Raw genomic sequence first — 57,424 nt, forward strand, 5'->3', positions numbered from 1 at the left:
TCCCATTTTTGGGAGACATGCTTTAGCTATTCAGCAGATCAAGCGCTGCCCTGTGCAGTTCAGGAGAAGCGGCTGCCACGACATCGCCACCCTTCTCCGCCGGGCTGCCATCGCGTTGCGTCACCACGCCGCCAGCCTGCTCAATCAGCGGAATGAGAGCGACAATATCATAAGGCTGCAGACCCGCTTCAACGACAATGTCGGCAAATCCGCTTGCCAGCATCGCGAAGGCATAACAATCAACCCCGTAACGGGACAGCCGAACAGCGCCTTCCAGCCGATCAAATCCCTTGCGGCTTTCGCCTTTGAAAAGAGCGGGCGTCGTCGTGAACATCGTTGCATCGGCCAAGGCGGCATTCTTGCGAACCGACAGGCGGTGAGGCACGTCTTCGCCGCCATGGCGTACGAGATAAGCGCCATTACCATCGCTGTAGAATAACTCACCCGTGAAGGGCTGCGACATCATTCCCGCTTTGGCATCGCCATCAACAGTCAGCCCCAGAAGCGTGCCCCAGACCGGCAGGCCGGAAATGAAGGCGCGGGTTCCGTCGATAGGATCGATGACCCAGACATGGCTGCGGTCAATATTCTCCGGCCCATATTCTTCCCCCAGAATACCATGGTCGGGAAAAGCATTGCCGATAACTGCACGAATCGCACGCTCCGCCGCCCGATCCGCTTCGGTTACCGGATCGAAACCGACGCTATATTTGTTATCGATTTCCGTCAGCTGACGAAAACGCGGAAGTGTTTCGCGTGCTGCGGCAGCAGCCACTTCAGAAAAAAATGCCTTGTCGATCAGCAACCCCGAACTCCTGTTTCCAAGACATGGCGCATACTTGTGCAAACCATGCTAATTTTGCCTACATAATGAGCACACTGAAATTCGCTCAAAAAATATGCGCATTTTCTTGACGTTAACGCCATTCAGACGTAACTTAAATCCCAGACAGGTTTTCCTGTCGATGCCTTTCGGGGCATTTCCTCCCTAGTCTTTGACCGCGCTCGTATCGTTCGGGCGCGGTTCTTTTTATCTGCGAGAAGCGCTCGACGGAACGAATTATTCCGCAGCTAGAGGCGGCGCGATAAAGAGATCATCCGGCAGGGGTGTCAGGTCGCTCAGGAACCGGTGCAGATCGGCACAGAGCGTTTCGAAACCGGCAAGCTTGTGCAGGTTCTGCTCGTTCACATAGAGACTGCGATTGATCTCAATCTGCAGGGCATGGCAGGCCATAGCAGGCCGTCCGTAGTGTTCCGTGATAAACCCACCAGCATAGGGCTTGTTGTGTGCGACGGTGTAACCCAGATCCTGCAGCAGATCGATGGCAGCCTGCGTCAGCCTTTCGCTGCAGGACCGACCGAAACGATCACCGACAATGAAATCCGGACGCGATCCGATTTCGCCGGGTCGAGTGCCGCCAGGCATCGAATGGCAATCAATCAGAACCGCATAGCCAAAACGCTGGCGCGTGGACTGAAGCAATGCATCAAGCGTCTGGTGATAAGGCTTGTAGAGGCCCTCGATGCGATAGAACGCTTCGGCGAGCGGAATGCGCCCCGGATAGATCAGCTGACCTTCGCCGACCAGTCGCGGCACTGTGCCGAGCCCGCCTGCAACGCGCGCCGACTGGCTATTGACGAAAGGCGGCAACGGCTCGGCGAACATGCGCGGATCGAGCTCATAGGCTTCACGGTTCACATCGAGAAAAGCACGCGGAAAATGCGCTTTGAGCAAGGGAGCACCGAGCCGCATGGCCGAAGCAAAAAGTTCATCGACATAGCAGTCTTCCGAATGGCGTATGCTCAAGGCGTCGAGACGCGAGGCCTCAATGAACGAATGCGGATAGTAACGCCCGCTATGCGGTGAATTGAAGACAAACGGAATACGCTGTTCCGCCGGAGCGCATATCTCGAAGGGCGGTATCAGACTAAAATCGCGCTCCAAACTCATTCTTCACCCGTTTTCGGCCGGAACATTCAGCCATTCGACGACGATCCACGTCAGTATTATAACAAATTACGTCAGACGGCCCATGCGTGCAAATGGCTGGCAGCCGAATCTTCCGGCCTTTGCATGGCGTGCATATGCGACAATCCTGTCACACTGAACAGCTTGTTGCCAAATACACGCCACAACAATTAACATTCGCGCGAGCATTCATTCCATATTTACCAAAGAAGCGTTTTCTACGGTGGATATTGAGTCGTTAAGGGTCAGCTTTTGGGCGATGAACACGACACAGAATTCGGACGGAACAATGAAGAGAATCCTTCTAGCTGAAGATGACAATGATATGCGCCGCTTCCTCGTCAAGGCGTTGGAAAAAGCCGGTTATCACGTAACACACTTCGACAATGGCGCGAGTGCCTATGAAAGATTGCAGGAAGAGCCTTTCTCCCTTCTGCTGACCGACATTGTCATGCCGGAAATGGACGGCATCGAACTGGCGCGACGCGCGACAGAAATCGACCCGGATCTGAAGATCATGTTCATTACTGGCTTCGCCGCTGTCGCCCTCAACCCCGATTCGGATGCGCCGCGCGATGCAAAGGTGCTTTCCAAACCATTCCACCTGCGTGATCTGGTCAACGAAATCGAAAAAATGCTGATCGCCGCCTGAGGCGATCCCGCAGATTCGCGGCCCTTTGTTTTGTCATCAACAAAAAGACGAAAAAACTTCATAAAAGGGCATTGACGGGCGCAACGCGATATGGTGTATGCGCCACATCGAATGGGCGTGTAGCTCAGCGGGAGAGCACTACGTTGACATCGTAGGGGTCACAGGTTCAATCCCTGTCACGCCCACCATTCGATCTCCAAATAAATCAACTACATAGGATCAAGAAGCGCTGCGTGTATGAAGCGCTCTTCAGGTCCTCTGAACATGTAGTGATCCTATCGGTTATTTGAACTAATCGATACGCCGTCTACGGCAGAAACCACGTGACATCCCCATCGCAATACGTGAGCAAATGGCTGTTGTTCGTCGCAGTTGACATTGCTCGAACGCAGTTCAAGCGCTCTGTCGGAATGCCGACAATTAGGCAAGCTGAATTGTTCAACGCCCCCGCGCAAGTCGCCGCTCCTGATGTTCGCTGAACTCGCAGGATATGAGCGCTAGTCGGTTACTAATTATTTTTCACCGAAACCGCATGCCTTTTACAGGACGTCAATGCAGTGGGAAGTTAATTCCATTTCCCGGAAGAACACGCAATCTTCTTTCCTTCATTACCTACAAAAATTGTAGATTATAGACCCTCTCATAAAGGAGGATCTCATGCCCAAAACACCATCCAATTCCATCGAACTTGGCACTGAAGCGGCCAGTTTCCTCCTGAGCGACGCGAATGGGAAAGCGCACAAGCTTTCCGATTTTAAAGGCGCACCGGCGCTTCTTGTCGCTTTCATCTCCAATCGCTGCCCCTTCGTGCAACTCATTCGGAATGAATTTGCATCCTTCGCCCGCGAGTATCAGAAGAAGGGCTTGCAAGTGATTGCCATCAACAGCAACGACGCCGAAACACACCCCGACGAGAGCATTGAGGCAATCAGCCGGGAAGTCGAAGAATTCGGTTACTCGTTCCCTTATCTGAAGGACGAGGAACAAACGGTCGCACTGGCTTATGGCGCAGCATGCACGCCTGACCTTTTCCTTTTCGACGGCAATCGCAGGCTCGCCTATCATGGCCAGTTCGATGATGCCCGACCGGGTAACGGCAAGCTGGTAACGGGCAATGATCTGCGCGCTGCGACCGATGCAATACTTGTGGGCAAGAAACCCACAGCAGAACAAACGCCCTCGATCGGCTGCAACATCAAATGGACTGCCGGAAACCAACCGTCTCAGTTCTCCAGCGTCGCATGACAACGCTGCACGGTCACAAACCGGCACAATGTTTTCTGGAAATCTCGATGTCATTGAAGCGAAAAGACCTGACAAGCAGTGATCCGCTGCATTTGCAAACGGATGTACTCATCCTGGGAGGCGGTCCTGCCGGCGCCTGGGCTGCTTTGTCGGCCGTGCAGAGGGGAGCCCAGGTCATCCTTGCTGACAAGGGTTATTTAGGTACCAGCGGCGCAACGGCACCATCAAATACCGGCACCTGGATCGTGCCGCCAGGGGACAACCGGGCTCAGATCATCGAGCGGCGCTGGCAGAGTACCGGTAATCTTGCCGATCAGCGCTGGATGCTGCGCACGGTCGATCAAGCCTACGAAAATCTGCTCAAGCTCGCCGAATGGGGATATCCATTTCCCGATGGTGAAGATGGCAGGCTCTATATCGCCAATCTACGCGGGCCTGACTATATGGCCTTCATGCGCCGACGTGTTCTGAGAGCCGGCGTTACGGTGCTGGACCATCATCCGGCTCTGGAACTCTATTTCGACGGTGAGGCAGTTACAGGCGCGGCCGGAATAGATCGTCATCGCGACCGCGACTGGCGCATTGAGGCTGGCGCAGTCTTGCTTGCAACAGGCGGATGCGCGTTCCACGAACGCATACTGGGTGCCACCACCCTCACCGGCGACGGCCATCTTATGGCAGCCGAAGCCGGCGCAAGCCTTTCCGGCATGGAGTTCACGGGCAAGTATACTCTGGCCCCCTTCGGTACGTCCCTCAATAAGGGGTTACCGTTTCGCTGGGCTTCGTTCTATCGGGAGGATGGCACCCCAATTCTCGATAGCGACGGCAATCACCTGCAGAACGGTATCGGCGAGCGTGAGAAGGAAATTGCCAAGGCAATGATTGACGCCCCCGTTTACGCGGTGCTTGATCAGGCGGAGCCCGCCTTGCAGGACTGGTTGCGCCGTGGTCAGCCGAACTGTTTCGTGCCCTATGACAGGATGCCGGTCGATCCATTCCGTGATCCATTCCGCGTTACTTTCCGAGCCGAAGGAACTGTTCGCGGCACCGGCGGTATTCGTATCGCCTCATCAGATTGCGCCACCGACGTTGCCGGTCTCTATGTCGCTGGAGATGCCGCGAGCCGCGAGCAAATTGCGGGAGCCACATCCGGCGGCGGCGGACCTAACTCCTCTTGGGCGATCGCCAGTGGCTGGTGGTCCGGTCAGGGTGCCGCGTTGCATGCCAAGCGTCGAAGCGGCAAGGCCTTCAAGCGCCATTCCAGTCCGCTTGGTAAAGCAGGCCTGCGTCCCGTCTCGACAACCAAAAATTGGCTCACGCCGAAAGATGTCATCGACAGTGTGCGGGCTGAAGTCACGCCCCTGGAAAAGAACTATTTCCGCGAAGGCAACCGTCTGCGGGTCAGTAGCGAAAAACTCAACGCAGTCTGGAACGACGTCAAAAACCATCTTTCAGGAGTAGGCCCCAATCGCCTGAAGGCGCGCGAAGCAGCAGCAATTGCAGCATCCGGACGTTGGTCAGTGGCGGCAGCACTCGCCCGCAAAGAAAGTCGCGGCATACACCGCCGAAGCGACTTCGAAGGCAACGAAATGACGTTTGCGCGACCCATCACGTTACGTGGGATCGACGACATCTCCGTCTCGACCGCGCCTTACAGTCGGCGGGAGATGGCGTCTTGATCGAGATTGTTTCCCAAAGCCGCTGCGTAGAATGCGATATTTGCGTGAAGGTTTGTCCGGCCGACGTCTTCGATGCGTCTGATAGTGCCCCCGTCATTGCCCGTCAGGATGATTGTCAGACCTGCTTTCTATGCGAGATTTATTGCCCAACGGACGCGCTTTACGTCGCCGAACGCGCCGATGGCCCTCTTTCGATAACGGAGGCGGAAGCAGAAGAGCGAGGACTTTTCGGTAGCTATTCGCGCGCGCTGGGATGGAGACGCGGGAAACCGGGTGGGTCTGAGCTCGACCCGACACATCGCATCCGCGTTGCACAAGTCTGAATGGAGAACCGCGTGGACCGCATCACAGTAACCGACGTTCACAAAACTTTTCAGTTGAAGCCCGGTCAGTCGGTCCAGATCGAGGGTCGAAGCTCGGACCGCGTTACCGTTCTGAATGGGGTCAACCTTGCCATCCGGAAGGGTGAGTTCATTACATTGGTGGGTCCGAGCGGCAGCGGCAAATCCGTCTTGCTCGATATTATCGGTGGTCTGACCGAGGCATCCAACGGCATTGTCTCAATCGATGGCAAGCGTATCGTCAAGCCGGATCCGAAGACAGGCTACGTCTTCCAGCAATATGCCCTTTTTCCATGGCGCACCGCTCTGTCCAACATCGAATATGCGCTGGAGGTGCAGGGCATCGCCAAGCGGGAGCGCACCGAAAAGGCGCGATACTTCCTTTCGCTGTTCGGGCTCTCCGGTTTCGAAGATCGTTTTCCCAATCAGCTTTCGGGCGGCATGCAACAGCGCGTTGCAATCGCCAGAGCTCTTGCCACGGACCCGGAGGTTCTGCTCATGGATGAGCCCTTCGCGGCACTCGACGCACAGACCCGGGAGATCCTTCAGACCGAACTGCTTCGTATCTGGGAAAAGATCAATACAACCGTTGTCTTTGTTACCCATTCGATTGATGAGGCGATCTATCTCGCGGACAGGATCGTCGTCATGACGGCACGCCCAGGCACAGTGAAGGAGATAATAGACATTGATCTCCCGAGGCCTCGCGGCAGCGATATCCGCGCCAGCTCCCCATTCAATGTGCACCGTAGCCGCGTGTGGGAAGCGCTTCGTGACGAAGTCAACAAGGCACAAAAAGACTGGGCGCTGTCGCCTGACTATACCCACTGAAGGAGCTGATCACCATGGCATATGTAGCCGATAAGACTGCATTCGGTACGCGCCATTCTTCCAATAGTGCGAAAGGGCGGACTTGGAATCTTAAGCGGCTGGAGTTCGGCACCCTCACATACGGCTTGCCGTTGCTACTGGCTTTCCTGGTATTGTGGGAGATCGCGCCGCGGCTCGGCTGGCTGAATCGCATCTTCTTTCCTCCACTGAGCGAAGTCGCGCTGGCATGGTACGCGATGCTGCTGGACGGAACGCTTACGGCCAATATCGGCATCAGCCTGCAACGAGCGGCAATAGGTTTCATTCTGGCCGTTATCATTGCGGTACCGCTCGGCTTTCTCATGGGGCGCTATCCCCTGTTTGAAAAAGTTTCCGACTTACTGGTGCAAACGCTGCGTAACACGTCGCAATTTGCGTTGCTGCCCGTTTTCATTCTGCTGCTTGGTATCGGCGAAGCGTCGAAGATTGCGATCACTTTCTATTCGTCGGTCTTCTTTCTGTTGATCAATACAATTTCGGGCGTCAAATCCGTCGATCCGCTGTTGTTAAAGGCGGCGCGCTCGATGGGTACATCGGACATCGACATGTTCCGGAAAGTCATCTTGCCAGCCAGCATTCCATCAATCGTCTCAGGCATGCGGCTTGCCGTCAAATCCTCGATCTTCGCTGTGATTGGTGCAGAGATGCTGGCGGCAAAATCCGGCCTCGGATTTTTGATCCAGCAATCGCAGCTGATGATGGAAACTGCCGATATGTATGCCGGCATCATAACCATGACGGTGATCGGACTACTGGTAAACTATCTGCTGGTCTGGTTCGAACGCTGGTCCACCGTCTGGCAAGGCAATTCCGATACCTCCCACACCTGAGTTCGCACCAACATCAACTGGTCTCAAGGGGAACACCATATGACCATTTTTAATTCTCCCATCCTACGTCGCGCTCTGTTCGGAGGCCTCTCAGCACTCGTACTTGGCAGTGTAACACTGTCATCAGCCGCATTGGCCGATGAGAAGCCAAATGTGATCCGCATCGGCAGCACAGCACCCGGCCATTTGAAGTTTATCCTCGAAAGGCATAACGGCACACTTGCCAAAGAATTTGAGGAAGATGGCATCAAGGTCGAGTTTATCGCATTCACCAACGGCGGTTCTGAAGCAACAACCGCGCTTGCCACCGGAGCGGTAGAATTCATTTACACCGGCAATAATCCGGCACTCCGGGTCGCTGCGGCCGGTGCTGACGTCAAGGCCATCGGTCTTTCAAGCTTCATCAAGGAAAACGGCTCAGCGATAATCGTCAGCACAGGCTCATCAATCCAATCGCTGCAAGATTTGAAGGGTAAGAAAGTCGCCTATCTCACCGGGACAGTCCGTCATTCAGTCTTCGCCAAGGCCCTCCAATCGGTCGGATTGTCGCTCAGCGACGTGGAATCTCTCAATCTCGCCTTTGATGCTTCAGGCCCGGCACTCGTACGCGGGGATGTAGATGCCGTTGTCGAAAGTGGCGACGTCGCCGCAAAACTCGTCGAAACAGGTCAAGCGCGAGTCATCCTCGATGCTTCCTCGCATCCCGAATGGTCGGCCCCGTTCTTGATTTCAGCGAACGGGGACTTCGTTCGCAAATATCCCGAGCTCGTCAAGCGCCTCCTGAAAGTCGATATCGAAACGGCGCGTTGGGCCGACGCCCATCCCGAAGAAACGATCAAGATTTTCGTTGCCGAAACAAAGTCGTCGGAAAAGTCGGTTCGTCAGACCTATCGGAACAATGTGTTTTATCAAGACCCCAGAATTACCCCCGAGGCGCTCGCGTCGCTTAAAGGCGAAGAGCAATTCATGGCCGATGCCAAACTGCTCAAGGGTTCAGTTGACTACGACAAATGGATTGATACCAGTTTCCTCGATGCTGCTTACAAGGAAGTCGATGGGAAGCAATCCAACTAAATTGAGTGGAGAGAAGGGAGCATGTCACCGCAACACACTCTCCGTGGCAGGCAGTTCTCGTTCTGTCGTGGCCTTACCGATATCCGTTTCACGCATATGCTAAAACGACGTAGTTGCGTCGTCGGTGTGAGACACGGAGGTAAAAACCGCAGAGCGGTTGGGGGGAAAGAAGCCGGAAGTATCGAAGTGGTACGCATCGGTCTCGTCATAGACGAGGCCGATGCGTTCTTTGTTACGCTCGCTAACTCGCTTTATTTCGCCATGTCGATCGCAGAACTCAGCTCTTCCACCGCCTGATCTGCCGTGAGCTGCCCGTTGAACTGACGGGTGATGACATCAAACATCGCGTTCTTGATTGCAGTCGGCTGAGCATGCGACTGCGAGAAGGAACCGAGCAGCGACCCGTTCTTGTCGGCTGCGGCAAGATCCGCAATCGCCTTCTTCCCGCATTCATCGAATGCTGTAGACGGCACGTCTGTGCGGGCGGGTGCCGAGCCCTTCACCACATTGAAGGCCGACTGGAAATTGACGTCTTCAACAGCGGTTGCAAGGGCAAGCTGCGCTTTGCGCTTGTCTTCACCAACTTCAAAAACCGCAAACTGATCGGCATTGAAAGCCACGGAGCCTTCCGTTCCCGGAAAACGCCCGCAGACAAAATCAGTGCCGGGCTTTTTCCCTGCCTTGGTGAATTCGCCCTTGGCCCAATCGCCCATGAACTGCACACCCGCCTTGTCGTCGATCACCATCGCCGAGGCGAGATTCCAGTCACGCCCGGAGAAATTGTCGTCGACATAGGTGCGCAGTTTCGCCATCCGCTCGAATACCTGCTTCATGGTATCGCCCTTCAGGGCTTCCGGATCGAGATCGATCAGCGCCTTCTTGTAGAAATCCGGCCCAAAAGACATCACGACGCTGGTGAAGATAAGCGCCTCCTGCCAGGGCTGACCGCCATGTGCAATCGGGGTAATCCCCTGCTCCTTGAACTTGTCGAGCAGTGCAACGAGCTCATCCCAGTTCTGCGGCACTTTTCCGCCAGCCTTGTCTAAAGCGGCCTTGTTGTACCAGGCCCAGTTGGTCGAATGGACGTTGACGGGTGCCGCAATCCAGTGACCATCATATTTCGAGAAGTGTTGAATTGCTGGCGGGATAACCTTGTCCCAGCCCTCCTTGTTGGCGACTTCGTCCAGATTGCCGAGCACGCCCTGCTCCGCCCAATCCAGAATATCGAAACCCTGCATCTGCACGGCGGCAGGCGGATTACCCGCCGTCACGCGGGCGCGCAAAGTCGTCATGGCAGCCTCACCCGCACCGCCGGCAACTGGCATATCGACCCAGCCAATGCCCTGCTTCTGAAGATTTTCCTTGAGAAGATTGAGTGCCGCAGCTTCGCCGCCCGAAGTCCAGTAGTGAAGGACTTCGACACTGTCCTCTGCCTTTGCCAAACCTGCCCCGCCCAAGATGCTGACGCCAGCCAGCAACATTCCCATCATCAAGCGCATTATCATACCTCCTCGTTATGAATGGCGCAGCTTATCATGCAGCAGGCGAAACAGTACTCACTATCACGTTTAGGAATGGCCGCTGCAATCAGACGCCTTGAGCTTTTTGGATTGGTTTATATGACCTCTGATCCTCCATCCCCCGGTTTGTTCGCCTCATAAGGGAATATGAGACCGGCAATGCTGGGCAACGATGGCATTGAGGTCGCATCCTGCATCAGCCGAAGTGTTGCAGGATGACTACAGGCCATCAAACATGACTATTTTCATCATGTAATTTCTTGCCCGTATTAATACATGAATATATCACTCATGATTGTCGAAATCATGTTGGGAATATTCTTTATGCGTTCAGATTGCATGCCTCTCCGCCGCACAATTCTGGCTGGTACATCCCTCATCGCTCTTGCCGCTACGGCAATAGCGCAGGAGCAGTCCACCTCCTCTTCGACGGAGAATGGTGCAATCGTTCTCGACAAGATCGTCATAGATGGCGGCAGCGGCGGCGTAATTGATGCGGACGGTTATGTGGCACGCAGCAGCGCAACCGGCGCCAAGATTGATACGCCGTTTGTACAGACCCCGCAGTCCATTTCCTCTGTTACCCAGCAGCAGCTTGAAGACCGCAATCCGCAGAGCTTGCTCGACGCCATCGCCTATACACCCAGTGCACGCGTTGGCGGCTACGGCTTCGATCCGCGGTTCGACGCTTTCACTGTACGTGGCTTCGACGTCACATATACCGGTGTGTTCCGCGACAATCTCCGCCAGCCCGGAGCCAGCTCCGCACTGTTCAAGACCGAACCTTACGGTCTGGAAGGCGTTTCCATTTTGCGCGGCCCATCGTCAGCCCTATACGGAGCTTCCGGTGCGGGTGGCCTGTTCAACCTCATCAGCAAGCGCCCGACCGAAACCCCGCTGCATGAGGTGCAGGTCCAATATGGCACCAACAATCGCTATCAGACCCAGTTCGATCTATCCGGCCCGGTCAAGGAAGGCGACCCGCTTTACTATCGCCTGACAGGCCTTTGGCGCAATTCCGATACCGAACAGCCCTCGGTTCCAGACGACCGCATTTACATTGCACCGGCCTTGACGTGGAAACCAGACGAAGACACGCGCCTGACAATCCTCAGCGAGTTCTCCCGTACCAAAACCGGCGGCACGGCTGCTTATTATTATGATGCCGCCACGGACAGGGTCTCCGACTTCTTTGCAGGCAATACCGCTTTCAACGACTCGGTCCAAACTCAGGGGCGTATCGGCTATGAATTCGAAACCCGCCTCAACGACACATTCGTGTTCCGCCAGAATGCCCGCCTTGCATCGACCAAAATCGGAGCCGACTGGGCCTTTGCCTATCAGGCCAATGAAGACGACCCATTGCTTCTCGACAGCAGCGCAGGCACTTTTGAAGAGCGGCTGACCAGCTTTACTATCGATAACCAACTGGAAGCAAATTTCGATACCGGCAATTTTGAGCACAGATTCCTAGCTGGAGTCGACCTGACAAAGCTGCAATGGAAGGGATTGAACGGTTATGGCTACACGCCGCCGCTGGACACCAGACATCCGTCCATGGGACGCCCCGTAGCACCAATAGATTTCCAGAAAAAAGACGTTCAGGACCAGCTTATGGCTGGCATCTATCTGCAGGATCAGATCCGCTATGATGCCTGGACCATTACCCTTGGCGGTCGCCAGGACTGGGTCAGTACCGACACGAAAAACACCGATCTGACAACCAGCACGTCCACCGATTTCGATCAGAGCGACAAGGCCTTCACATGGCGCGCCGGCGTGACCTACGAGACGCCTTGGGGCATTACGCCATATGCCAGCTATTCGACCGCTTTTTCGCCCAATGCCGGTGTAAACCAGGCAACAGGCAATCCGTTCGAGCCAACGGAAAGTGACCAGCAGGAAATCGGAATCAAGTATCAACTGCCCAACAGCAATACCTTGTTGACGGCAGCCCTGTTCAACATCAATCAGGACAACGGCCTCTATTACGAAGTGGTTGAACTCGATACAGGCCCGGCCAACATTCAGGTGCAGCGCGGTAAACTGCGCTCACGCGGCTTGGAGCTGGAAGCCAGTACCAGTCTCGACAATGGCCTCTCCCTCATTGCGTCCTATAGCTACATGCAGACCAGTATCAAGGACGGGCCGGAAGGCACAGTTGGCAATGAAATCTCGTCCGTTCCGACCCACATGGCGTCGGCCTGGGCACACTATAAATTGCCCGAGAACACTTTTCTCTACGGTCTGGGTGTCGGCGCAGGCGTACGCTTTGTCGGTTCCAGCTACGGCAATGACGAAAACACGATGAAAAACAGTTCCCGCGCTTTCGTCGATGCTGCGATTGATTTCGATTTTGGCGCCATCAAGAAAGACTATGAAGGCGTAAAGCTGCAAGTCAACGCCACCAACCTCTTCGACACGCGCAAGCCGGTCTGTTCTGCAGGTTTCTGTTATCGCGATCAGGGTCGTACGGTTGTCGGCAGCCTGAAATACTCATGGTAGCGCCAGTATGCAAAATGAAGCTCTCAGCCCCCCGGAGCCTGAGAGCGCTATCTGAATTTAGAGCATTTCCAGCAAAAGTGGGAAGCGGCTTTGCGCAGGATAATGCGACGAAACAAATACTTGGAGCGGCTCCGCGTTAACTGGAACCGCTCCAGAAAGTAATGAAATGATCCGTCTTGTTGTCTGTCTGACCGTAATTTGGCTGGCCCTTGGTAACAGCGCTGTTGCAGATGTCACCTATCCCATTCATGTCAAGGATGCGCTTGACCGGGACGTTACCATTGCAGCCCAGCCGAAGTCCGTGCTGCTTGGCAGCGGCTTCAATTTGATTGCATTGTCACTTATCCATCCCGATCCCGTCAGCCTGCTGGCCGGTTGGGCCGACGACCTCAAGGGCGACAACCCTGAAATCTACGCCGGTTTCAAAGAGCGCTTTCCGGAAATTGACAAGCTGCCAATCATAGGCGACGGCATGACAGTTTCGGTCGAGAAGATCGTTTCAGTCAAAGCTGATCTGGCCATTCTGTCAGACTGGCAGATGCGTAATGATGAAGGTGTACAGGCTATCGCCTATCTCGAGAAAATGGGCATACCGGTGATCGTGGTCGATTTCGGCAACCATGCACTCGAAAACACCTCAAAGAATATGCGTCTGCTGGGCAAGGTACTCAACCGCGAGGAACAAGCCAACGCATTTGCCGATTTCTATGATGAGCGCATTGCCCGAATTCATGATCGGGTGGCGAAGAACGGCGCCGGGAGTGATGCTGGCCCGACCGTGTTGCTTGAAGCCTTTCCCAATGCCGACCAATGCTGCTACGCCTACGGACGAAGCAGCATGGGCGAGTTCATCACACTGACCGGCAGCCGAAATATCGCTGCGGACGGACCACCACAGGGAGCCATAGTTAGCAGCGAATTTATCGTTGCTGCCGATCCACAGGTTTACATCGCCACCTCATCCCCGGGACGGAAATATAGCGGCTTTTCAATTGGACCAGGCGTCAGCGAGCAGGAAGCGCGCGACACGCTTTCAAACGCCTTGAAGAACCCTTTCCGTGCCGGTTTAAAGGCCGTGCACGATAAGCGCGTGCATGGATTGTGGAACTTCTTTAATGCCGTTCCTCTGAACATTCTGGCGGCAGAAGCCTTCGCCGTCTGGCTGCGACCAGAACTGTTCGCCGATATCAGCCCCGAAGCGACACTGGCAGAGATCAACAAACGTTTTGCGGCAGTCCCCTTTGAAGGCTCATACTGGATCAGCCTTAAACCCTGATCCACGCGGCGCAATGTCGAGTAAGCCTTTTGCGCGAGATTCATCGCGCCTGCGCTTTCAGTCGTGTCGGTCAATATTCGTTTCTCATGCGCCAGACCACTGTAACTATCCGTGCCTTGAGAGAGGCAGCTTGAATGGAAAGATGCCGTTTTTGAAAGCGGCATCTAAGAATCCGTTGGCTGTTCCAGTGGTCTGAATCCGGCATTTGCATCCCTCGGATATGAGCGCCGGGCAAATGTCGGAATCAAAAAGACCACTAATAACCCTATGAATCTAGTGGATTTTTCGAATTTGACGTTTGAAACGAGATTTGTATCGGACGGGTATCAAACGTCAAATTCAATCCACTAGTGCCTGTCCGTATTGCGAGCGCGATTTGCCGCGCAGCGTATCCCGATAAAGGAAGCGGAAGAAGAACGCATCGCCCGTTCCGCGCAGAAATCTGGCAAATATCGCAACCAGCAAAACGGAGAAAATCAGCCTGCCGAACAGGACCACATAGATATCCGCACCGAGAGCCACCACGATCAGCGTATCTTCGATCAGACTGTGGCAGAGCCCCATGAAACTCGACGCGAGAAAGACGTCCCGAGGTTGGAGGTGTCCGCGCTGCGCTTCGCGAATGATGAGGCCACCGCCATAGGATAGTCCCAGCACCAGCCCCACAACGGTCAGTGGAGCGGCATCCTTCGATATGCCGAGCAAGCGCAACAAGGGTGAAAGAAGCAGGTTGAGAAAGCGCGTCACATTGAGCGCATCCATCGTTCTCAACACCGCCACCAGACCGAGCAGAACAACAAATATCCAGACCAGCGTAGACGCCGTATCGGCGACGAAGCTGCTCCAGCTTGAATCATAATGGCCCGGCACCCAGCTCGGCGCCGCCGGTTCCGCCAGCCAGCCGGTATGGCTGGAAACCAGCTTGATCCCCCACGCAAAGACAAGCCCGCCACCAAGCCGGATCAGTGTCGAGACGATCAAACGCGGGCCTGCCTTTTGCACAATGCGCTGTTCGATAGGAAGAGCATGGGCGAAGAGGAAAAGCGAACTGAGGATTGTCACCTGTGCCGAGGTCAGTGTGTCGACCGGCAAGACGGCGAACATCACCACTGCCCCGCTCCACACTCCGACCAGAAGGTTCATCGCCCAGACAAAACCTGCCTCCGGAGGCAACCCCACGAACTGCATGACGGGGGCGAAGGCAGGTGAGATGGCCTTGATCAAGCCCATCTCGATTGCAAGCTGCGTCAGCACCATCACCGGCAGCATGATCTTGATCAGCGTCCAGTAGACGCTGATCGCCTCGCGCAGGATAACCATGCCGAATGCTGTCAGTCGCTTTGCCGATTCCCCGGCCATTCTGTCCCCTCCGCTTTGTCCGGAGCGTGCGACGTCTCAGGCCGGTTCGCGCGCAACGGATTGCGTCTTCGCCGCGGTGACCGTGGCGATCTGCGTCTCCGATACAAGCGTTCCATTGGAGAAAACCCGCAAATGCGGTGTTCCGCCGGCCACGAAGCCGTCGATGCTTTCGGCTTTGGCCAGGAGAAAATCAGCCCGTGCGCCGCGATGCAAGCCATAATCCTTGAGACCCATGAGTTTTGCAGGGATTGCGGTAATCATCGCATAGGCAGTGGCCAGTTCATCGCCCTTAAGATGACCTGCAAGCAGGGTCCAGCGTGCAATTTCCAGCATGTCGCCCGAGCCGGTCGGAACGAAAGGATCTTCGATATTGTCCGAGGCCGTGGCAATAGGCACACCGGCGCGCACGATCTCTGCCACCCGCGTCAGCCCACGCGGTGGCAGCTTGTCGCAATCGCGCGCTTGCAGATAAAGATTGGCTGCCGGCAGCGTGACGACGCCAAGTTTCAACGCGATGATCTGTTCCAGGATCGCTTCGAAATCCGGCCGGTTCATCGCACTGAGAACCGAAGCATGGCTGAGCACGGTACGTGCCTCCAGACCATAGCGGCGGACCCGCTCGAAGACGGCGTTGAAAAGCGGGCGTTGCGGGTTGAGATGTTCATCGAGATGCAGGTCGACTGGACGGCCATGCCGTGCAGCAGCGGCGAACAGGATATCGAGATAACGCTCCGGGTCTTCCGCCACTGCGGGCGTGCCCCCCACGGCATCGGCCAGCGCAACCGCTCGATCGATATTGGCCTCCAGCCAGTCGAGGTCCTGCCCCGGATGCGGGATCATGAACGCCACAAGCTGCAGCTTCACCCGGTCAGCCCAATCCGACCGCAATTTCGCCAGAGCTTCTATGCCATTGAAGCCCGCATCCTTGTCCACATTCACATGACTTCGGATAGCTGTGGTGCCACGGCTGAGACAACGCTCAATGGTTCGGGACGCCCGCTTGAGAATGTCGTCAGGCGGGGCCTGCCGCGCATATTTCGCAAAAGCGTCGCGCGCGCCCTGCAACGTGCCGGATGGGTTGGGTGCGAAACGCAATACGCCGGTCTTGTCGAGATGCTGGTGCATGTCCACCAGACCCGGCGAAGCGATGCAGCCTGCCGCATCGATAAGCTGCATGTCGCCTTCAGGCTCGATGTCGGGCGCAATATCCAGGATGATGCCCTTCTCCGAAATCAACATGTCGGCCTGTCGGACATCGCGGGCGCCGACAACAACCAGTCCTCCCCGGACAAGGCGGCGGCACGGCGCGTTGGATTGCTGGAACAGATTATCCATCGTGAACCTCACTATCTGAATGGAGCTGAAAAGGTAAAACGGGCGGCCCCGCAGGCCTGCATTCCACAGCCTCTATAGCGGGCGGATGCGAACCTCCGGCGTGCAGGCCGGGCTCTCTGCCCGGCGCCGCAGATGGTTGTGCTCAGCCACCGTTGGTCTGGGACTTCGCCTCGGCCAGATGACCGTCATGATGGCTTTCATGAGCCTGATTGCTGTCGCCCAATCCGTTGAGGACGAGATTGAGCGTAACGGAAACCACGCAAGCAACCACAACACTCGAATGCAGGATGGACTGCGTCCAGTCCGGCAATTGCTGGAACAGATTGGGGGACATGATCGGAATGAAAGCGATAGCCAGCGTCAGTGCAACGATCAGGATATTATACTGATTATTCGCGTAATCGACCTTGGACAGGGACTGGATACCAGCCGCAGCTACGATACCGAACATTGCTACCGCTGCTCCACCGAGCGCCGGTGCAGGCACCGCCGCAAGGACTGCTCCGAACTTGGGAAAGAAGGCGATGACGCACAGCATGAAACCACAGAGCGCAACAACCCAGCGGCTGCGCACACCGCTCAAAATGACCAGACCAACATTCTCCATGTGAGCAATGAAAGGAAAGCCCGCGAAGACCCCTGCAACCGCACTGGCAAGGCCATTGGCACGTACACCGTCGGCGACCTGCTCAGGCGTAACATCCTTGTCGACGATCTCACCGATTGAAATGAACAGCCCCATGGATTCCACTGTCTGGACGATCATCACGATCACAATCGTCATGAACGGCAGGACGGCGAAAGTCGGCAGTCCGAAATGGAATGGCGTCGGCACGGTCATCCAAGGGGCGGTTTCTACCGGGTTGAAATTGCCCATTCCCAGAAGAAAGGCGACCAGAGCGCCCGTACCCATACCGAAAAGCACGGCCAGATTTTTCAGGAGCGGCGATCCGAACCTATTGAACGCAAGGATAACGATCAGCACCAGCAGCGCCACGCCCAGAAAAGCAGGGTCGCCAAAATCCGACTGGCCACGTCCGCCGCCTGCCCACTGATAGGCTTCCGGCAGAAGCTGCACGCCAATGGCGGTGACAATACAACCCGTGACGACGGGCGGAAAGAAGCGACGCAGATGTCCGGTAACCGGTGCGATCAGCATGATGAAGATGCCGCCTGCAATCACGGCACCGCAGATGCCCGCTATCCCCACCCCCGGCATGGAGCCGATAGCGATGATCGCCGAGACACTGGAAAAGGCGACCCCGTTCATGATCGGAAGACGGACGCCGAAACGCCAGAAACCTATAGTTTGCAGTAGCGTCGCAATACCTGAACAGAAGAAGGTGGCACTGATCAGGAGGATAGTTTCCTCGGAACTGAAGCCGAGCGCATTGGCGATAATCAGCGGTACCGCAACCGATCCGACATAGGACACCGCAACGTGCTGCAGCGCCAGAGTAAGTGTTTTCTTGGCAGGTAATATTTCATCGACTGGATGTATTGCAGATGTCATCGTTGTTCCCCTTATTGAGTCAATTTCCAACGACTTGTGGCCGTTCCTTTCGTGACGTCTTGTCTTGACGTTTTCATCGCCTGTTCCATCAAACCGGCTTCGGAAATCATCCCCGCACCAAGCGATGCAGCAGATAAACTCCCGGCTCCGAAGCCGGTCGATTGCGGGTCATTATGCCCGACATGCTTCGATGCGGGCCTGCAACGAAGCCCGGTCGAGATTGCGCCCGATGAAGATCATCTTGTTCGAGCGTTCATCCCCTGCCCATGGATGATTGGGGCGGAATTCGATCTCGTTGTGGACGCCGTGCAGGACATAGCAATAGTCATCGTCCTGAACGGAAAAGATGCCTTTCATTCGAAACAGATTCTCGTTGTTCTGTCGCTTGAGTTCCTGCACCCATCGCGAAATTTTCTGCGGGTCCATATTGCCCGGAAGTTCGATACCGACGGACGTGACCGACGTGTCATGGGTATGGCTGGCATCCCCGAACCATGCGTGTTCATGACCGTGATCCTCGTGGTCATGAACGTGACCATCGCCGTGCCCATCACTATGGTGATTATGATTGTGCGCGTGCCAGTCGAAATCGATCTCGGCAGCCATCTTGCGATTACGATCGAAGGCCGCCAGTCCCAGGATTTTGGTGAGATCGATCTGCGCATAGCTCGACAGCACGATATCCGCGGTTTCATTGAGCTGGCGGATGCGTCTGCTTACATCGGCAATATCAGCGTCCTGTGCCAGATCCACCTTGTTGAGCACGATACGGTCCGCGCAGACGATCTGATCGACCGCCTGATTGTCGATGCCATCCAGATGGATATCGTCCAGATGCTGGCGAATATGCTTGACGTCGACCAGCGTTATGACTCCGTCGAGATTGGTTTCATTGCGGATCGGATCATCGAGAAAGAAAGTCTGGGCCACCGGATAAGGATCGGCAAGTCCGCTCGTCTCGATAATGATATGATCGAGACGTTCCGGTCTCGCCAGAAGCTGGCGTATAACCCGCAGAAGATCGTCACGTGCCTCGGCCACACAACAGACGCAGCCATTGGTCATTTCGAAGATTTCTTCCGTGCTGCCGACGACCAGATCGCCATCAATGCCGATTTCCCCGAACTCGTTCTCGATCACAGCGATCTTCATGCCGTGATTTTCCTTCAGAATGTAGTTCAGCAACGTTGTCTTGCCGGAGCCGAGAAAGCCGGTAAGCACGGTGACCGGAATCTTGTCCTTGACTGTCTTCAACATCGTTCTTCTCCCTTGGATTATCGTTGTCAGGGCATTTTGAGCCATCGCCGCACGCCACCCGTCTCCAGATCGAAAAGATCCAGAACCCGGCCAACCGTGTGATCGACCATCTCCGCGATGCTTGCCGGTCTGGCATAAAAGGCGGGAACAGGGGGCGTCACGATGGCGCCCATCTGGGTGACGGTCAGCATGTTGGCGATATGGGTCTGCGTCAGCGGCGTCTCGCGGGCCAGCAGCACCAGCTTTCGCCTTTCCTTCAACGTAACATCGGCTGCCCGGCTGATCAGGCTCCCCGACAGGCCATGCGCAATTTCCGCAAGCGTTTTCATCGAGCACGGCACCACGACCATACCCATGGTTCTGAAGGACCCGCTCGAAATGCTGGCAGCCATATCGTCGGATTTGTAGAGATAGCTTGCCAGCTCACGAATATCGGCGAGTTTGTAGTCGGTCTCGTGGGTCATGGTCAGAAGCGCCGACCGGCTCACCACAACATGCGTTTCTATCTGGAGCTGCTGCAGGATTTCGAGAAGGCGAAAGCCGTAGACGAAGCCTGACGCACCGCTGATCCCAACCACCATGCGCGGGCGGTAGTCGTGTGGTCGTGGAGAGACGGCGTTCATGACGGCGTTCCCGTTGGTCTTATTCCGGTCAGACCACCCAGAAGATCGCGCGCACGCCCGAGCGCATCGTCGCCAATCACGGCACGAATGCCATGAAAATCAGGGCTTCGCGTCGCATCGAGCGCCAGCCGCGACGTCGTACCGTCAGAACTTGACGATGGATCGAGCGGACTGCCGGGCAGACCGTCAATCGTGAAAAGATCACGATGCGGTTGGAAATGCGTGGCCATTGCCCACAACACCTGACTGTCCTGCGTGACGTCTATATCGTCGTCGACGGCTATGACCGTTTTCAGATAGGGGTCCCAGCCGAGAAGGCCCAGCATCACCTGGCGCGCTTCGCCGGGCCGACTTTGCTTCAACGCGACATAGCAGTGAAAATGCGTTCCGGAGGTGGGATAGTGCAGCCTCGTTACCGAGGGGAACCGCGCTTTCAGCTTCTCGAACATTTCAGCTTCCCGCGGCAGGCGGGCAAGGTTGAGATGCTCGTCCGTCGCACCGCCCACGACATCGACCAGCCAAGGCGTCCGACGACGCATGACAGCCGTTACGTGAAACAGCGTATTGGTCGACCGGTCCGAAGAATAGCCAGAGAACTCGCCAAATGGTCCTTCCTCGACATGTGCATGGGGATCAAGATGCCCCTCCAGCACATATTCTGCCGCCGCCGGAACACCGATGGCGTAGCGTGGTGTTCTGACCAGACGCAACGGCTCGCGCATCAGCCCGCCGGCAACAGCACGCTCATCTGCACCGAATGGCAACCGCGCGGAAGCAGCCAGCATGAAAAGCGGATGCGCTCCAACCACCATCGCCACCGGCAGCGGCCGGCCGGTTTCACGCGCCGTCTGATACATGCGCCATAGATGCCCGCGCGAATGCAGGCTCGTTGCCAGTGCCGACTGGGAGTGCCGCATCGACCTGTGATAACTGAGATTGGCAATGCCGGTTTCAGGATCGCTCGCAACAATGATGGCATTTGTGATGTAGGGGCCGCGATCACTCTCGAAATGCCGGATCATCGGAAGTTTGTCGAGATCGACGTCCTTGCTTTCGTCGACCTGTTCCATCACTGGGCCGTCGGCGACATATTCTGGCTCGATCGGAGCATTGGCGCGTTTCTGGTACTCGCCATGCAGCTCGGAAATAGGCGTTCCGAAAATGCGGGCGATCCTTTCGCGCGATGCAAACACATTCGTGACCAGCGGCACCTCGCTGCCCGGAACCTGATCGCAGACCAGCATCGGTGTCCTGCCCTTTTCAGCCAGCGTCGCCACCAGTGCGGTGACATCGCGGCCGTCCTGCAGGGGGGCGCGGATATGAACGACGTCATCGGGATAAAGTTGCCGGTAGACGTTCGCGAAACTCTGAAAATCCTGTGTTCCCGTCTTGGTGACTGAATGCAGCTCGTTCATGACTCCTCCCGATGTCATTTCCTGAAATGTGCGGGGTGCGCATGCACACCCCGCACAGCGCCTCAGACGTAGGTGGCCTTGAGACGCTTCTCCGCTTCCGCCAGATCCTTGGGAGGCTTGGTGGGTTCGATACCGATGAGACGGGCTATGTTGTTGCCCAGATAGTCTTCGAGAATATCTTCGCTGAGGTTCATACCCTGCGGCTCCGGCGAACACAGAACCTCCAGCTCGCGCAACCACATGCCCGGATTGTTCGGTGGCGAATCCGTACCGAACACGATCTTGTTCGGCGGCAACTGCTTTGCAAACTCCACGATGCGCGACTGGAAGCACCAGCCGGATTCGCAATAGACATTCGGCGTGTCCATCGCCATCCAGAACGCTTCGAACGAATAGTTGCCGCCCGTCTGTATCCCGAAATGGCCGATGATGAAGTTGACCATCGGAAATTCACGAATGATGGGATAGAACTGCGTCGGGATCGAATAGGGGCCGTCACCCGTATGGATAAGAACGACGACGCCCAGCTCCGCACATTTCTTCATGGCAGGCCGCAACCATTCCAGTGCGCGGTCCGGGCGATAGCCATGCATGTTGGAATGCAGCTTCAGCATCTTGAAGCCATATTCCTTGACATGGAATTCCAGTTCCGCAGCGCCATTTTCCGGGCCCCACCGAGGATTGTAGTTGAAGTTACCGATGAAGCGGTCCGGATATTTCTGGCAAAGCTCGGCGACATAGGACATGTAGTCACGAATGCCGTCGCGTCCGCGGCGGTTGCCATCGCGGTAGCCTGTATTACCGGGCGGCGGCTGAATGAAGCCCATATCGATCCGGCGTGGCTTGCCGTTGATCATATACGGACCGTCCATGAGCTTCAGCATGCGTTCGCCGGTAAACGGCTCACCGGTATGACGCCAGGCCTCATCGACAAGATTGGTTGGATGCAGATGGGTATCGATAATCATGTGGATTCTCCGCTGAACTACGCAAGGGTCGCCAGGTAGTGCTTGTTTTCGATGCCATGACGTTCAAGTTCTGCGACTGCATCCTGATAGGTGGCGGGCGGAGGAGTTGGCTCCATGCCCAACATTCGGGCGAGATTGTTGCCGAGGTAATCCTCAAGCGTATCCTCGTCGAGATTCATCCCTTGCGGCGGTTCATGGCAAAGCACTTCGAGCAGATTCAGCCACATGCCCGGTTCGTTAGGCGGCGTGTCTGAACCGTAAAGAATCTTGTGCGTCGGCAAATCCTTGGCAAATTCAACGATACGCGACTGCAGACACCAGCTGCTTTCACAGAACACGTTCGGATATTCCATTGCCCATTGGAAAGGCTCGAAACAGTAGACCCCTCCGGTCTGCACACCGAAGTGCGCCATGATGAAATTGATGTCCGGATATTCCTTGATAAGCGGAATCCACTCCGTCGGAATACTGTAGGGGCCATCACCGGTATGCAGCTTGACGAGCACACCCAGTTCCCGGCATTTGTCGAGCGCTGGGCGCAGCCAGTCCTTGGCACGGTCAGGCCGATATGCATGCATATTGGCTTGCAGTTGGACCATGCGGAAACCATGCTCCTTCACATAGCGCTCAATGGCCTCGACCCCGTTCTGCACGCCGCAACGCGGATTATAGACGAAGCAGCCAATGAACCGGTCCGGGTATTTTTGAACCATTTCAAGCGTATAGGCCATATAGGCATCGATGGACTGACGCCCGTCTAGCTCCCCATCCGTCCACGTATAGATGGTGTTGCCCTGCGGCGGCTGGATAAACGCCTTGTCGATGCGACGTGGTTTGCCGTTGATCGTATAGGGGCCGTCCATCATTTGAATCAGGCGCTCGCCGCTGAACGGATCGCCATCATGCTGCCAGGCCAGATCGACCAGATTGGTCGGATAGCAACTGGTATCGATGATCATTGATTGGTCTCCTTTTCCCGGTCGTGAAGGACCGATCCTCGAGAAAACCAACTGCGTCCCCCTTTGGTGCGACAACCGTTCGCCAGGCGACGGCAGGCTTATTTTTCGACAGCAGTGATTTTCGTCACTGCCCACTATCGCCACATTGATGGTAAGACGTACAATATCGCTTTCAGTGCATGGTGAGACGATTTCGATATGGTCGAATCCGGCGCCGAAGCTCAGAAACGCCCATCGGGAAAGCAGATCACAATAAAAAAGCCGACCCTAAGGCCGGCTGTAGCTCTTCTGGGAAGGTGGACCGCCGCAGGCGATCACTTTGAAGACTGTTTGGTCCAGTCAAACAGCATGGTTGCACTGAGAACAGCGAAGATAAGAATGATATCGAACACTTAAACCTCGAAAATGGGAAGCCGCGGGCCTTGTTGAACGGGCAAGGAATTTACCGGTCAGCATCCCTTGAAGATCTCCCAGATCTTCATCCCCACGCCTGACATGGGTCTCATAAACGCAAGGCGGCAGTGAAATCAAGCCGCGTTTTGCGATCATTCCTATTCGGGGGTGTTCATGAGCAGGACCGACAACACGCCGCATCCAGCAACAGAGTTTCGTATTTTCAAGGACTATCGCCCCTCCCCCTTTGAGACGTACAGTGTTGTTTGTTCCGGTTGGCGAGAGGTTTTCGATATGGCTTACAATCATCTGAAACCGTTCGATCTGCGAACACTGCGTTATTTCCTGGTCGTCGCGGAAGAACTCCATTTCGGTCGCGCCGCAGTCCGTTTGAATATGTCGCAGCCTCCTCTCAGTCAGCAGATCAGACAACTGGAGGACCGTCTCGACGTCGTGCTGTTCAAACGCAGCCATCACAATGTCGAGCTGACTGCAGCGGGACTGGCTTTGAAGGAGCAGGTTCCGCTGATCTTCCAGCAGTTGGAAAAGGCTGTTGTGACGACCCGTATGACAGCCGCAGGCTCCATCGGTCGATTGGACATTGGCGTAATCAGTTCTTCGCTGGTCGGCATCATTCCCAGAGCGCTCGATATCTTCACCAGCCGTTATCCGGATGTCGACTGGCAGCTCCATGAATTAACGCCAGCGCTCCAAATACAGGGACTGCTTGAGCGTCGCATCGATGTTTGTCTTTTTCGCATGCCGCCGCATCAGGACGGCCTGCACCGGGAAATCATCATGCAGGAAGCTCTCATGGTAGCCATGCCAAGATCGCATCCTCTCGCCAGCCAGAACAGCGTCTCCTTGATGCAACTGAAAGATCAGCCGTTCGTCATGTTCGGCCTGCATCAGTCGAGATTTGCAGATTTCCTCTATCAGTGTTGTGTCAAAGCCGGATTCACGCCGAGAATTCGCCAGCAGGTTGTCGAGGTGCAATCGCTTCTGAGCCTTGTGGGCGCCAACATCGGCGTCGCCCTATTGCCCGCCAGCATGCGACAGCTTGCGCAGCCGGAAGTGGTTTTCAAGCCAATTCATCCCTCGCCGCCGGAAATCCCTCTATATGCTACCTATCGCGCCGGTGACACGTCGCCGACGTTGATGCGCTTTCTGGCGATAATCAGCCAACTGATAGCCGAACACCGGATAAAGACGGGCTCCGATGAATCAGACCGACAAATCCAATCGGTTTTTGAGGCGCAGGAGAGCAACACAGATTGAAGGCAACAGCGTCCTTTATACCAGGGCGCTGAGATGCTAACGCATCACGCCCTGAAAATGCTCAATCGCCGCACAGGCTTAACCAAAACTCGATGAGCCAAACTCATCGAGTTTTGGTATTAGAAGGACGCGCAAAGAGACGGGGCTGAACAATGTCCAGCCCCGCTTGTTCGTTCTTATTTTGCTTCGATAGCCTGAAGACCGGCCAGAGCACATTCCGCATCGGTTGCACCTGATGGTGCGCCGCCGACGCCGATGCCACCGACCAGCGCGTCGCCGATCTTGATTGGCAGTCCGCCCGCCTGAATGACGAACCGAGAATCCATATCCCGCATGCCATTATTGGCTGGCTTCGACGCGATAAACTCTGCAAGTTCACCGGAATCGCGCCCCAGAGCTGCCGACGTGAACGCCTTTCCTTCAGCGCTATTGCCGGTATGCGGGCCGGAAAGGTCGGCCTTGAGCAGAACCTTGGTCGATCCATCGCGGGCCACGACTGCGACGCTCACATTATTGCCCTTGGCAACGCAGGCATCCAGCGCAGCCTGTGCAGCCTTCGTTGCGAGATTAAGCGGCAGATAAGGCGTGGTGGGAAGCGCTTGAGCGAAAGCAGTAGCCGGAGCCATCGACAGAGCGATTATTGCAAGTTTACGGATCATGGTCGTTCCTCGTTTGTGATGAGGAACATTTAGTTGCCGCCAGCATCCAGCGAAATCCGTAGCATTTACGATCTTATCGGTAGTTCTACGGATTTGGCTGGCCCTCCAGCCACAAACGGGTCATTTCTGCTTGCGAGGTTGTGCCCAGTTTCGCGCCGATGGCCGCACGGTGGCTGTCAATCGTGCGCGGCGACAGTTCAAGACCATCAGCAATTTGCCGGGTGGTAAATCCTTGCGCGATACGGTCAAGAACCTCGCGTTCACGTGTTGTCAGCGTATCCAGCAGTGCCAGCGTTTCGGCTCTCAGCGCCTTGCTCCCCAGCCTGTGTTCAAGCAATTGCTGCGCCTTCTGGATTGCATCGATCAAATCCTGCTCATCGACCGGCTTGGAAAGATAATCCACCGCGCCATTTCGAAAGGCGCGACGGCAGGCTTCGATATCGCCATGGCCAGAGATGATGATCACCGGCCAGTCAATTTCCTGTCCGGCTAACAGCTCCTGAAGTTTCAGACCCGTCATGACCGGCATGCGGATGTCAAAAATCATACATCCCGGTTTCAACCGTGGCAGTTGGGCCAGAAATGCAGAAGGATCGGCAAAACTTCTGACCTCGATGTCTATGGTCGACAAAAGAAGGCCAAGCGACTTTCGTACTGCTTCATCGTCATCGACGAGGTAGACCGGCTGAACCATCCTCTTAACTTCCCGCGTCTTCAGCAATTGGGAGCACAACGCGAAACAGCGCGCCGCGCTCCTGTGGAATATAGGAAATCTCGCCGCCAAAGCGCTCCACCAGTCGCTGGCTGAGCGCAAGACCGAGACCGATTCCTTCCGGTCGGCTTGTGGTAAAGGGGGTAAAGAGGCGCGGCAAGAGTTCAGGCGCAACACCGGGGCCATTGTCCGCAATTTCCAGAATGGCGACCGATCCGTCAGCTTTCAGGGATGCATTTACCCGCCGGTCCTGATCGTCGTCATGAAAAGATTCAATCGCGTTGCGCAGGAGGTTGAACATCACCTGCTCCATTTCCACCGGATCAACTGCAGCCATCAAAGGTGTTTCCGGCATCACAAGCTCAACTTTGACATTCTGCCGGGCAGCTTCCGAGGCCAGCAAGGTCTGCACGTTTTGAAGCGACAGGCGCAAATCGGCAGGCGCCGTCTGTCGCCGCTGCGGACGAGACCAGTTGCGCAGCCGATCCAGAATAGCCGATGCACGGCGCGCCTGATCCACCATATCATCCAGCGCTCCAGCGAGAGCCTCCGTATTGTTGCGGACCAACAAGCGGCGCCCCGCCTGCGCGCCAGCGAGAATTGCCGTTAGGGGCTGTGTCAGTTCATGCGCCATGCCGCTTGCCATTTCGCCCATAGTGTTGACACGCGAGGCGTGAGCCAGCCGGGCCTCAAGGCCGCTCAGTTCCGCCCGACGTTCCGCATGGCGTGTGCGTTGTGTCTGGCGAACAATAACCAGCCCGCCGAAGAACAGCAGATTCGTGAGGGTGAGAATCGCAATCAACTGGTCGAATGGCAACAGATCGGTCCACCCCATGGCGAGAGCCGTCTGGAAAAGAAGCGGCTGTGTGGCACTGCCCAATTTCTTGGAAAAGCGCGCTTCGCCGAACGAGGCCGGGCTACTGAACAGAACAGTTCCGTCGGGCATGACGAGGCGTCGGGCAACGCCTTTACGGCTCCAGAATGCGTCGTCAGAGGTAATCAGGCTGCCAGCATTGATCGCCAGCGCCAGGCCGTCATGCGGATTATCCGTATTCGGGCTGCGTTTTACGATCAAATAATGTCCGGGCCGTTCTGCCGGTGCCAACAGTTCGGGAACGCCACGGGATGAGCGAGCCGCCGCCCGTATGGCGTCGGCCAGTTCCGGTTCCAGTTTTCTGGTACCGGTCACTGGGACAGTTGGCTCCATCGGCACCAATTGAATTTCATCTATGCGCGGATAGAAACGCGTGATCGTTGCCGCCACTTCGACGAAAACATCGTCCTGCGAGAGATCGGCCGTTCGCGCCTTGGATTGAGCAATCGTCGAAAGCGCTGTCAAATGGGCATCGTGCTGGTCAGCACGTTGTGAAGCCTCACGATGCAATGTAAAGCTGGCGGCCTGAAGTTCGGACAACAACGCGGCACGCTGATAGACGACAAGGCCACCTATCGCCAGAATATTGAACAGCAACCACATGAGGATCGGGAGCGCCGCAGATCGGATGCTTCTGGTGTGGAGGTTCATAAATTGCATCCCGGTATCAGTGGCTGTTCAGACAGAATATCGCACCAACTGATAATCATAATATTATTAAGTCTTCTGAGGTTATTGGAGTTTCACGAGGCTGGCAAATGCGGTGTCTGCTGGAAAAATTACGGTTTCACGGCCGCCTGAAAAGCCCCTGCCAGCTTTTTGACCGCGATTTCGATTTCTGTTGTCGTATAGGCCGCAAATCCCATCAGAAAACCGGCTTTTCCATCCCCGGCGGCGTAAAGCCCGGACAGGCCGAGGAGTTCAATGCCGACACGCTGGGCAGCAGCAACAGCATTACGCTCCGATAGAGCGCCGGTGAGCAGGCAAGACATTTGCAACCCTCCGGCAGGTACTTGTGGCTCAACAAAATCCGCCAGATGTTTTTCGATCAGTCCGGCCAGTAGGTCGCGTCGTTCGGCATAAATGCCGCGCATGGCCCGGACATGGGCGCCAAAATGTCCGCCCTCCATGAACCGGGCAAGCGTCAACTGCGCAATCGGTGCGGAATGCCCGTCGAGCAGGGTGCGCGCAACGGTCATCGGTCTGACCAGTTGCGGCGGCAGGACCATGTAGCCGATACGCAGGCCCGGAAAGAGTGATTTGGTGAAAGTGCCGATATAGATTGTCCGGTCATGCCGGTCGAGGCCCTGCACGCAGGCCGTCGGTTTGCCAGCGTAGTGAAACTCGCTGTCATAATCATCCTCGATAATCCATGCCTGCTGGCGGGCGGCCCATTCGATCAGTGCCAGACGGCGATCTAGCGACAGGGTCGCACCAGTTGGAAACTGGTGCGAAGGCGTGAGAAACACCGCCTTGGCCTTGTTCGTTTCGCTTACCATCCGCTCAATCACAATGCCCTGATCGTCCACACCGACCGGGACAGATTCGAGACCTGCAGCGTCGAACGCCTTGCGTGCACCGTAATAGGCCGGGTCTTCGATGAAGATGCGGTCACCGGGATCGAACAGCATGTTTGCGCATAAAGTCAGCGCCTGTTGCGAGCTGGTCAGGATCAGCACCCTGTCCGGCGTCGCACGGCCGCCGCGTTCCAGGTTCATGTATTCGGCGACGGCGCGTCGCAAGGGCTCGGTTCCCTGCGGATGGCCATGGAGCAAAGCCTGCGTACCGATTTCCTTCAACACCTGCCGCTCCAGACGCTCCCACAGCGGAAGCGGGAAGTTTCGGGTTTCGGGAACACCATGAGCGAAAGGCCGTGGCGCCAGCAGCTCGCGCACACCACCGCTACGAAACATGATCGCGCCGCGCTTGCTCAGATTGGGCGCCTGATTGCGCAAAAGTGCATCGCGCTGGGACACGCTGTGTCCAGGCGTGAATTCTGTTATCTGCGCCACAAAGCTGCCGCTGCCCACCCTGCGGTCGATGAAGCCCTCCGCATGCAGCTGCGCATAGGCCGCCTCAATCGTGTCTCGGGACACGCCCAGCGATTTGGCGAGACCACGCGAAGCCGGAAGCGCCTTTCCCGGCCCAAGGACCCCATCAACGATCAATTGCCTGATTGATCGTTGAATGCGGGCGTGGAGCGGCATGACCGCATGGGCGGGATGGGCAATCCACGCCTTCACAGATTCAAGTTGGGAGTGCTTGAACAAATGGTCTGGTCCTAAATGGAAAAATGGATGGGAATATCAGGCCATTAAACGACTAATTGTCAAGACATCTTGTCGGCCATGCGCCTCGATTCCCAGGAGGTTTCCCAGGATGGTTTCATCCCGTGCATCAACATCAAAAATCCGCCTGAGCGATCTTACCCATCCCATCGTGGCCGGGCTGATCTCCGTCATCGTCAACTACGGCGGCACATTCATTCTTGTTTTTCAGGCTGCAAAGGTCGCGGGACTGAGCCCGGAACTGACGGCCTCCTGGGTCTGGTCAGTTTCTATCGGCGTCGGCCTGACCGGTCTTTACCTTAGCTGGCACTATCGCGAGCCGATTATTACCGCCTGGTCGACCCCAGCCGCTGCCTTTCTTGTCACAGCGCTTGCCACCACATCCTATGCCGAGGCGATCGGTGCCTACATGATTTCGGCTTTCGCCTTCATTATCCTCGGCGTGTCGGGCTATTTCGAGAAAGTCATCAAGCTGATACCATCGGGCATTGCTGCAGGCCTGCTTGCTGGCATCCTTCTGCAATTCGGAATCGGAGCCTTCGGCGGCGCCACTATTGATCCGTTGCTGGTCGGACTGCTGATTGTTGCCTATGTCGTTTTGAAACGACTATCCGCTCGCTATGCTGTCGTCGGCATTCTCGTGCTCGGGCTGGCTTTTCTGCTTCTGCAAAACCGGGTCGATCTGTCTGGACTGCGGCTGGAATTTGCAGCTCCGGTTTTCACCGTGCCCGAATTTTCTCTCAATGCCCTGCTGTCCGTCGCGCTGCCATTGTTCCTCATCACATTGACGGGGCAGTACATGCCGGGGATGCTGGTTCTACGCAATGACGGCTTCAAGACCAGCGCCAATCCAATTGTCACCGCAACAGGTCTCGGTTCGCTCATCATGGCCCCCTTGGGATCGCATGCTTTCAACATTGCGGCAATCACGGCGGCAATCGCGACCGGCCCCGAAGCACACGAGGATCCATCCAAGCGCTGGATCGCCGGTATTGCGGCGGGCGTGTTCTACATTCTCGTCGGCATATTCGGTGTGACGCTCGCCGCTGTCTTCATGGCCTTTCCGGCAAGCTTTATCACAACGCTCGCAGGTCTGGCCCTGCTGGGGACGATAGGCAGCAGTCTGGCTGGCGCAATGTCTGACCCCACGCATCGCGAGGCAGCGCTGATCACCTTTCTGGCGTCCGCCGCGAACATCAATCTCTTCGGTATCGGCGGCGCGTTCTGGGGGCTGATAATCGGACTTGTTGCCTATATCGTTCTCAACGGTCGCCTGCCGCACCGTGAACGGGCCGAATTGAGCGTGAGCGAAGGAGCCCCGAAATGACTACAGAAATCAAGGGAATGACCACCTCCGTCATTTCAATCCAGAGCCAGGTCGTGCACGGGCATGTCGGCAACAGCGCTGCGGTTCTGCCCATGCAGGCCCATGGGTTGAATGTCGCTGCGGTTCCGACGACTTTGCTGTCAAATAACCCGCATTTCGAAACCATGCGCGGGCGCGTTCTCGAATCTGAACTCGTCGGCGATCTCCTGCGCGGCGTGGAAGAACGCGGACTGATTGAAACAAGCCGCTATATCGTTTCGGGCTATCTCGGCTCTCAGGCAAACGGGGATGTTGTCGCCGCGTTCGTCGAACGCGCGCGCATGATCAATCCGGACATCAAATACATTTGCGATCCGGTGATGGGCGATATGAATCTGGGCATTTTCGTCGCCGATCAGGTGGTGGAATGCATCATCGACAGGCTCGTTCCGCTGGCCGATCTTTTGACCCCCAACCAGTTCGAGCTGGGCCTTATTACGCGTACCGAAGTGATGTCCTGGCCTGCGCTTGAGACGGCAGCCGCTCAGGTGCAGGCGCTTCGCGGTGCAAGGCTGGTCGTGACAGGTTGCAATCTGGCGGACACGCCAGACGGCTTGCTCGAAAATATTGTCTTCGACCACGAAACCTGCACGCGGCTGACCTCACCGCGACTGCCGATCGTTCCGGTCGGGACCGGTGATCTTTTCACAGGCCTTCTGACCGCTAAACTTACGCAAGGAAACACGCTGGTCGAGGCAGCGCGCGGTGCTGCTGCGACCGTGTCTGAAGTCCTCCGGCTCACCATGGAGGCTGGCGAACATGACATGCAGCTTGCCAGTGTCATCGATGTCCTCGGCTCCTAGAACATTTCCTGTTTTGATTGAACCATTGGAAATGCTCTATCCGTTTGTTTTTACGCATGTCTTTATCCCGAAACCGGTTCCCATTTTCGGGATACATGCTCTGGTGGTCTGATTCCGACATTTGCATCCCTCGGATATGAGTGCCGAGCAGACGTCGAATTCAATCCACCAGAGCGGTTCCAGTTAAAACGGAGCCGTCAGAACCGCTCTTCGTCCCTGACAAAAGTGCCTGATCCATGCCGGCGCACGACAATTCCGGCAAAAACCAACATGCCGATTGCCTCTCGCAAGGTGGCGCGAGAAACCTTGAGATCATCGGCCAGATCAGCCTCGTTTGGCAGGCGCTCGCCTCTGCTCCATCGCCCTTCAAGGATCGCAAGCCGCACGCTTTCCGCAACCTGGATCACGAGCGGTTGCCTGTCCAATGGGCGCAGCCATTCTGCTGGCCCATCTTGTACCATCTCGTCTTTTGCCATGCTCAACCCGTCTGCGTGGCGGTGTCGATTGTGGAAGGCCGCATCGCATAGCGGCGCGCCAGAACAGCGCCCACCAGAATCTGAATCTGGTTATAGAGCATGATGGGTAACACGATCATGCCGAAGCCTGGCAGACCAGCGAACAGGACCTGCGCAAGTGGAAGCCCGGATGCCAGGCTCTTCTTGGACCCACAGAACACAGCCGCGATCTCATCTTCACGGGTAAAGCCCAGCCAGCGCGAACCAAGCATCGTAAAGCCAATCACGCCTGCCAGAAGGACAACGCAAAGCACAATTGCCATAATGAGCCCGGACGGCGGCAAGACCTGCCAGAGCCCGGCGGTGACCGATTGAGAGAAAGCCGAATATATGATCAGCACAATCACGGACTGATCGTAATTCTCCAGCCAATGCTTGCGCGTCGAAAGGAATGGGCCAAGCCAACGATGGCAGGCTTGTCCAAGACCGAACGGCAGCAGCAATTCAATCACCACATCGCGTAAGGCCTGCCCCAAATCGATAGACCCGGATGAACGCATGAAAATCGTCATCAGAAGCGGCGTCAGCAACAATCCGAAGACATTCGACCCGGCCGAATTGCAGACCGCAGCAGGCACATTGCCCCTGGCCATGGCAGTATAGGCAATAGAGCTAGAAATTGCCGAAGGCAGAACACCCAAATAGATGAAGCCAAGGACCAGATCGGACGGCAGGATGCTTTCGGGAACGAGCCGCAAAGGCTGCACGATCAACGGGAAAACGATGAATGTCGTCGCAAAAATAAACCCATGCAATTGCCATTGCTTCAAACCCGAAATGATCGCCTTGTGAGACAGAGCCGCTCCGTGGCCGAAAAACAGCAGGGCAACGCCGATGGTTCCCAGCGTACTGACAACGTCTGCTGCATTGCCAGTCGCCGGAAAGAGAGTTGCCAGAACAACCGCGGCAATCATCAAAATCAAAAAAGGGTCAAGACGCATCTATTCATCCACCATTGGTTCGTCGGCCATTCGTCAACTTGACCGACCGTTGCATGGGGGATAGGTCTCAGCGCGATTGGTCTACAAATTGGTATGGAGCGCCGCCGAATGACAAATCGCATGCCGACCGCCGAAGCGATGCAGCACATGCGGAAGCTGCTCGCGGAAAAGAACTTCGGCCCGCAGGATAAGATCCCGCCCGAGCGGGCTTTGTCGACGACACTCGGCTGCAGCCGCGAAACGACGCGCAAGGTGCTACGGCAGCTTGAGATCGAAGGCCTGGTGTGGCGTCATCAGGGCAAGGGCACCTTCATGGGCCCGCCCGCCTCGAACATCGAACGGCCCCTGGACCGGATCATCGAATCCGCATCCGCTCAGGATCTTATGGATGCAAGGCTGGTCTATGAGCCCGCCCTTGCCGCAGCGGCGGCCCAATATGCCACGCAAGATGACCTCACCTCCTTGCGCAAGCTTGCGCTGGCGACGGGTACGGCTCGTGACTGGCAGGAATATGAACGTTTGGACGATGCCTTCCACAAGGCGGTTGCGCGCGCGAGCGGAAATGCGCTGCTAGCCGCGATCTTCACTTCGCTCGCCTCGGTCCGGGGACGTTCGACATGGCAGCGCAGACATGATGCGATCTTTCGGGAGGCCCGTAAACGCGAATATGCGACCGAGCAAAGCGCGATGCATCTGGCAATCGTCGATGCAATCGAGGCACGGCAAAGCGACCGTGCTCACCACGCCATGCATGCTCACCTGGAAGCCATCCGCACGCTGGCCCTAACATCCCGCTGACGCGGATCAACCCGCCGCCCGTGATTGACGGCGACGGGTCTAAGAAGCGTTAAAATGAAGTCGCCTACAGGCTGTTCACCAGACGGTGCGAGACGTTTTTCACAACCGTATAATGATGCAGTCCTTCGGCTCCGCCTTCGCGGCCAAGTCCGCTATCCTTGACGCCGCCGAACGGGGTTTCGGCAACGGAAGCTTCGAGCGTATTGATCGAGACGTTTCCAGCCTCCAGCCCCGTCATCAGACGATCCACATTTTCCGCTGAGTTTGCGAAACCATATGCCGCCAGACCGAACGGAAGCGAATTCGCCTTTTCAATGGCCGCATCGAGAGATGCAACGGGATTGATGAGCGCCAGCGGACCGAATGGCTCCTCCGACATCGCGCGGGCATCGTCCGGCAATTCAGCCAAGGCCGTTGGCGGGAAGAAATAGCCATTGTTCTTCAGGCGACGACCACCGAAAAGCAGTTTCGCACCTTTCGCCTCTGCATCGCTCACCAGTTCTTCCAGCGCCATGACGCGGCGATCATTGGCAACGGGGCCCATCTGGACGCCCTCATCCATGCCGTTGCCTACACGGATCGATTGCGCCGTTTCGATGAAGGCCGCAGTAAAACGTTCATAATGGCTTTCATGAACGAAGAAGCGTGTCGGCGAGGTGCAGACCTGACCCGAATTACGGTATTTGCGACGCGCCGAGGCGATACCCGCGACGACCGGATCTGCATCCTCGCAAACGATGACGGGGGCGTGGCCGCCAAGTTCCATCAGAGCCGGTTTCATATGGCGCGCAGCAATCTCGGTCAGATGTTTACCGACGGCAGTCGATCCGGTGAATGCAATCGCCCGGATTTCAGGGCGCGGGATGAGGAACTGCGAAATATCGGCAGGAACGCCGAAGACCAGATTCAGCACACCGGCTGGCAGTCCTGCATCCTCGAATGCGCGTGCAATATGCGTTACCGCCGTCGGTGTTTCCTCGGAAGCTTTCAGGATAATGGAGCAACCGGCAGCCAAGGCGCCTGCAATCTTGCGTGCTGGCTGGCTCATCGGGAAATTCCACGGTGCAAATGCTGCGACCGGACCAATAGGCTCGTGCACGACGATGTAGCGAATGCCGGGCGCGCTCGGAATGACGCGGCCATAGAAACGAATGCACTCGCCAGCATCCCATTCGAAGAATTCACAGCCGCGAATGACCTCAAGCCGGGCTTCGCTGATCGGCTTCCCATTTTCCAGCGTGATCGCGCGTGCGATCTCTTCCTGCCGCTCGCGCATGAGCGCCGATGCTTTCATGATGATCGCGGCACGGTCCGCAGGCGCAGTGTTGCGCCAGACCTGATAGCCGTCCCACGCAGCCTGAAGGGCTGCCTCCAGATCCTCGCGCTCCGCAACCGCAACCTGCCCGATTTCGGTCTCGTCGGCTGGATTGATAATGGGAAGCGTATTGGCAGTCTTGCGCCATTCACCGCCTATGAAAAGCTGCACGTCGGATTTTTGCATCAGAAAGCCTCTGCAATCTAAAAATTCGGGCCACGCCCTGATCATCGTTACAGTCAGAATGGAATGTTTTAATTCATGCGACAATTCATCTTAAAACCATATATCCATGAGGATAATCGTATAAGTTAACACAAAAGCTGGCAAATTTTGCCCGCACGAAACCACCAGCCGCCCATCGCTACACGGCCGTGCAATTTCTTTTCGAAAGCCGATCAGAGCACCGGAACGCAGACAAAACGCTCTTTGCAGCCCGGCATCACGAAGAATGCAACTGTAGTGCTAACCGATGTTGCGAATACCGGTTAGCAGAGCCTGCGACATCTCGGTTTCGGGCGAGCACCAATCCATCAGAATATTGTAATGGTTCCGGTTAGCGACCTTGATGGTCTTCGCCTCTCCGCCTGCTGCAGCCCAGCTTTCGGCATAGGCGAGCGACTGACGCTCGAAGCCGTCTGCCTCATGCTCTGCCCATGCCACCGTAATCGGACAGCCCCGCACGGGAGTGTGACGGATCGGGCTGAGTTCATCGACATCGGCGGCACCGAGGTTCAGCCACTCCTGCGGGAAAGTCGCCGCCAGTGGCGCAAGCTCGAAAAGCCCGCTGACCGGCATGGCAAACTTCACAACATCCGACGGCAAGCCGAAATCGTGCTGCCAGCCTTCCGCAACAAGCGCTCCGGCAAGATGGCCGCCCGCCGAACTTCCCCCAACCGAAATCCGGTCGGGATCGAGACCATATTCCCGCCCATGATGCCAGACGAAGGCAAGTGCCGCGCGCACCTCCCGCGTAATTTCCGCAAGGGAGACTTCCGGCGCCAGACGATAATCGACAGTGACAGTGGCAATGCCTTCGGCCGCGAGCATTCCCGCCATCATGGCAGAATCTTCCTTGGACAGAGCGCGCCAGTAACCGCCGTGAACAAACACGAAAACCGGGCACGGCCCACTCTGGGAAGACGGGCCGAAAATATCGATCCGCTGTCCGCTTTCTTCGTCATAGACCACGTCGAAATACCGGCCCCAATCAGCCCGGGGCGCAATGCTTGCCTCACGATAGCGCACCATTTCGGCGGCGAAGGCTTCCGGCGAAACGGTGGCCTTGGCATTGTAATCGCGATCAAGGCGGGCAGGCTCGAAACCTGCTTCTTCAGTGAGCTTTATCATGCGTTGAACACGCTGATGACGTTGGCCACATTCGCAGGCTGTTCAAGCGTCGGGAAATGGGTCGTGCCGGGGAGCTTCCGAGGCTGGAACCACGGATTGCGCGCCGCGAAATCCACCTGTGCCTGCGTATATTCCGGCTCGAACGGCTGCGAATAGATATGGGTGACCGGACGGTTTTCGACCATGGCTGCCATGCGCTGCATGGGGCTGCCCCATTTGCGATAGGCTTTGCCGATTTCGCGCCCCGAGCGGGCCCACATTTCATAGGAATAGCCCGCCATCTCGTTGTTCACGTGATTGACGATATCGGCATTCTTCGTGTCGCCGATCCAGTAGTCGAAGAAACCAGAACGACCATTCTCCCAGACCTGCCGGTCCTGAATACCGTCGATCAGTTCGAAGAAGGTTTCATTCGGCTGGTTCATGATCCAGTCGATAACAACCGATTTCGGCACGCGGCCTGATCCCAGGCGGTCGGTGACTTCGATATTGGCCCAGCCGCCATGGGAAGTCGAAACGGGAAGAAAGGTCTCAAGCTCCAGCGCATCAACGAAAGCGACAAGATCGTCGGCCTGCTCGTTGATGTCGAAATCGCCGTCATGTTCGCGATGGTCGCCGTGACCGCGCCAGTCGAAGCGGATGACGCGATGATCTTTCGCCAGTTCCGGCACGAGTGTCTTGAACAGGCGGTGATCCTGGCACCATCCAGATAGCAGCACAATGGCCGGGCCGCTTCCGGTTTCATCCCAGGAAAATACATTGTTGCCAATTTTCATCGAGTTCATGGAAATCTCCATCATCCGGCGTTTCAGGCTGCGCCTGTTGGAATATGCAAAGCGGTCTTCATGCGTTCCGCACCAAGCGGAGCGCATTTTCCGGTAATTTTCAGCACTTGCGAGCGCACATCGTCGGGCCAGTAATTCATGTCGCCCAGTCGCTCCGCAGTATCCTGCGTGTGTTCGGTCAGCGGGCGTTCACGCGCCTCCCAGGCTGCCAGCGCTTCGCTCACATCCGCATGTTCGTCCAGCGCAACCGCCAGTCCGAGCGCATTCATCAGAGCGCAACCACCGCCTTGTCCGAGATAAGGTGGCATCGCATGGGCACCATCGCCGAGGATTGCCACCCGACCCTTGCTCCATGATTTCAGCTTCAGGACTTCGAATGCGTCCCACCGCCCCGCATCACCGAAACGAGCGATCAAAGATGCAAGATGCGGGAAACTTTCGGTCCAGAGCGCGGTATCGACCGGTGTGCGATAGGCCGCCTCGTCTTCAACCGATGCACAGAGCGCGATATAGAGATCAGTCTCGCTGGCGGGCGTGTAAAGAATACGGCGCGAGCCGGAGAAATGCTCGATATAGCGCGGCAGATCTTCAACGGGAGCGTCTGCGTTGTCACGCTTTATCATCATGCGCACGGCACCGTAGCCAAGCGGCTTTCGGTACATCATGAGATCGAGCGAATCCCTGACCTTGGAATTGATGCCATCCGCCCCGATGACCAGATCGGCAGCAAGGCGCCTGCCATCGGCCAGCAGCAATTCACCCTCGGGCGTTGCGCCGACAGCTTCCGCGCCGGTGACGACCTCAACGCCGGCGCGACGCGCAGCATTGAGCAATGCCGTCAGCAATGTTTCACGCAGGATTGTTATGAGGCGCGCTGGTCCGTTGCCGTTGATTGGAATCTCTTCCATCGTTTCATTACGGTGATCGCGCGTATGGAACTCCGGTCCCTCATGAGCGCCGATCACAGCCTCATCATAGGCGCCGAGGGCCTTGAGTACATGCAGGCCATTGCTCCAGATATAAATCCCGGCGCCGAAAGTGCGCAGATTGGACGAGCGCTCATGCACCCTTACGCTCCATCCGCGTTGGGCGAGCGCTGTGGCAGAAGCCAGCCCCGCAATACCTGCGCCAGCGATCTCCGCGTGACGTTTCGTCATTCCAATTCTCCTCAACCCATTTCGGAAAGAGATTTCCAAGTCCTGCCGACAAAGGAAAGTGAATTCTGACCGCGACAGATATGAGGAAATAGAATATCTGTGGGCAGACATATCCTTGAGGAGGCGATATGGCATTGCTCACCAATCATCTGACGATCCGGTATATCCGCATCATCGATGCGATCGAAGAGGAGCGCAGCATCGCGCGCGCTGCCGACCGGTTGAACGTTACCCAATCCGCAGTCACCAAGGCGTTGCAGGAAATCGAAGCCCTAACCGGATTGCGGCTTTTCACACGCACTAACAGGGGCGTTGTCCCGACCCATGCGGGCATGCAACTGACCACGGATGCAAGACGTCTCCTTGCCCATCTGATGGTGGCCGAGCAAAATCTTGCCGATCTGCGCGACGGGACAGGCGGACGGCTGGCCATCGGGACCCTGCTTTCAGCATCTGCCGATCTGCTTCCCAGAGCCATCGCCAAAGTCCGGCGCGACAATCGCCGCATCGTGGTCAAGGTCGTGACGGGAACGGATGATGTCCTGATGCCAGCATTGCGGGCGGGTGAGTTGGACATGGTGATAGGCCGCCTTTCCGAGCGGCATGAACCGGTCAATCTCGTGCAGGAGGTCCTGATTCCGGATAACGCCGTCGTCGTCGTGCGCCGCGACCATCCATTGACGCTGCGCCCCGCACTTCGCCTTCATGATCTGATCGAGTGGGACTGGATTTTGCCGCCTAAGGAAACCAATCTCCGCCTCCAGATCGATCGCACATTCCGCGAGGAAGGCGTTCCGCCGCCTGCACAATCCGTTGAATCCGTCTCGCCGCTCATCAACAAGGGACTGCTTTTGCAGGCAGACTATATATGCGTCATGCCCGCGCAGGTGGCGCGGATTGAAGAAGCGTCGGGACAGCTTGCCATTCTGCCGGTTCAGCTTGGCGCGACCTCCGGCTTTTTGGGGATCACCACGCTTCCTGAAAGCAACCGGTCGGCCACGGCAGACCTGTTCATTCAGGTGCTGCGGGAAATTGCCCGGACAGGTTAAGACAGGTTGAAGACAGGCCCCTCCCATCCTCAACACACCCTTCTGATATTCCTGAGCCTCATAGCAGTGCGAAGAGTGTTCAGTTTACGGACTTCAAGTTTCAGCATGAAATGACCGGCAAGACCTCCTGCCCGAAACAGCGTTTTCAAGCGCGGGACAGAGAAAAGGTCGTGAAGGGCAATCAAGAGAGGAACTTTCATGCTCAAGCTTTCACTGCTTGGTGCTTCGGCACTCTGTCTATCTCTGGCCGGGACTGTCGCGGCCTTCGCCAAAGAACCCGTCACCATCGGCATGATCACCACCTTGTCCGGCCCTGCCGGTTATCTCGGGCAAGACATTCGGGACGGTTTCCAGCTCGCAATTGATCAGAATGGCGGCGAACTGGGAGGCAAGCCAGTTGCGCTCAAGGTCGAGGATGACGGCCTCAAGCCGGGCAATGCCAAGCAGATTGCCGAAGCCATGCTGTCCGAACAGGGCGTCAAGCTCTTTACCGGCATGGTCTTCGCCAATGTCGCCGGTGCGGCTCTGCCTGATATTCTCGACGAAGGCGGCATCTATATCAGCCCCAACACCGCCTCTGCCGAATTTGCAGGCAAGGAATGCCACCCCAACTATTTCGTCAGCTCCTGGCAGGATGACAGCCAGGGAGAAAGCGCTGGCGCGCTGGCACAATCAATGGATTATCCTTCGGCATTCCTGATCGCGCCGAATTATCAGGCCGGGCGCGAGACGATGGATGCGTTCAAGCGCTTCTACAAGGGCAAGATCGTCGGCGAAGTCTATACTCAGATGGACCAGACCGATTTTGCCGCTGAAATCGCGCAGATCCGTGCCGCAAAGCCAGCAATGGTCTATGAATTCGAACCGGGCGGCATGGGCATCGCGTTTCTGCAGCAATATCAGCAGTCAGGTCTGCTGAAAGAAATCCCGATGGTCGTTCATCCTGCATCGCTCGATCAGGTAATCGTGAATGTTGTCGGAAAGGCAGCCGACGGCGTGCGGGTGACCAGCCACTGGAACGACGATTTCGACAATGCGGAAAACAAGAAATTCGTTGCCGCCTGGAAGGCTAAATTCGGGGATCGCCCGATCACCTATTATGCCGCACAAGGCTATGATGCCGCGCTGATGATGGGTGCCGGACTTGCTGGCGTCTCGGGTGACGACATCGATGCCAAGACATTCCGCAAGGCATTGCTTTCCGCACAAATTCCTTCCGTGCGTGGAGAATTCAAACTCGGGCCGAACCAGCATCCCGTTCAGGATTGGTATGCGCTCGGTGTGGCCGAAGGTGCCAACGGCAAGCCCTATCTGAAGACCGAGAAGAAAGTCCTGACCGCTCATGGCGATATCTATGCCGCACAATGCAAGATGGATGCGGAATAAGACTTACGAATAGAAGAAGCCCCGCTACTGCGGGGCTTTTCGTTAAGCAAGTGTGTCAGATAACCGTCGAGGCGACACGGTTTTCGATCGCGCGCACAAGATTGAGCGCGGTCATTTCGGACGATTTAGGATTGGTCGCCAGCGGGCCGTTTTCAAAGCGCAGATGCATCCGACCGAAATCGCCTTCGGCAATAATCTCATGCGTGTTGAGGCGCGCTGCCGGGTCTGCAACCAATGTGACGCGGGTACGATCAAGACCAATCCCCGCGAGCGACGTAATCACCGCAACATTGGCATTTTGCGGAAAGGCATCCGCTGCCTTGCGGGCCGTATCCGTGAAGAAGACCGTGGCCTCACTGATTTCGTCAAGCCGCACCAGTTGGGCGGCCTGAGTGCCCGCCCATGCTTTTGCGGGCTTGATGATGCGATGCTCGACATTTTCAATCGAAAGCCGGCTTGCAGCCGAAAGCGCGTCGATGCCGCCCAGCGCGCCGGGTGGAATAATAAGCTTCGCGCCGCTGGCCGCAGCCGCATCCTTCAGCCTTTGAAACAGGGCATCATCGACGAAGGCCGATGTCGATGAAACCGCAAAATCCATTCCGGCGGAAAGCGCCGCCTCGCCCCACGGCAAGACACTGGGGCGACCTGCCGCCTCCACCACGAGACTTGCGCCGGTGGCAGCAAGCTCGGCAGGATTCTCGATGAGCACGGCACCGGCAGGCAGTCCGTCACGGGATGCCGCCCGGTCACGCACCGCCACCGCGCCGATCCTTACGGCACTTTTTCGCTCAGCGAGAAGTTCTGCGACCCGCTTGCCGATAGCGCCCCATCCAACGAGGACGATTGTCTCAGATACCGACATAAGCATGCACCTGCTCACGGTCGCGTTCGAGATCGGCACTCGTCCCGCGCCAAACCGTTCGGCCTTTCTCGACAATGTAATGGCGATCCGCCAACTTCTTCAAAACCGCGATATTCTTGTCGATCAGAAGGATCGACTGGCCCATTTCGCGCAATTGCATGATGCAGTGCCAGATTTCCGTGCGGATGACCGGAGCAAGCCCTTCCGTCGCTTCATCGAGGATCAAAAGATGCGGGTTGGTCATCAATGCACGACCGATAGCCAGCATCTGCTGTTCGCCGCCTGAAAGCGTGCCCGCCGTCTGATCCGCCCGCTCCTGCATACGCGGGAAAAGCGCATATATCTTGCCGAGATCCCACGGCGATTGCCGCTTGCAACGGTTCGATGCGGTTGCGACCAGATTTTCACGCACGGTCAATGTCGGGAAAATCTGCCGTCCCTCCGGCACAAGACCGACCCCCAGGCGCGCCACTTTTTCCGGGCTGTAGCTGGTCGTGTCGCGCCCCGCGATCTGGACCTGCCCCCCTTTGGGGGCGAGGAGACCCATCAATGTGCGTATGGTGGTGGTCTTGCCCATGCCATTGCGGCCCATGAGCGTGACCAGTTCACCCTCATTCACTTCCAGCGAGACGTCGAACAATACCTGAGAATGGCCATAGGCGGCCTGAAGTCCTTCGATTTTCAGCACAGTTCCTCCTCCCCGCCGAGATAGGCTTCCCGCACAGCTTCGCTCGCCCTTATGTCTTCCACCGTACCCGTGAGAATGACACGGCCATAGACCAGCACCGATATGCGGTCGGCGAGCGCAAACACCGCCTCCATGTCGTGCTCTACGAGGAGCATCGAAACCTTGCCGCGCAGCCCCTGCAAAAGCTCGATCATTTCCTGGCTTTCGACATGGCCGAGACCAGCCATCGGCTCATCGAGAAGCAGAAGCTTCGGCTTTCCGGCCAGCGCCATCAGCAGTTCCAGTTGCTTGCGCCCACCGCTCGACAGATCGCCTGCAAGCTTCTCCGGGTGATTGGCCAGACGGCTTCCGGCAAGGATTGCGTCAACTTCACGCCAGATGGCGCTGCGGCCTTTCAGACTGTCGAGAATCCGGAAATTGTGCCCCTCGCGCGCCTGCACCGCCATCGCGATGTTCTGGCGCACACTCATATCGTTCAAAAGCGTCGATATCTGGAATGTGCGTCCCAATCCGCGTCCGACACGTGTGGCGGCAGGCAGTTTGGTAATATCCTCTCCCATCAGGCTGATCGTCCCCGATGTCGGCGTCAGCTCACCGCAAAGCTGGTTGATGAGTGTGGACTTGCCCGCCCCGTTCGGACCGATCAGGGCATGGATATGCCCTTCCGTGACGTCGAGCGTCACATGATCCGTCGCGACCAGACCGGCAAAGCGCTTCACCAGATCGCGGACCTGCAATATCGCAGTCATGCCGGCACCTCCACCTTGCGGTCTTTGCGAAACGGACGGCAAAGCGCGCGCCAGCCGCCGACAATGCCGCCCTTGGTTCCCAAAACCACAACGAGCAGAATGATGCCCATGGCAAGCTGCCAATGTTCCGTCCAGGAGGCGAGATAGGTCTGCAGGATCAGGAACGCAGCCGCGCCCCAGATAGGCCCGAAGAACGTGCCGACCCCGCCCAGAATGACCATCACCATCAACTCACCCGATTTGGTCCAGTGCAGCGTATCCGGGCTTGCAAAACGCATGAAGATGGTGAGAAGCGCCCCAGCCAGACCAGCGCCCATTCCGGCAAGGACAAAGCCGTAAAGCTTGTAGCGATAGGTTTCGATCCCCATGGCTGTCATGCGTCGCTCGCTCTGGCGAATGCCGGAAAGCACCGCGCCATAGGACGAATGCACAACCCGCCAGAGGAAAGCGAAATACAGGATCATCGAAACGAGGATGACATAATACATCGTCGTCTTGTCACGCAGGCTGAGACCGAAAAGATCATTTGCCCGCCGCACGATGATACCATCTTCGCCGCCATAGGTTTTGAGCGAAACGAAGAGGAAGAACAGCATCTGTGCAAAGGCGAGCGTAATCATGATGAACTGCACACCGGAAGTGCGCAGCGCCAGCGCACCGATGACCAGCGCGGCAAGACCCGCCACCAGCATCGCCGCCGGAACGGTGATCAGAAACTGGTCGGAGCCCGGAATGAAGCCGAAAAGCATAGTCTCCTCGGCGTGGTGAAAATAGAGGATACCCACGACATAGGAGCCTATGCCGAAGAAGGCGGCATGACCGAAAGACACCATCCCACCATAGCCGAGGATGAGATTAAGGCTGGCCGCGGCGATGGCATAGATCATGATCCGGGCGACAAGGCTGGATGCAGCCGTCTGCCCCAGCGCTTCGGCGCCGAATGGGAAAAGTGCAAGCACCACGCAGCCGAGAAGAACAAACAAAAAGCGATATGACATGATTCAGGCTCCCACCGGAAAGAGGCCTCTCGGGCGGAACAGAAGAACAATGGCCATCAGCAGATAAATGCCCATGGAGGCAATCCCGACACCCAGAGCGTCAGCCTCAGCCCCGGCCATGAAATGGCGCAGAATGGAAGGCAGAAAGGCGCGCAGGCAGGTATCGATGATGCCGAGCGAAATTCCCGCGATGAAGGCCCCCTTGATTGAGCCGACGCCGCCAATAACCACGACCACGAAGGTGGCAAGCAGGATCTGCTCGCCCATGCCGACCTGAACGGCAAGGATCGGACCGGTCATGAAACCGGCCAGACCCGCAAAGGCAGCGCCCAATGCAAACACCAGCGTGTAGAGCAGGCGGATATCCACGCCGAGCGCGCGCACCATGTCGCGATTGGTCGATCCTGCACGAACCAGCATGCCGATGCGGGTGCGGTTGATGAGCAGATAAAGACCGCCAGCGACCAGCAGGCCAGCCACAATGATGAGCAGCCGGAACGGCGGATAGCTCAGGCCTGAAAACAGCTCGATCGGCTGCGAGAGCGATGCGGGCAATTGCGTGAAAATCGGCTGGCGGCCAAAGATCAGCACGGTCAGCTCATTGAAGATCAGAATGAGCGAGAAAGTCGCCAGCACCTGATCCAGATGATCGCGCTGATAGAGCTTTCGCATGATGCCAAGCTCGATCACGATACCGGCAATCGTCGCGGCCAGAATGGCTGCGGGCAGGCCCAACCAGAAATTTCCGGTCTGCACAGCCACCCAGGTGCCGATGAACGCACCGATCATGTAGAGCGAACCATGAGCGAGGTTGATGACGCCCATGATCCCGAAGATCAGCGTCAGCCCTGCCGCCAGAAGGAACAACATGACGCCGTAGAGAAGGCCATTCAAAAGCTGCTCGAAGATGAGTGTCATTGGAGAAAACGACCTTCATGAGAAATGAAAAGAAGCGTGGCGCGCGCTTTCGCGCGCGCCGGACGGTGGCTGTCAGAGTTTGCACTCTGCAGAATAGGAATCACCGTAATTTTCGATCAGCTTCTTCTTGATCCTGGTAGTCGGATTGCCATCCTCGCCCTTGACGACATCAAGGAGATACCAGTCCTGCAACGGATGCTGGTTCGGACCGAAGGCAAAATTGCCGCGTACCGACTGGAAGTCAGCCTTCCGCAGCGCTTCGCGCACCGCATCCATATCGTCAACGCCGCCGGTCTGCTTCAAGGCAGAAGCGATCAGACGAGCCACATCGTAGCCTTGCGTGCCGTAATAGGTCAGAGGCCGGTCAGGATAAGCGGCCTTCCACTTTGCCACGAGTTCCTTGCTCGCCGCATTGTCCATATCCGGGCTCCAGTGGCTGGTGGCCATGATTCCGACCGAAGCGTCACCCAGTGATTTGAGGATCACAGCATCGCTGGACGGCTCGGAAAGAACCATCGGAATCTTGCCGAGAAGACCGGCCTGCTGGTACTGGCGCATGAACGCAATGCCCATGCCGCCCGGATGAAACTGGAACACCACATCGGGGTTTGCGGCGCGAATCTGCGCCATCTCAGCCGAATAGTCGGTCTGGTCGAGCTGGGTGTAGATTTCACCGACAACTTCGCCCTTGAACCGGCGCTTGAAGCCTGCCAGCGCATCCTTGCCCGCCTGATAGTTCGGCGCAAGAATGAAGGCGCGCTTGAAACCTTCCTGTTCCGCAGCAATGCCCGATGCCTCATGGAGCGAGTCATTTTGCCATGAAACCACGAAGTAATTCGCATCGCAGCCCTTACCCGCCATGTTCGACGGCGCTGCATTGGCGCTGATATAAATACCGTCATTATCGATGATATCCGGCACCGTCGCGCCGGCTACATTCGAGAAGATGATGCCGGTAAAAAGCTTGACGCCGTCTTCCGACATGAACCGCTCGGCGATCTGACGCCCATTGCCAGGCTTGGCGGCGTCGTCCTCGACCTTTAGTTCAACCGGCACACCGCCGAGTTTGCCGCCTTCGGCATCGATGGCGAGCTTCATGCCATCGCGCACGTCCTGACCGAGATAACCTCCCGGACCTGACAAGGTCGTAATCACGCCAATCTTGACCGGTTCGGCAGCGGCAGCACCAGTTGTTAGCCCCGCCAGCAGGCCGATCATCAGGAGTTTGTTTTTCATTTCATTTCCCCTTGTCTTTTTATGGATGGGCGCCCGGCAGTTCCGCCGGGCATGCCTCATCAGAGCGCAACCCAACCTTCCGGCGGGTTCTTGCCGGGGTGGACGGTGTTGCAATGTGGGCAGGTCCGCAGTTTCTCGTCATTGTAGAAAGCAGCATAGAGCGGCGGCAGATCCTCGACGATGGATTCCAGATCCACTTCGGCGCGATGGACGAGGCCGCTGCATTCGAAGCAGTACCATTCGACGGCATCGAGTGCGCCTTCAGGACGGGCCGGTTCGATCACGAGACCGATGGAGCCTTCCTGCGGGCGCTGCGGCGAATGACGGATATGCGCTGGCAAAAGGAAGATATCGCCCTCGCGGATCGGCACATCGTAAAATTCGCCCGTCGACGTGTCATGCAGCTTCAGCAGCATGTCGCCCTTGAGCTGGTAGAAGAACTCTTCGACCGGATCGTCGTGGTAATCGGTGCGCTTGTTCGGGCCACCGACGACCGTGACCATCAGGTCCGCATCCTTGAACACCAGCTGATTGCCGACGGGCGGCTTCAGCAGGTGCTTGTGTTCATCGATCCATTTTTGAAAATTAAAGGCGCTGAGTTTTGTCATTCTTGTTCCCCTTTTCGGTTCGATCAGGACAGTTTGAGACCGCAGCCGTCAAACGCCTCCCGGATTGCGCGTTTTTCGGCATCGGTCAGCTCAAGCATCGGCGCACGAACAGGTCCACCAACCTGGCCGAGCAGCTCCTGCCAGTATTTTTGATGCGAAGTGGGCTTTTCAGCCGGTCGCGTCGACTTGAAGGCATGGCGGACAGGCTCAAGGCTCTGCCAGACGGCGCGCGCCTCGGCCTCTTTGCCCGCAAAGGCCAGATCGGTATAATCGCGCATGCGGCGATCAAACTTGGTCTGCAGCGTATAGGGCGGCGAAGAGCAGAGATAAAGCTGCCAGCCCAGTTCGAGAATATTATCCAGCCATTCGTCTTCCGACGCGGTCGAGACGAGAATGCGGTCGCCTGCAAGTTCCGTGAGCTTGCGATACATGTCGCGCGGGACCGAATATTTGATCGCGACGACCGTTTCGATGTCGGCCAGACGATTGCAGAGCTCCGGGCTCATGAGATAGCCGCTGTCAGGATGCGACCAGAGTGCAAGGCCGATATCCACCTTCGAGGCAATTGTCTCATAGTAGCGCAGCAGCGTTTCGTCCTGCGCACGCAGGAAATGCAGAACAGGTGCATGGACGACGATATAGTCCGCGCCGCAGGCCTGCGCATGCCTGGCCAGATCGATAACCACGTCCATGTTCTGGTCCGAGCAGGACATGATCGTCTGTGCCTTGTCGCCTACTGCCGAGACAGCCAGATCGAACATGCGCTTGCGCTCGTCAACCGACATCGAGAAGAATTCGCCCTGCTTTCCCGCGACGAAAAGTCCGTCAATGCCCAGATCGTTGATCCAGTGGTCGACATTCTTGCGAAAGCCGCCTTCATCGATCGATCCGTCCTGATTGAAAGGCGTGTTTGCCGCAGCCCAGATACCGCGCATCGTAGCGCGCGAATGGGCCTTAGCGTTCTGACGGTCATACTTCATCGGAATCCTCGCTTCGGGGGCGGGTCACTCCAAACCCGCGTCTTCCTGATCGAGCCTGACTTTCTTTCATTCGGGAAGTCTTGTAAGTAGAATATATTCATAAACAAAAACTCATAAGTGAGCCGATGCGCCCCACTCTCCGCCAGATCGAATGTTTTCAGGCCGTGGTCGAACTGGGAAATTTTTCCCGCGCAGCCGAACGTGTCAGGACGACCCAGGCCAATCTTTCCCACACCATCCGCGATCTGGAGACGGTGCTGGATACACGGCTGTTCGACCGGACGACACGGCGCGTCAACCTGACGGATGCAGGACGTGCCTTTGCGGAAGGCGCGCTTGCCGGTCTTGCCGAAATTGATCGCGCCGCCGAAGTGGTGCGCGATCTGGGGAAATTGCGGCGCGGTCAGGTCAGCATCGCCGCCCCGCCATTGCTATGCACGACAGTGCTTCCGCGTCTGGTGCGCCGTGTAGCTGACGAACATCCCAACCTCGTCATCAAGATCGAGGATGTCGGGCCGGATATCGTCATCGAACAGGTTCGCAACGGGCGTTGCGATCTTGGCGTCGGCACCTTTTCCGGTGAGGACTCGGATGTTGAAAGCCAGACGGCACTGCGCGATCAGTTGATGGTTTTCGTGTCGCCCGATCACGATTTCGCCGGATATGAACAGGTCCGTTGGACCGAACTCGACAGTCAGCCGATCATTACGCTGACCCAGAAAAGCAATATCCGGCTTTTGACCGAAATCGGCTTCGAACAGGCAAAGCTAGCGCTTCGACCGCACATGGAGGTCAACCAGATTCACTCGGTGTTGTCGCTGGTCGAGGTCAATGCCGGTATCGCTGTACTGCCCGCCTATGCCTTCACCGCTCTGCGCGGTCGCGGCATCGTGGCCCGCCCGTTGACAGACCCCGCCATCGTGCGCGAAGTGCGCCTCATTACGCCCCGCGACCGCGAACAGTCAGCGGCAACTGTCGCGGTGCGTTCGATCCTGCGAAACCTGCTGCGCCAGATGATCCCGGAGATGCCCGGAACCGGCAGCGCCAGCTAGTGCACGGCTCCTGAACCTTTTGAGCTTGCTTCGCGAGCCTTTGCGCGCTCATATAAAATTGCACCGCTGTTTAGAATCATCTGGAAAAGTCGATACTGAACAACACACCGTCGAAGGTCGGTCGCGTCGCCAGCAAGGGAATGCAGCCTCATGAATACATACGGAAAACTATTTTCAGCCGCGTTGGTCGCGGCTGCGCTCAACAGCACGGCAGTTGGACAGGTCTCCGCCAAGACATTGATCTATTGCTCCGAGGCATCTCCTGAAATGTTCGATGCGGCGCAGACGACATCCGGCGCCGTGTATGACGCATCGGCGCGCAATGTGTCCAATGGACTTATCAAGATCAAGCGCGGCTCAACGGAACTGGAACCCGGCCTCGCGGAAAGCTGGGACGTTTCTGCCGACGGCAAGGAATATACGTTTCATCTGCGAAAGGGCGTGAAGTTTCACACCACAAGTTTTTTCACACCGACGCGTGAATTCAATGCGGACGATGTGATCTTCACGTTCGACCGTCAGGGAAACAAGGACAATCCTTACTACAATCAGGGCGCATGGCCGCAATTCGGGGCCTATTCCTTCCCTTCGCTGATCGAGAAAATCGAAAAGATTGACGATCACACGGTCAAGTTCGTGCTGGCGCATCCCGAAGCGACCTTTATCTCGACGCTGTCGCTGACATTCGCCGTCATTCAGTCCAAGGAATATGCCGACAAGCTCGTCGCGGAAGACCGTATTGAGGAGTTCAGCCAGCAGCCAGTCGGGACCGGCCCTTATCAGTTCGTTGCCTATCAGAAGGATAGCGCCATCCGCTATCAGGCCAATCCCGATTACTGGGCAGGCAAGCAGAAGATCGACAATCTCATCTTTGCGATCACACCGGACGCGGCAGTGCGCTATCAGAAGCTGAAGTCGGGCGAATGCCATGTCATCGCCGCTCCCAACCCCGCCGATATTGCGGAAATGAAGAAGGACCCGGCAGTCGAAATGCTGCACAAGGAAGGTTTGAACCTTTCCTTCCTCGCCTATAACACCCAGCAGAAGCCGTTTGACGACGTACGTGTCCGCAAGGCGCTGAACATGGCGGTCAACAAGGCCGCGATCATCGATGCGGTCTATCTCGGCTCGGCAGTCGTTTCGGTCAATCCATTGCCGCCGAGTGTCTGGGGCTACAACAAGAACGTCAAGGATGATCCTTATGACCCCGAACAGTCGCGCAAGCTGCTCGATGAAGCGGGCGTCAAAGACCTGAAGATGAAAATCTGGGCCATGCCCGTGCAGCGGCCCTATATGCCGAACGCGCGCCGCGCAGCCGAACTCATGCAGTCCGACTTCGCCAAGGTGGGCGTAACGGCGGAAATCGTCACCTATGACTGGGGTGAATATCTCAAGCGTTCACTGGAAAAAGACCGCGATGGCGCCGTCATGCTTGGCTGGACCGGCGGCATCGCCGACCCCGACAATTTCCTCGCCGCACTTTTGAGCTGTCAGGCGATCGGCAGTGCCAACCGCGCAAACTGGTGCAATCAGGATTTCGAGAAGCTCATTCAGGCAGCCAAGCTGACGACCGATCAGGCCGAGCGCACCAAGCTCTATGAGCAGGCGCAGGTCGTCTTCAAGGAACAGGCTCCATGGCTGACCATTGCTCATCAGATTGTCGAGCAGCCAATCAGCAAGAAAGTCAAAGACTTCCGCATCGATCCCTTTGGCGGCTATCTTTTCGAAGACGTCGACATCGAGGAATAAGTCTTTTCCTGCGCCGGTTCGATAACTGGCGATAAATTCCGGGTAGCGGGCCTAAACGCCCGCTATTCTTCTTTCACGCCCCGTTGGAGCGCGTTTCCGACCAATAGCCGAGAAAATATGATGGATATCGTAGACCGCTTTCTAGCCTATACCCGCATCAACACGACCGCTGTGCCGAATGCAGGCAAACTCCCGTCGAGCGAGGGACAAACCGATCTCGCAAAGTTGCTCGCCAGCGAAATGCGCGCCATGGGCATGGACGTTGAAGAGCGTGACCACTCGATCGTTGTCGGCACATTGCCTGCCAATGTCTCGAATGCCGATCGGCAGTATCCGACGATTGCATGGGTCGCCCATCTCGATACGTCCAGCGAATATACGACCGACACCCGCGCTCATGTGGTCGATTATCAGGGCGGGGATATCCTGCTCAATGAAGCGACTGGCGCCGTCATGCGGCTTGCCGAGTTCCCCGAGCTGGAACGCTACGTCGGGGACAGGATCATCGTGACGGACGGCACCAGCCTGCTCGGCGCCGATAACAAATCCGCCATCGCCGAGATCATGCATGCCATGCAGGTCCTGACCGCTCACCCCGAAATCGAGCACGGCACGGTCAAGGTAGTCTTCGTTCCCGATGAGGAAATCGGGTTGCTCGGCGCCAAGGCGCTCGACGTCGCGTCACTGAAAGCCGATTTCGCCTATACGCTCGATTGCTGTGCAGTTGGCGAGATCGTGTATGAGAACTGGAATGCCGGTGAATTCCGCCTCACCTTCAAGGGCCAGCCAGCTCATCCGATGTCGGCCAAGGGCAAGTTGCGCAATGCCATTCTCTATGCCCAGCAATTCATTTCAATGATGCCGGGCGGCGAACGCCCGGAATATACGGAAGGCACCGAAGGCTATTATTGGGCCAAGGGCATTCAGGGGACCGTTGCCGAGACGAGCCTGATTATCGACATCCGCGATTTCACGAAGGACGGTTACGAAACACGTCGTGCGTTCATCGAGAACCTCGCCGCAAGTTTCAACCAGCTCCACGGCGACGGCACGGTTCACGTGGACTACAAGGCTGTCTACCGGAACGCCGCCGAAAGCCTGCAGGGCGAAAATCGCTACCCGGTCGTGCTTGCCCTTCAGGCCATGAAGGCAATAGGCGTGGCACCGACACCGCTGCCGATGCGCGGCGGTTATGACGGTGCGGTGCTGTCCGAAAAAGGGCTGCCATGCCCGAACCTGTTCTGCGGCGCGCACAACTTCCACTCGATTTACGAGTTTCTGCCAGTCGGTTCGCTTAACAAGGCCTCCGAAATGGTCATTGAAATACTGAAGAGCGCGCGGATCACCGACAAGAACGCTGGTTGATCCGACACAGACATGAGGAGACGTGAATTCATCTCGTCTCCTCGCTCTGTCTGTGCCCTCAGCTACCGCCAGAGTGGTTCAGCTTTAATATCCTATGGCGGCACCTGCGACGGCACGGCTGTCGATAGCACCGTAATAGCGATTGTCGCCGCCTTTTTCGATGGCCGCCATATCCTTGCCTCCGACAAGAATGCCTGCTGCCTCACCCCAGACCGGCCAGTCATGATCCTCACCGACGGTATAGCCCATACCGGTCAGCAGCCGGATCGTATCCGGCGAAAGCGCGTTCGCTTCCATATAGACCCGGTCGGGCAGCCACTGGTGATGGATGCGCGGGGCGTCAATCGCTTCCTGAATGTCCATACCGTGATCGATGACATTCATGATTGCTTCGAGCGTGATCGTGATGATGCGCGAACCGCCGGGACTGCCGATGACCATGAATGGCTTGCCATCCTTCGACACGATGGTCGGGCTCATCGAGGAAAGCGGTGACTTGCGTGGTTCGATGGCGTTGGCTTCGCCTTGTATGAGGCCATAGAGATTGGCCACGCCCGGCTTGATGGTGAAGTCGTCCATCTCGTTGTTGAGAAGAATGCCGGTACCCTCGGCCACCTTGGCCGTGCCGAACGATCCATTCAGCGTATAGGTCACGGCGACAGCATTGCCGTCCTTGTCCACGATGGAATAATGCGTGGTTTCGTTGGACTCCTTGAATTCGGCTGGTTTCAGCGCTTCGCTGACGCCGGCGCGATAAGGGTCGATACGACTGCGGATTTCTGCAGCATAGGCCTTGCTGGTGAGCTTCTCGATTGGATTTTCGACGAAATCAGGGTCGCCCAACGCCGTGTTGCGGTCCACATAGGCATGGCGCATCGCTTCCACCATCAAACGCGTGGTTTCTGCCGAGCCGTAGCCGAGATAGGAAATCGGATAGCCCTCAAGCACGTTCAGGATTTCACAGATGATCAGTCCGCCCGAAGAAGGCGGTGGCGATGAGACGATGTCATAACCGCGATAGCTGCACTTCACCGGTTCCAGCTCGCGAACCTTGTATTGCTCGAAATCGGCCTTGGCGAGAATGCCGCCATTTTCCTTGCTCGATTTGACGATCAGATCGGCGATATCGCCCTGATAGAAGGCTGCCGGACCTTTTTCCGAAATGGCCGAAAGCGACTTTGCCAAATCCGGCTGGACAAGCTTTTCACCCAATGGAATCGGTTTTCCGTCTTTCAGGAAGATCTTGGCAGCTGCCGGGTCTTTCGCCAGTCTTTCATTGCCATCGGCAAAGGAGAGAATGTCGCCCAGCTCCAGCGTAAAGCCGTCCTTGGCAAGTTTCAGGGCCGGGTCGATCAACTCCTCGCGCTTGCGGGTGCCATATTTTTCGCGTGCTTCCTCAAGGCCAGCCACCGTGCCTGGCACGCCGATGGCGAGATAGGTTTCAGTACTGGCGCCTTCGACCGGTTTGCCATCCTTGTCCAGATACATGGTCTTGGTGGCGGCGAGCGGCGCGCGTTCACGAAAATCGAGAAAGGTACTCTTCCCGTCCTTGAAGCGGATGGTCATGAAGCCGCCCCCGCCGAGATTACCGGCCGTCGGATAGACAACAGCCAGCGCGTAGCCGACCGCGACAGCCGCATCGACGGCATTGCCGCCGTTCTTCAGCACATCGATACCGACCTGCGAGGCAAGATGCTGGGCCGTAACCACCATGCCATTCTGGCCTTCTGCCGGCGCTGGTGATGCCGCGTAAGCCGAAGGCAGATGGCCCGCAACGGCAATGACTGCGGCAAGGGAAAGCGATTTCAGTCTGTAATGCTGCATGTCTTTCCTCCCATGTGTTCTCCCGAATGGGAGTCCGACAACAACGTCCGCAATATCTTGCGCAAAAGCAAGCGGGAGAAATTCTATCCAGCCGAGCTTGCGGATAGAGTGCGGAGAGATGATAATGCGCAGTATTCGGTTCAGATGCTGCCAGAATTGCAGCCGAACCCGAAGCCCTCGCCAGCTCCTTTCTGGCCATTTGGGCAATATCCCAATTCCATTTCAGACGATGCGATCTCGCCTTGCAGGAGAAATCCATGACCTATGCTCAATGCGCATGCGGAAATCTGACAGTAACGCCTCACCAGCCACCACAATTGACGGCTTTGTGCCACTGCTTCGCCTGCCAGCGAAGGACCGGCTCGCCGTTCAGTGCGAATGCCTTCTATGCGATAGACTGCGTTGAAATTTCAGGCGCATCGACAGAATTCGTTCGTATCGCAGAAAGTGGCCGCAAGGTCCGGATGCACTTTTGTCCGGCTTGCGGCTCAACCGTTTATTGGCTGCCCGAAGCTGCCCCATCCCTGATCGGCGTAGCGGTTGGTTCATTTGCCGATCCGGCTTTTGCCCCGCCTACCCTGTCAGTGTTCGAACAATCGAAGCATGAATGGGTGTCTCTCGACGGGGCAATCAATCATTTTCAACGCTTGCCGGACAGCAATTAGAGCATTTCAATCATTGGAAATGCTCTATCCGTTTGTCTTTACGCGTGTCTTTATCCCGAAACCGGTTCCCACTTTCGGGAGGCATGCTTGAACGATGCCCGCCCGGAAGCCGCCCTTGGACATCGTCAAAAGATGACGATCATTCTTTCAGAATTTTACCCACCGGCGGCTGCCAGTGTTCGTAACAGCGTCGAGAAGGTGAGGGAGCGGTTTGTGTCCGGTTGATTGTCGCCGAGGCCGTCGTTTCGAGACAGCGACTTGCGGACATTACTCGGACTATAGCCGAATTGCTGCGTGAAGGCCCGCGTGAAATTGGCCGCCGTATCGAAGCCAAACAGTTGCGCAATATCGGACACTTTGCGGTTTTCCGATGCATCGGCAAGCATTTCATGTGCCGCAAGCAGCCGCTTCTGGCGGATATAGCTAAGCACCCCACCCGAGCCTTCGAACAGTTGATAGAGATGTGTGCGTGAGACGGCGAGTTCCTTGCTCAGCGCATCGGGCGTGAGTTCACGCGACAGGAGGTTTTTCTGGATGAAGCGCCTGGCTTTGGTCATCAGCCCCAGAGATGCATTATGCTCGCTCGTATCGCTTTCCCTCACCAGAGGGGCGATGGTGTCGAATACGAGCTGCCGCACGGCATCGCGCAATTCCGGCAAGTCTTCGCTTGTTATGTGGTCCAGCCCTGCCTGGATCGTCGACACGAAGTCGATCAGCAGCTTGGCGCGATAGCCTCCAAGCGTCGCATTGTTGCAGGCCTCCGGCATGCCGCCCAAAGCGGCGAACTGATCGACGGGAATGATCAGAAGCACCACTTCCGTTGCCAGCGCACGACCACGAAACGGATAGCCAAACGACCGGATATTGATCATGCCAGGCTCGTTTTCCGCCACACGACCATCCACGGAGGTCCATGTGCGGCCACGACGCAAAAAGCTGATCTGCCAGTGGTCGATCGGACTGAAACGAACCTTTTCCGCCGTACGCTCATAGCTGAACGACGGAACGCTCTGCTCTATGAGCAGCATTCCATGCAGATTCCAGACTTTCTGGGTAACAGCGAAGCCGTCTGCGGCATTAACGCCATCGGGCATACGCACCTCATAGAGAGGAGCTACATGCTGTTGCCATGCAGCGAACTGGGCGGCAGGTTCAAGCTGTTCAGTCGTGAATACCAGCGGGGCCAGAATATTGGCGCTTCGGGCGTCTTCGCCAAGCGTCGCAAGCGGCACCCGCGCTGACTGGCGGCGCTCCACAAAATCGGGCTTCAGATCACGCGTAGCCTTGTCGCTCGGGGATGTCACGGCAACTCCCTCAACCAACCCGAAGGCTCAAGCCGCGGAGACCGCAACCCAAGTCCCTGCGTGGATATTAGCATTTTCGCGCATAAAATCAAAATAAGCCGGAACATTATCAGCCAGGTAACCGTTCAGGCCTGTAGCCGATATTCCTCTTGCGCGGCGAATACCCGCATTACCGGCTTCGTCCCGGATTTGACCAGAAGCATCGCAGATTTCAGAACCACCTGTGAAACAGGTTGTTTGCGTCCCATTTGATGAAAATTTTCATGAAAATCCGGCCAGAATATTAAAACGCATCCGATAGAAAGCACGGTAATAACAACCGGAGGCAATCGCATGAACAATGTATTTGCATATGCTGTACGCCGCGACGGCTTGAAATGGGCTGCCGCCATCGTCGTAGGACTGTCCGCTTCATTTTGCCTGACGGCAGGTGCAGAAGCCAAGGATACCCGCAAGCAGAAAAGCGCAACGGTCTCCGTTTATCTCGCCAAGTTCGAGATTGGCAGTCAGGCTCGCTTCAACAAGCCCGCATCCGCGAAGGTCATCAAGGTTTCCGCATCGCAATATGCGACCGGCACATCCTATGTGTGCACGCCAAGCGGCTTCGGACAGAAATCCCGCTGCTTCATCCGCGACTAGTGGATTGAATTTGACGTTTGATACCCGTCCGATATCAATCCCGTTCCAAACGTCAAATTCGAAAAATCCACTAGATTCATAAAGTTACCAGTGCACGATCTGGCCGCCGCGAAACGGCTTTCGGAAGACGCTCCAAGGCATACCGGCTCGCCAGAACTCGATACTGATCAGCGAGCCGGCATGCTTGCCCGGCGATCATCTCGCCTTGGCTTTCATGATTGCCAGTCCCTTGCTGATACGGTCACCGCGCAACAGCTTGGCTGCCTCATCGGTCGAGCGTGGGGGATTGTTGCGGAAGACATACCAACTGCCCCCCAGCGAGCGCTTCTGATAGATGACGCCGTCTTGTTCGCGGTGGAGGAAGCAGGTCGTATCGCTGCTGCTCCCCGTCTTGCTGACCCAATAGGCCTGAAGACAGAGCTTGCCGCTGTCGGTGGCATACCAGCGCCCCTGTGCATAGGACCAGACCCTGCCCTTCTGCGACCAGGCGATGAAACGATGCCTGTCGGCAGAGAAATAGCCACCACCATCCTTCCATTTCCATGTTCTGCCGGAATAAAGCGCCTCAAGCGCCTGGGCTGAGAGCGGTGACGCCGAAGCAGCCTTGATGGCAACCGGATCTTCGGTCTTCGGCTTCGGCGCCGCATCGGCAGCGCCTGCCAGAAGAAGCACGGACAGCGCCGCGCTGACGGTTCTCAAACGGATCGAAAACATTGTCGTATTCCTGT

Annotated in this window: 52 protein-coding genes and 1 tRNA gene; 21 read left to right on the forward strand and 32 right to left on the reverse strand. The window is 56.7% G+C overall.

Annotation, left to right across the window (positions count from 1 at the left end; genetic code table 11):
• Nucleotides 1-22: 22 nt before the first annotated feature.
• Nucleotides 23-805 carry a histidinol-phosphatase gene (hisN, locus tag F9K91_RS09810; RefSeq protein ID WP_151556386.1) on the reverse strand — a complete coding sequence of 261 codons (783 nt, stop codon included), beginning with the start codon at nt 803-805 and terminating at the stop codon, nt 23-25.
• A gap of 255 nt (nt 806-1,060) precedes the next feature.
• Entirely contained in the window at nt 1,061-1,951 is an 891-nt protein-coding gene (locus tag F9K91_RS09815) for an N-formylglutamate amidohydrolase (protein WP_151677701.1), read from the reverse strand.
• 307 nt (nt 1,952-2,258) lie between these two features.
• On the opposite strand from F9K91_RS09815, the gene cpdR reads away from it, so the two are divergent.
• The 8 genes from cpdR (at nt 2,259) to F9K91_RS09855 (ending at nt 8,660) form a co-directional block, all read left to right on the forward strand.
• On the forward strand, nt 2,259-2,621 hold the full coding sequence (gene cpdR / locus F9K91_RS09820) for a cell cycle two-component system response regulator CpdR (protein WP_002966536.1): 363 nt from the start codon (nt 2,259-2,261) through the stop codon (nt 2,619-2,621).
• 113 nt (nt 2,622-2,734) lie between these two features.
• Nucleotides 2,735-2,809, forward strand: a tRNA-Val gene (locus F9K91_RS09825).
• 469 nt (nt 2,810-3,278) lie between these two features.
• Nucleotides 3,279-3,866 (forward strand): thioredoxin family protein, encoded by a 588-nt coding sequence (locus tag F9K91_RS09830; protein ID WP_151677702.1) that lies wholly within the window; start codon nt 3,279-3,281, stop codon nt 3,864-3,866.
• 47 nt (nt 3,867-3,913) lie between these two features.
• Nucleotides 3,914-5,545 (forward strand): FAD-dependent oxidoreductase, encoded by a 1,632-nt coding sequence (locus F9K91_RS09835; RefSeq protein WP_151677703.1) that lies wholly within the window; start codon nt 3,914-3,916, stop codon nt 5,543-5,545.
• Nucleotides 5,542-5,868 carry a 4Fe-4S dicluster domain-containing protein gene (locus F9K91_RS09840; RefSeq protein WP_151558525.1) on the forward strand — a complete coding sequence of 109 codons (327 nt, stop codon included), beginning with the start codon at nt 5,542-5,544 and terminating at the stop codon, nt 5,866-5,868. Before F9K91_RS09835 ends, F9K91_RS09840 begins: the two co-directional genes overlap by 4 nt.
• Nucleotides 5,869-5,880: 12 nt before the next feature.
• Nucleotides 5,881-6,717, forward strand: a complete 837-nt coding sequence (locus F9K91_RS09845) for an ABC transporter ATP-binding protein (protein ID WP_151677704.1) — start codon at nt 5,881-5,883, stop codon at nt 6,715-6,717.
• Between the two features lie 14 nt (nt 6,718-6,731).
• On the forward strand, nt 6,732-7,586 hold the full coding sequence (locus F9K91_RS09850; protein WP_151677705.1) for an ABC transporter permease: 855 nt from the start codon (nt 6,732-6,734) through the stop codon (nt 7,584-7,586).
• A gap of 39 nt (nt 7,587-7,625) precedes the next feature.
• Complete coding sequence (locus F9K91_RS09855; RefSeq protein WP_151558519.1) at nt 7,626-8,660, forward strand: aliphatic sulfonate ABC transporter substrate-binding protein; 1,035 nt, start codon at nt 7,626-7,628, stop codon at nt 8,658-8,660.
• Nucleotides 8,661-8,911: 251 nt separating this feature from the next.
• Here F9K91_RS09855 and F9K91_RS09860 read toward each other — a convergent pair whose 3' ends face one another.
• Nucleotides 8,912-10,159 (reverse strand): ABC transporter substrate-binding protein, encoded by a 1,248-nt coding sequence (locus tag F9K91_RS09860; protein WP_151677706.1) that lies wholly within the window; start codon nt 10,157-10,159, stop codon nt 8,912-8,914.
• 345 nt (nt 10,160-10,504) lie between these two features.
• On the opposite strand from F9K91_RS09860, the gene F9K91_RS09865 reads away from it, so the two are divergent.
• Nucleotides 10,505-12,685 carry a TonB-dependent siderophore receptor gene (locus tag F9K91_RS09865; RefSeq protein ID WP_151677707.1) on the forward strand — a complete coding sequence of 727 codons (2,181 nt, stop codon included), beginning with the start codon at nt 10,505-10,507 and terminating at the stop codon, nt 12,683-12,685.
• A gap of 166 nt (nt 12,686-12,851) precedes the next feature.
• Nucleotides 12,852-13,961, forward strand: a complete 1,110-nt coding sequence (locus tag F9K91_RS09875; protein WP_151677709.1) for an ABC transporter substrate-binding protein — start codon at nt 12,852-12,854, stop codon at nt 13,959-13,961.
• 339 nt (nt 13,962-14,300) lie between these two features.
• Here F9K91_RS09875 and F9K91_RS09880 read toward each other — a convergent pair whose 3' ends face one another.
• The 8 genes from F9K91_RS09880 to F9K91_RS09915 form a co-directional block, all read right to left on the reverse strand.
• Nucleotides 14,301-15,320: a nucleoside recognition protein gene (locus tag F9K91_RS09880; protein ID WP_151677710.1), complete on the reverse strand. Its 1,020-nt coding sequence runs from the start codon at nt 15,318-15,320 to the stop codon at nt 14,301-14,303.
• Nucleotides 15,321-15,356: 36 nt separating this feature from the next.
• On the reverse strand, nt 15,357-16,496 hold the full coding sequence (locus tag F9K91_RS09885) for an amidohydrolase family protein (protein WP_235912860.1): 1,140 nt from the start codon (nt 16,494-16,496) through the stop codon (nt 15,357-15,359).
• A gap of 301 nt (nt 16,497-16,797) precedes the next feature.
• Nucleotides 16,798-18,168, reverse strand: a complete 1,371-nt coding sequence (locus tag F9K91_RS09890; protein ID WP_151652151.1) for a nucleobase:cation symporter-2 family protein — start codon at nt 18,166-18,168, stop codon at nt 16,798-16,800.
• Between the two features lie 171 nt (nt 18,169-18,339).
• Nucleotides 18,340-19,425 carry a CobW family GTP-binding protein gene (locus tag F9K91_RS09895; RefSeq protein WP_151558505.1) on the reverse strand — a complete coding sequence of 362 codons (1,086 nt, stop codon included), beginning with the start codon at nt 19,423-19,425 and terminating at the stop codon, nt 18,340-18,342.
• A 26-nt stretch (nt 19,426-19,451) separates the two neighbouring features.
• Nucleotides 19,452-20,048: a UbiX family flavin prenyltransferase gene (locus F9K91_RS09900; RefSeq protein ID WP_061347580.1), complete on the reverse strand. Its 597-nt coding sequence runs from the start codon at nt 20,046-20,048 to the stop codon at nt 19,452-19,454.
• Nucleotides 20,045-21,463: a UbiD family decarboxylase gene (locus F9K91_RS09905; RefSeq protein ID WP_151558502.1), complete on the reverse strand. Its 1,419-nt coding sequence runs from the start codon at nt 21,461-21,463 to the stop codon at nt 20,045-20,047. Before F9K91_RS09905 ends, F9K91_RS09900 begins: the two co-directional genes overlap by 4 nt.
• Nucleotides 21,464-21,525: 62 nt before the next feature.
• Nucleotides 21,526-22,431 carry an amidohydrolase family protein gene (locus tag F9K91_RS09910; RefSeq protein ID WP_010660438.1) on the reverse strand — a complete coding sequence of 302 codons (906 nt, stop codon included), beginning with the start codon at nt 22,429-22,431 and terminating at the stop codon, nt 21,526-21,528.
• Nucleotides 22,432-22,448: 17 nt separating this feature from the next.
• Nucleotides 22,449-23,390 carry an amidohydrolase family protein gene (locus F9K91_RS09915; RefSeq protein WP_061347578.1) on the reverse strand — a complete coding sequence of 314 codons (942 nt, stop codon included), beginning with the start codon at nt 23,388-23,390 and terminating at the stop codon, nt 22,449-22,451.
• A 567-nt stretch (nt 23,391-23,957) separates the two neighbouring features.
• Between F9K91_RS09915 and F9K91_RS09920 the strand changes: the two genes are divergently transcribed.
• Nucleotides 23,958-25,061 (forward strand): LysR substrate-binding domain-containing protein, encoded by a 1,104-nt coding sequence (locus F9K91_RS09920; RefSeq protein ID WP_235912845.1) that lies wholly within the window; start codon nt 23,958-23,960, stop codon nt 25,059-25,061.
• Between the two features lie 176 nt (nt 25,062-25,237).
• On the opposite strand, the gene F9K91_RS09925 is transcribed toward F9K91_RS09920, so the two are convergent.
• From F9K91_RS09925 to pdxR, 4 genes are all read right to left on the reverse strand, one after another.
• The gene (locus tag F9K91_RS09925; protein WP_151652145.1) at nt 25,238-25,720 is read right to left on the reverse strand and encodes a GlcG/HbpS family heme-binding protein; all 483 of its coding nucleotides are present in this window, start codon (nt 25,718-25,720) and stop codon (nt 25,238-25,240) included.
• An 85-nt stretch (nt 25,721-25,805) separates the two neighbouring features.
• Nucleotides 25,806-26,414: a response regulator transcription factor gene (locus tag F9K91_RS09930; protein WP_151558495.1), complete on the reverse strand. Its 609-nt coding sequence runs from the start codon at nt 26,412-26,414 to the stop codon at nt 25,806-25,808.
• Between the two features lie 4 nt (nt 26,415-26,418).
• Entirely contained in the window at nt 26,419-27,957 is a 1,539-nt protein-coding gene (locus F9K91_RS09935) for a sensor histidine kinase (protein ID WP_151677712.1), read from the reverse strand.
• Nucleotides 27,958-28,085: 128 nt separating this feature from the next.
• Complete coding sequence (pdxR, locus tag F9K91_RS09940) at nt 28,086-29,576, reverse strand: MocR-like pyridoxine biosynthesis transcription factor PdxR (RefSeq protein WP_151652143.1); 1,491 nt, start codon at nt 29,574-29,576, stop codon at nt 28,086-28,088.
• A gap of 109 nt (nt 29,577-29,685) precedes the next feature.
• Here pdxR and F9K91_RS09945 point away from each other — a divergent pair, with 109 nt between their 5' ends.
• The gene (locus F9K91_RS09945) at nt 29,686-30,921 is read left to right on the forward strand and encodes a benzoate/H(+) symporter BenE family transporter (RefSeq protein WP_151652142.1); all 1,236 of its coding nucleotides are present in this window, start codon (nt 29,686-29,688) and stop codon (nt 30,919-30,921) included.
• The gene (gene pdxY / locus F9K91_RS09950) at nt 30,918-31,763 is read left to right on the forward strand and encodes a pyridoxal kinase (RefSeq protein ID WP_151677713.1); all 846 of its coding nucleotides are present in this window, start codon (nt 30,918-30,920) and stop codon (nt 31,761-31,763) included. Before F9K91_RS09945 ends, pdxY begins: the two co-directional genes overlap by 4 nt.
• 197 nt (nt 31,764-31,960) lie before the next feature.
• Here the strand turns inward: pdxY and F9K91_RS09955 are convergent, their stop codons facing one another.
• Complete coding sequence (locus F9K91_RS09955) at nt 31,961-32,239, reverse strand: GntR family transcriptional regulator (protein WP_061347570.1); 279 nt, start codon at nt 32,237-32,239, stop codon at nt 31,961-31,963.
• A 2-nt stretch (nt 32,240-32,241) separates the two neighbouring features.
• Nucleotides 32,242-33,219 (reverse strand): bile acid:sodium symporter family protein, encoded by a 978-nt coding sequence (locus tag F9K91_RS09960; protein ID WP_151677714.1) that lies wholly within the window; start codon nt 33,217-33,219, stop codon nt 32,242-32,244.
• 108 nt (nt 33,220-33,327) lie between these two features.
• Between F9K91_RS09960 and F9K91_RS09965 the strand changes: the two genes are divergently transcribed.
• On the forward strand, nt 33,328-34,017 hold the full coding sequence (locus F9K91_RS09965) for a FadR/GntR family transcriptional regulator (protein WP_151677715.1): 690 nt from the start codon (nt 33,328-33,330) through the stop codon (nt 34,015-34,017).
• 64 nt (nt 34,018-34,081) lie between these two features.
• Here F9K91_RS09965 and F9K91_RS09970 read toward each other — a convergent pair whose 3' ends face one another.
• The 4 genes from F9K91_RS09970 to F9K91_RS09985 form a co-directional block, all read right to left on the reverse strand.
• Complete coding sequence (locus tag F9K91_RS09970; protein WP_061347567.1) at nt 34,082-35,518, reverse strand: NAD-dependent succinate-semialdehyde dehydrogenase; 1,437 nt, start codon at nt 35,516-35,518, stop codon at nt 34,082-34,084.
• A gap of 279 nt (nt 35,519-35,797) precedes the next feature.
• Complete coding sequence (locus F9K91_RS09975; RefSeq protein ID WP_151677716.1) at nt 35,798-36,682, reverse strand: alpha/beta hydrolase; 885 nt, start codon at nt 36,680-36,682, stop codon at nt 35,798-35,800.
• Nucleotides 36,679-37,467 carry an alpha/beta hydrolase gene (locus F9K91_RS09980; protein WP_151677717.1) on the reverse strand — a complete coding sequence of 263 codons (789 nt, stop codon included), beginning with the start codon at nt 37,465-37,467 and terminating at the stop codon, nt 36,679-36,681. Before F9K91_RS09980 ends, F9K91_RS09975 begins: the two co-directional genes overlap by 4 nt.
• A 23-nt stretch (nt 37,468-37,490) precedes the next feature.
• Nucleotides 37,491-38,624, reverse strand: coding sequence for an FAD-dependent oxidoreductase (locus F9K91_RS09985; RefSeq protein ID WP_151677718.1), 1,134 nt, complete (start codon nt 38,622-38,624; stop codon nt 37,491-37,493).
• A gap of 128 nt (nt 38,625-38,752) precedes the next feature.
• Between F9K91_RS09985 and F9K91_RS09990 the strand changes: the two genes are divergently transcribed.
• Both F9K91_RS09990 and F9K91_RS09995 read left to right on the forward strand, forming a co-directional pair.
• Entirely contained in the window at nt 38,753-39,673 is a 921-nt protein-coding gene (locus F9K91_RS09990) for a LysR substrate-binding domain-containing protein (protein WP_151557429.1), read from the forward strand.
• Nucleotides 39,674-39,871: 198 nt separating this feature from the next.
• Nucleotides 39,872-41,059: an ABC transporter substrate-binding protein gene (locus F9K91_RS09995; protein WP_151644354.1), complete on the forward strand. Its 1,188-nt coding sequence runs from the start codon at nt 39,872-39,874 to the stop codon at nt 41,057-41,059.
• Between the two features lie 55 nt (nt 41,060-41,114).
• Here the strand turns inward: F9K91_RS09995 and F9K91_RS10000 are convergent, their stop codons facing one another.
• The 8 genes from F9K91_RS10000 to F9K91_RS10035 form a co-directional block, all read right to left on the reverse strand.
• On the reverse strand, nt 41,115-41,921 hold the full coding sequence (locus F9K91_RS10000) for an aspartate dehydrogenase (RefSeq protein WP_151677719.1): 807 nt from the start codon (nt 41,919-41,921) through the stop codon (nt 41,115-41,117).
• Nucleotides 41,908-42,609, reverse strand: coding sequence for an ABC transporter ATP-binding protein (locus F9K91_RS10005; protein WP_151557434.1), 702 nt, complete (start codon nt 42,607-42,609; stop codon nt 41,908-41,910). Before F9K91_RS10005 ends, F9K91_RS10000 begins: the two co-directional genes overlap by 14 nt.
• A complete protein-coding gene (locus F9K91_RS10010; RefSeq protein ID WP_061347559.1) occupies nt 42,603-43,358 on the reverse strand; it encodes an ABC transporter ATP-binding protein in 756 nt (251 codons plus the stop codon). The genes F9K91_RS10005 and F9K91_RS10010 overlap by 7 nt, the downstream gene beginning before the upstream one ends.
• The gene (locus F9K91_RS10015; RefSeq protein WP_109988260.1) at nt 43,355-44,356 is read right to left on the reverse strand and encodes a branched-chain amino acid ABC transporter permease; all 1,002 of its coding nucleotides are present in this window, start codon (nt 44,354-44,356) and stop codon (nt 43,355-43,357) included. The genes F9K91_RS10010 and F9K91_RS10015 overlap by 4 nt, the downstream gene beginning before the upstream one ends.
• Before the next feature lie 3 nt (nt 44,357-44,359).
• Complete coding sequence (locus F9K91_RS10020) at nt 44,360-45,274, reverse strand: branched-chain amino acid ABC transporter permease (RefSeq protein ID WP_061347557.1); 915 nt, start codon at nt 45,272-45,274, stop codon at nt 44,360-44,362.
• Between the two features lie 72 nt (nt 45,275-45,346).
• Nucleotides 45,347-46,510: an ABC transporter substrate-binding protein gene (locus F9K91_RS10025; RefSeq protein ID WP_104755347.1), complete on the reverse strand. Its 1,164-nt coding sequence runs from the start codon at nt 46,508-46,510 to the stop codon at nt 45,347-45,349.
• A 59-nt stretch (nt 46,511-46,569) separates the two neighbouring features.
• Nucleotides 46,570-47,118: a 3-hydroxyanthranilate 3,4-dioxygenase gene (locus F9K91_RS10030; protein ID WP_061347555.1), complete on the reverse strand. Its 549-nt coding sequence runs from the start codon at nt 47,116-47,118 to the stop codon at nt 46,570-46,572.
• Between the two features lie 23 nt (nt 47,119-47,141).
• Nucleotides 47,142-48,098, reverse strand: coding sequence for a dihydrodipicolinate synthase family protein (locus tag F9K91_RS10035; RefSeq protein WP_151677720.1), 957 nt, complete (start codon nt 48,096-48,098; stop codon nt 47,142-47,144).
• 125 nt (nt 48,099-48,223) lie between these two features.
• Here F9K91_RS10035 and F9K91_RS10040 point away from each other — a divergent pair, with 125 nt between their 5' ends.
• The 3 genes from F9K91_RS10040 (at nt 48,224) to pepT (ending at nt 52,264) form a co-directional block, all read left to right on the forward strand.
• Nucleotides 48,224-49,150 carry a LysR family transcriptional regulator gene (locus F9K91_RS10040; RefSeq protein ID WP_151677721.1) on the forward strand — a complete coding sequence of 309 codons (927 nt, stop codon included), beginning with the start codon at nt 48,224-48,226 and terminating at the stop codon, nt 49,148-49,150.
• 150 nt (nt 49,151-49,300) lie between these two features.
• Nucleotides 49,301-50,899, forward strand: a complete 1,599-nt coding sequence (locus F9K91_RS10045) for an ABC transporter substrate-binding protein (protein WP_151677722.1) — start codon at nt 49,301-49,303, stop codon at nt 50,897-50,899.
• Nucleotides 50,900-51,016: 117 nt separating this feature from the next.
• Nucleotides 51,017-52,264 carry a peptidase T gene (gene pepT, locus F9K91_RS10050; protein ID WP_235912848.1) on the forward strand — a complete coding sequence of 416 codons (1,248 nt, stop codon included), beginning with the start codon at nt 51,017-51,019 and terminating at the stop codon, nt 52,262-52,264.
• 84 nt (nt 52,265-52,348) lie between these two features.
• Here the strand turns inward: pepT and ggt are convergent, their stop codons facing one another.
• Nucleotides 52,349-54,088 (reverse strand): gamma-glutamyltransferase, encoded by a 1,740-nt coding sequence (gene ggt / locus F9K91_RS10055; protein WP_151652134.1) that lies wholly within the window; start codon nt 54,086-54,088, stop codon nt 52,349-52,351.
• A 257-nt stretch (nt 54,089-54,345) separates the two neighbouring features.
• Here ggt and F9K91_RS10060 point away from each other — a divergent pair, with 257 nt between their 5' ends.
• Nucleotides 54,346-54,753 carry a GFA family protein gene (locus tag F9K91_RS10060; RefSeq protein WP_151677723.1) on the forward strand — a complete coding sequence of 136 codons (408 nt, stop codon included), beginning with the start codon at nt 54,346-54,348 and terminating at the stop codon, nt 54,751-54,753.
• Between the two features lie 155 nt (nt 54,754-54,908).
• Here F9K91_RS10060 and F9K91_RS10065 read toward each other — a convergent pair whose 3' ends face one another.
• A complete protein-coding gene (locus tag F9K91_RS10065; protein ID WP_151677724.1) occupies nt 54,909-56,057 on the reverse strand; it encodes a helix-turn-helix domain-containing protein in 1,149 nt (382 codons plus the stop codon).
• A 333-nt stretch (nt 56,058-56,390) separates the two neighbouring features.
• On the opposite strand from F9K91_RS10065, the gene F9K91_RS10070 reads away from it, so the two are divergent.
• Nucleotides 56,391-56,696: a hypothetical protein gene (locus F9K91_RS10070; RefSeq protein WP_151557451.1), complete on the forward strand. Its 306-nt coding sequence runs from the start codon at nt 56,391-56,393 to the stop codon at nt 56,694-56,696.
• 195 nt (nt 56,697-56,891) lie between these two features.
• On the opposite strand, the gene F9K91_RS10075 is transcribed toward F9K91_RS10070, so the two are convergent.
• Nucleotides 56,892-57,410 (reverse strand): DUF995 domain-containing protein, encoded by a 519-nt coding sequence (locus tag F9K91_RS10075; RefSeq protein WP_151557454.1) that lies wholly within the window; start codon nt 57,408-57,410, stop codon nt 56,892-56,894.
• Nucleotides 57,411-57,424 lie beyond the last annotated feature (14 nt).

It is taken from the genome of Brucella tritici (assembly GCF_008932295.1).
Taxonomy (GTDB): Bacteria; Pseudomonadota; Alphaproteobacteria; order Rhizobiales; family Rhizobiaceae; genus Brucella; species Brucella tritici.

What these genes read in the sequence shown, in the direction of transcription:
- F9K91_RS09970 (WP_061347567.1), bottom strand. Translation starts at nt 35,518, where the DNA reads ATGCAAAAATCCGACGTGCAGCTTTTCATAGGCGGTGAATGGCGCAAG.
- F9K91_RS09910 (WP_010660438.1), bottom strand. Translation starts at nt 22,431, where the DNA reads ATGATTATCGATACCCATCTGCATCCAACCAATCTTGTCGATGAGGCC.
- F9K91_RS10015 (WP_109988260.1), bottom strand. Translation starts at nt 44,356, where the DNA reads ATGTCATATCGCTTTTTGTTTGTTCTTCTCGGCTGCGTGGTGCTTGCA.
- F9K91_RS09860 (WP_151677706.1), bottom strand. Translation starts at nt 10,159, where the DNA reads ATGCGCTTGATGATGGGAATGTTGCTGGCTGGCGTCAGCATCTTGGGC.
- F9K91_RS09945 (WP_151652142.1), top strand. Translation starts at nt 29,686, where the DNA reads ATGGTTTCATCCCGTGCATCAACATCAAAAATCCGCCTGAGCGATCTT.
- F9K91_RS09865 (WP_151677707.1), top strand. Translation starts at nt 10,505, where the DNA reads ATGCGTTCAGATTGCATGCCTCTCCGCCGCACAATTCTGGCTGGTACA.
- F9K91_RS09990 (WP_151557429.1), top strand. Translation starts at nt 38,753, where the DNA reads ATGGCATTGCTCACCAATCATCTGACGATCCGGTATATCCGCATCATC.
- F9K91_RS10010 (WP_061347559.1), bottom strand. Translation starts at nt 43,358, where the DNA reads ATGACTGCGATATTGCAGGTCCGCGATCTGGTGAAGCGCTTTGCCGGT.
- F9K91_RS10040 (WP_151677721.1), top strand. Translation starts at nt 48,224, where the DNA reads ATGCGCCCCACTCTCCGCCAGATCGAATGTTTTCAGGCCGTGGTCGAA.
- F9K91_RS10030 (WP_061347555.1), bottom strand. Translation starts at nt 47,118, where the DNA reads ATGACAAAACTCAGCGCCTTTAATTTTCAAAAATGGATCGATGAACAC.
- F9K91_RS09850 (WP_151677705.1), top strand. Translation starts at nt 6,732, where the DNA reads ATGGCATATGTAGCCGATAAGACTGCATTCGGTACGCGCCATTCTTCC.
- F9K91_RS10070 (WP_151557451.1), top strand. Translation starts at nt 56,391, where the DNA reads ATGAACAATGTATTTGCATATGCTGTACGCCGCGACGGCTTGAAATGG.
- F9K91_RS09965 (WP_151677715.1), top strand. Translation starts at nt 33,328, where the DNA reads ATGACAAATCGCATGCCGACCGCCGAAGCGATGCAGCACATGCGGAAG.
- F9K91_RS09830 (WP_151677702.1), top strand. Translation starts at nt 3,279, where the DNA reads ATGCCCAAAACACCATCCAATTCCATCGAACTTGGCACTGAAGCGGCC.
- F9K91_RS09890 (WP_151652151.1), bottom strand. Translation starts at nt 18,168, where the DNA reads ATGACATCTGCAATACATCCAGTCGATGAAATATTACCTGCCAAGAAA.
- F9K91_RS09980 (WP_151677717.1), bottom strand. Translation starts at nt 37,467, where the DNA reads ATGAACTCGATGAAAATTGGCAACAATGTATTTTCCTGGGATGAAACC.
- F9K91_RS09875 (WP_151677709.1), top strand. Translation starts at nt 12,852, where the DNA reads ATGATCCGTCTTGTTGTCTGTCTGACCGTAATTTGGCTGGCCCTTGGT.
- F9K91_RS10025 (WP_104755347.1), bottom strand. Translation starts at nt 46,510, where the DNA reads ATGAAAAACAAACTCCTGATGATCGGCCTGCTGGCGGGGCTAACAACT.
- ggt (WP_151652134.1), bottom strand. Translation starts at nt 54,088, where the DNA reads ATGCAGCATTACAGACTGAAATCGCTTTCCCTTGCCGCAGTCATTGCC.
- F9K91_RS09995 (WP_151644354.1), top strand. Translation starts at nt 39,872, where the DNA reads ATGCTCAAGCTTTCACTGCTTGGTGCTTCGGCACTCTGTCTATCTCTG.
- F9K91_RS09815 (WP_151677701.1), bottom strand. Translation starts at nt 1,951, where the DNA reads ATGAGTTTGGAGCGCGATTTTAGTCTGATACCGCCCTTCGAGATATGC.
- F9K91_RS09905 (WP_151558502.1), bottom strand. Translation starts at nt 21,463, where the DNA reads ATGAACGAGCTGCATTCAGTCACCAAGACGGGAACACAGGATTTTCAG.
- F9K91_RS10000 (WP_151677719.1), bottom strand. Translation starts at nt 41,921, where the DNA reads ATGTCGGTATCTGAGACAATCGTCCTCGTTGGATGGGGCGCTATCGGC.
- F9K91_RS10075 (WP_151557454.1), bottom strand. Translation starts at nt 57,410, where the DNA reads ATGTTTTCGATCCGTTTGAGAACCGTCAGCGCGGCGCTGTCCGTGCTT.
- F9K91_RS09900 (WP_061347580.1), bottom strand. Translation starts at nt 20,048, where the DNA reads ATGAACGCCGTCTCTCCACGACCACACGACTACCGCCCGCGCATGGTG.
- F9K91_RS09885 (WP_235912860.1), bottom strand. Translation starts at nt 16,496, where the DNA reads ATGCAGCTTATCGATGCGGCAGGCTGCATCGCTTCGCCGGGTCTGGTG.
- F9K91_RS09855 (WP_151558519.1), top strand. Translation starts at nt 7,626, where the DNA reads ATGACCATTTTTAATTCTCCCATCCTACGTCGCGCTCTGTTCGGAGGC.
- F9K91_RS10020 (WP_061347557.1), bottom strand. Translation starts at nt 45,274, where the DNA reads ATGACACTCATCTTCGAGCAGCTTTTGAATGGCCTTCTCTACGGCGTC.
- F9K91_RS09895 (WP_151558505.1), bottom strand. Translation starts at nt 19,425, where the DNA reads ATGTTGAAGACAGTCAAGGACAAGATTCCGGTCACCGTGCTTACCGGC.
- F9K91_RS10035 (WP_151677720.1), bottom strand. Translation starts at nt 48,098, where the DNA reads ATGAAGTATGACCGTCAGAACGCTAAGGCCCATTCGCGCGCTACGATG.
- F9K91_RS09985 (WP_151677718.1), bottom strand. Translation starts at nt 38,624, where the DNA reads ATGACGAAACGTCACGCGGAGATCGCTGGCGCAGGTATTGCGGGGCTG.
- F9K91_RS09930 (WP_151558495.1), bottom strand. Translation starts at nt 26,414, where the DNA reads ATGGTTCAGCCGGTCTACCTCGTCGATGACGATGAAGCAGTACGAAAG.
- F9K91_RS10060 (WP_151677723.1), top strand. Translation starts at nt 54,346, where the DNA reads ATGACCTATGCTCAATGCGCATGCGGAAATCTGACAGTAACGCCTCAC.
- F9K91_RS09925 (WP_151652145.1), bottom strand. Translation starts at nt 25,720, where the DNA reads ATGATCCGTAAACTTGCAATAATCGCTCTGTCGATGGCTCCGGCTACT.
- cpdR (WP_002966536.1), top strand. Translation starts at nt 2,259, where the DNA reads ATGAAGAGAATCCTTCTAGCTGAAGATGACAATGATATGCGCCGCTTC.
- F9K91_RS09880 (WP_151677710.1), bottom strand. Translation starts at nt 15,320, where the DNA reads ATGGCCGGGGAATCGGCAAAGCGACTGACAGCATTCGGCATGGTTATC.
- F9K91_RS09920 (WP_235912845.1), top strand. Translation starts at nt 23,958, where the DNA reads ATGAGCAGGACCGACAACACGCCGCATCCAGCAACAGAGTTTCGTATT.
- F9K91_RS09960 (WP_151677714.1), bottom strand. Translation starts at nt 33,219, where the DNA reads ATGCGTCTTGACCCTTTTTTGATTTTGATGATTGCCGCGGTTGTTCTG.
- pdxY (WP_151677713.1), top strand. Translation starts at nt 30,918, where the DNA reads ATGACTACAGAAATCAAGGGAATGACCACCTCCGTCATTTCAATCCAG.
- F9K91_RS09835 (WP_151677703.1), top strand. Translation starts at nt 3,914, where the DNA reads ATGTCATTGAAGCGAAAAGACCTGACAAGCAGTGATCCGCTGCATTTG.
- pepT (WP_235912848.1), top strand. Translation starts at nt 51,017, where the DNA reads ATGATGGATATCGTAGACCGCTTTCTAGCCTATACCCGCATCAACACG.
- F9K91_RS09915 (WP_061347578.1), bottom strand. Translation starts at nt 23,390, where the DNA reads ATGATCATCGATACCAGTTGCTATCCGACCAATCTGGTCGATCTGGCC.
- F9K91_RS10045 (WP_151677722.1), top strand. Translation starts at nt 49,301, where the DNA reads ATGAATACATACGGAAAACTATTTTCAGCCGCGTTGGTCGCGGCTGCG.
- F9K91_RS09935 (WP_151677712.1), bottom strand. Translation starts at nt 27,957, where the DNA reads ATGAACCTCCACACCAGAAGCATCCGATCTGCGGCGCTCCCGATCCTC.
- F9K91_RS09975 (WP_151677716.1), bottom strand. Translation starts at nt 36,682, where the DNA reads ATGATAAAGCTCACTGAAGAAGCAGGTTTCGAGCCTGCCCGCCTTGAT.
- F9K91_RS09955 (WP_061347570.1), bottom strand. Translation starts at nt 32,239, where the DNA reads ATGGCAAAAGACGAGATGGTACAAGATGGGCCAGCAGAATGGCTGCGC.